This is a genomic window from Lentzea fradiae (assembly GCF_900100955.1).
Lineage (GTDB): Bacteria > Actinomycetota > Actinomycetes > Mycobacteriales > Pseudonocardiaceae > Lentzea > Lentzea fradiae.
The window spans coordinates 1-55999 of sequence record NZ_FNCC01000003.1 but is presented as its reverse complement, the minus strand read 5'-3'; the positions used below and the strand labels follow the sequence as shown (position 1 = coordinate 55999).

At 72.1% G+C, this 55999-nt stretch carries 56 protein-coding genes and 1 pseudogene (1 of these 57 cut by a window edge); 32 read left to right on the top strand and 25 right to left on the bottom strand.

The features are described from left to right. Positions 1-998, top strand: the final stretch of a protein-coding gene (locus BLT23_RS07555) for a glycoside hydrolase family 9 protein (RefSeq protein ID WP_090047029.1). 1216 nt of this gene lie to the left of the window's left edge; the window shows 998 of its 2214 coding nt (coding positions 1217-2214); its start codon lies off the left edge, out of view; it ends in the stop codon at positions 996-998. Between the two features lie 27 nt (positions 999-1025). Next, positions 1026-1961, top strand: a complete 936-nt coding sequence (locus tag BLT23_RS07550) for a glycoside hydrolase family 6 protein (RefSeq protein ID WP_090047028.1) — start codon at positions 1026-1028, stop codon at positions 1959-1961. Here the strand turns inward: BLT23_RS07550 and BLT23_RS07545 are convergent, their stop codons facing one another. After that, positions 1962-2552, bottom strand: a complete 591-nt coding sequence (locus BLT23_RS07545) for a TetR/AcrR family transcriptional regulator (protein ID WP_245743787.1) — start codon at positions 2550-2552, stop codon at positions 1962-1964. It lies immediately after the preceding gene. Between the two features lie 90 nt (positions 2553-2642). On the opposite strand from BLT23_RS07545, the gene BLT23_RS07540 reads away from it, so the two are divergent. Then, positions 2643-3371 (top strand): SDR family oxidoreductase, encoded by a 729-nt coding sequence (locus tag BLT23_RS07540; protein ID WP_090047026.1) that lies wholly within the window; start codon positions 2643-2645, stop codon positions 3369-3371. A 215-nt stretch (positions 3372-3586) separates the two neighbouring features. Here BLT23_RS07540 and BLT23_RS07535 read toward each other — a convergent pair whose 3' ends face one another. Beyond that, positions 3587-4639 carry a threonine aldolase family protein gene (locus BLT23_RS07535; RefSeq protein ID WP_218133666.1) on the bottom strand — a complete coding sequence of 351 codons (1053 nt, stop codon included), beginning with the start codon at positions 4637-4639 and terminating at the stop codon, positions 3587-3589. A 322-nt stretch (positions 4640-4961) separates the two neighbouring features. After that, the gene (locus BLT23_RS07530; protein WP_090047024.1) at positions 4962-6188 is read right to left on the bottom strand and encodes a serine/threonine-protein kinase; all 1227 of its coding nucleotides are present in this window, start codon (positions 6186-6188) and stop codon (positions 4962-4964) included. A gap of 150 nt (positions 6189-6338) precedes the next feature. On the opposite strand from BLT23_RS07530, the gene map reads away from it, so the two are divergent. After that, positions 6339-7118: a type I methionyl aminopeptidase gene (gene map / locus BLT23_RS07525; protein WP_090047023.1), complete on the top strand. Its 780-nt coding sequence runs from the start codon at positions 6339-6341 to the stop codon at positions 7116-7118. 13 nt (positions 7119-7131) lie between these two features. Continuing rightward, positions 7132-7743 carry a nucleotidyltransferase domain-containing protein gene (locus BLT23_RS07520; RefSeq protein ID WP_090047021.1) on the top strand — a complete coding sequence of 204 codons (612 nt, stop codon included), beginning with the start codon at positions 7132-7134 and terminating at the stop codon, positions 7741-7743. On the opposite strand, the gene BLT23_RS07515 is transcribed toward BLT23_RS07520, so the two are convergent. Both BLT23_RS07515 and BLT23_RS07510 read right to left on the bottom strand, forming a co-directional pair. Next, positions 7730-8530, bottom strand: coding sequence for a GAF and ANTAR domain-containing protein (locus BLT23_RS07515; RefSeq protein ID WP_245743785.1), 801 nt, complete (start codon positions 8528-8530; stop codon positions 7730-7732). The genes BLT23_RS07520 and BLT23_RS07515 overlap by 14 nt on opposite strands. A gap of 230 nt (positions 8531-8760) precedes the next feature. Next, positions 8761-9612: a LysR family transcriptional regulator gene (locus tag BLT23_RS07510; RefSeq protein WP_090047018.1), complete on the bottom strand. Its 852-nt coding sequence runs from the start codon at positions 9610-9612 to the stop codon at positions 8761-8763. A gap of 108 nt (positions 9613-9720) precedes the next feature. Between BLT23_RS07510 and BLT23_RS07505 the strand changes: the two genes are divergently transcribed. Then, positions 9721-10455, top strand: a complete 735-nt coding sequence (locus BLT23_RS07505) for an NADPH-dependent F420 reductase (protein WP_090047017.1) — start codon at positions 9721-9723, stop codon at positions 10453-10455. A gap of 121 nt (positions 10456-10576) precedes the next feature. Further along, positions 10577-11494, top strand: a complete 918-nt coding sequence (locus BLT23_RS07500) for a TauD/TfdA dioxygenase family protein (RefSeq protein WP_090047015.1) — start codon at positions 10577-10579, stop codon at positions 11492-11494. Positions 11495-11572: 78 nt separating this feature from the next. Here BLT23_RS07500 and BLT23_RS07495 read toward each other — a convergent pair whose 3' ends face one another. Then, a complete protein-coding gene (locus BLT23_RS07495) occupies positions 11573-12064 on the bottom strand; it encodes a glutathione peroxidase (RefSeq protein WP_090047013.1) in 492 nt (163 codons plus the stop codon). A gap of 69 nt (positions 12065-12133) precedes the next feature. Continuing rightward, complete coding sequence (ppk2, locus tag BLT23_RS07490; RefSeq protein ID WP_245743784.1) at positions 12134-13099, bottom strand: polyphosphate kinase 2; 966 nt, start codon at positions 13097-13099, stop codon at positions 12134-12136. A gap of 81 nt (positions 13100-13180) precedes the next feature. Between ppk2 and BLT23_RS07485 the strand changes: the two genes are divergently transcribed. The 4 genes from BLT23_RS07485 (at position 13181) to BLT23_RS07470 (ending at position 15825) form a co-directional block, all read left to right on the top strand. Next, positions 13181-13432 carry a DUF3253 domain-containing protein gene (locus tag BLT23_RS07485; RefSeq protein ID WP_090047755.1) on the top strand — a complete coding sequence of 84 codons (252 nt, stop codon included), beginning with the start codon at positions 13181-13183 and terminating at the stop codon, positions 13430-13432. A gap of 112 nt (positions 13433-13544) precedes the next feature. Then, positions 13545-13997 carry a hypothetical protein gene (locus tag BLT23_RS07480; protein ID WP_143035858.1) on the top strand — a complete coding sequence of 151 codons (453 nt, stop codon included), beginning with the start codon at positions 13545-13547 and terminating at the stop codon, positions 13995-13997. A gap of 14 nt (positions 13998-14011) precedes the next feature. Continuing rightward, positions 14012-15181: a sensor histidine kinase gene (locus tag BLT23_RS07475; protein WP_090047010.1), complete on the top strand. Its 1170-nt coding sequence runs from the start codon at positions 14012-14014 to the stop codon at positions 15179-15181. Continuing rightward, on the top strand, positions 15181-15825 hold the full coding sequence (locus tag BLT23_RS07470) for a response regulator (RefSeq protein WP_090047008.1): 645 nt from the start codon (positions 15181-15183) through the stop codon (positions 15823-15825). The genes BLT23_RS07475 and BLT23_RS07470 overlap by 1 nt, the downstream gene beginning before the upstream one ends. On the opposite strand, the gene BLT23_RS07465 is transcribed toward BLT23_RS07470, so the two are convergent. After that, positions 15818-16285, bottom strand: coding sequence for an RDD family protein (locus BLT23_RS07465; protein WP_090047006.1), 468 nt, complete (start codon positions 16283-16285; stop codon positions 15818-15820). The two genes, BLT23_RS07470 and BLT23_RS07465, sit on opposite strands and share 8 nt — an antisense overlap. Positions 16286-16512: 227 nt before the next feature. Between BLT23_RS07465 and BLT23_RS07460 the strand changes: the two genes are divergently transcribed. The 7 genes from BLT23_RS07460 (at position 16513) to BLT23_RS07430 (ending at position 24213) form a co-directional block, all read left to right on the top strand. Continuing rightward, entirely contained in the window at positions 16513-18825 is a 2313-nt protein-coding gene (locus BLT23_RS07460; protein WP_245743783.1) for a DUF7617 domain-containing protein, read from the top strand. A gap of 127 nt (positions 18826-18952) precedes the next feature. Further along, positions 18953-19252: a hypothetical protein gene (locus tag BLT23_RS07455; RefSeq protein ID WP_143035857.1), complete on the top strand. Its 300-nt coding sequence runs from the start codon at positions 18953-18955 to the stop codon at positions 19250-19252. After that, positions 19249-19944: a hypothetical protein gene (locus BLT23_RS07450; protein WP_090047003.1), complete on the top strand. Its 696-nt coding sequence runs from the start codon at positions 19249-19251 to the stop codon at positions 19942-19944. The genes BLT23_RS07455 and BLT23_RS07450 overlap by 4 nt, the downstream gene beginning before the upstream one ends. Positions 19945-20070: 126 nt before the next feature. Beyond that, entirely contained in the window at positions 20071-21312 is a 1242-nt protein-coding gene (locus tag BLT23_RS07445; protein ID WP_090047002.1) for an MFS transporter, read from the top strand. 154 nt (positions 21313-21466) lie between these two features. Further along, on the top strand, positions 21467-21922 hold the full coding sequence (locus BLT23_RS07440) for a hypothetical protein (protein WP_090047000.1): 456 nt from the start codon (positions 21467-21469) through the stop codon (positions 21920-21922). Between the two features lie 84 nt (positions 21923-22006). Next, positions 22007-22693 (top strand): class I SAM-dependent methyltransferase, encoded by a 687-nt coding sequence (locus tag BLT23_RS07435; RefSeq protein WP_090046998.1) that lies wholly within the window; start codon positions 22007-22009, stop codon positions 22691-22693. Beyond that, positions 22690-24213, top strand: a complete 1524-nt coding sequence (locus tag BLT23_RS07430; protein ID WP_090046997.1) for an FAD-dependent oxidoreductase — start codon at positions 22690-22692, stop codon at positions 24211-24213. The genes BLT23_RS07435 and BLT23_RS07430 overlap by 4 nt, the downstream gene beginning before the upstream one ends. Positions 24214-24338: 125 nt before the next feature. Here the strand turns inward: BLT23_RS07430 and BLT23_RS07425 are convergent, their stop codons facing one another. The 4 genes from BLT23_RS07425 to BLT23_RS07410 form a co-directional block, all read right to left on the bottom strand. After that, positions 24339-25205, bottom strand: a complete 867-nt coding sequence (locus BLT23_RS07425; RefSeq protein ID WP_090046996.1) for a MerR family transcriptional regulator — start codon at positions 25203-25205, stop codon at positions 24339-24341. Further along, on the bottom strand, positions 25202-25492 hold the full coding sequence (locus BLT23_RS07420) for a WhiB family transcriptional regulator (protein ID WP_090046994.1): 291 nt from the start codon (positions 25490-25492) through the stop codon (positions 25202-25204). Before BLT23_RS07420 ends, BLT23_RS07425 begins: the two co-directional genes overlap by 4 nt. Before the next feature lie 80 nt (positions 25493-25572). After that, positions 25573-26571, bottom strand: a complete 999-nt coding sequence (locus tag BLT23_RS07415) for a DUF5914 domain-containing protein (RefSeq protein WP_425434359.1) — start codon at positions 26569-26571, stop codon at positions 25573-25575. After that, complete coding sequence (locus BLT23_RS07410) at positions 26561-27487, bottom strand: phytoene/squalene synthase family protein (protein ID WP_090046993.1); 927 nt, start codon at positions 27485-27487, stop codon at positions 26561-26563. The genes BLT23_RS07415 and BLT23_RS07410 overlap by 11 nt, the downstream gene beginning before the upstream one ends. A gap of 145 nt (positions 27488-27632) precedes the next feature. Between BLT23_RS07410 and BLT23_RS07405 the strand changes: the two genes are divergently transcribed. Continuing rightward, positions 27633-28709, top strand: coding sequence for a polyprenyl synthetase family protein (locus tag BLT23_RS07405; protein ID WP_090046991.1), 1077 nt, complete (start codon positions 27633-27635; stop codon positions 28707-28709). Positions 28710-28730: 21 nt separating this feature from the next. Continuing rightward, positions 28731-30191, top strand: coding sequence for a phytoene desaturase family protein (gene crtI / locus BLT23_RS07400; protein WP_218133665.1), 1461 nt, complete (start codon positions 28731-28733; stop codon positions 30189-30191). A gap of 85 nt (positions 30192-30276) precedes the next feature. On the opposite strand, the gene BLT23_RS07395 is transcribed toward crtI, so the two are convergent. From BLT23_RS07395 to BLT23_RS07385, 3 genes are all read right to left on the bottom strand, one after another. Continuing rightward, positions 30277-30519, bottom strand: a complete 243-nt coding sequence (locus BLT23_RS07395; protein WP_245743781.1) for an STAS domain-containing protein — start codon at positions 30517-30519, stop codon at positions 30277-30279. Further along, positions 30500-34711, bottom strand: coding sequence for a SpoIIE family protein phosphatase (locus tag BLT23_RS07390; RefSeq protein ID WP_245743779.1), 4212 nt, complete (start codon positions 34709-34711; stop codon positions 30500-30502). Before BLT23_RS07390 ends, BLT23_RS07395 begins: the two co-directional genes overlap by 20 nt. Positions 34712-34851: 140 nt before the next feature. Further along, a complete protein-coding gene (locus tag BLT23_RS07385) occupies positions 34852-35271 on the bottom strand; it encodes a DUF3592 domain-containing protein (RefSeq protein ID WP_143035856.1) in 420 nt (139 codons plus the stop codon). A 265-nt stretch (positions 35272-35536) separates the two neighbouring features. Between BLT23_RS07385 and BLT23_RS07380 the strand changes: the two genes are divergently transcribed. From BLT23_RS07380 to BLT23_RS07365, 4 genes are all read left to right on the top strand, one after another. Beyond that, positions 35537-36199 (top strand): lytic polysaccharide monooxygenase auxiliary activity family 9 protein, encoded by a 663-nt coding sequence (locus BLT23_RS07380; protein ID WP_090046987.1) that lies wholly within the window; start codon positions 35537-35539, stop codon positions 36197-36199. A 111-nt stretch (positions 36200-36310) separates the two neighbouring features. Next, positions 36311-36895, top strand: a complete 585-nt coding sequence (locus BLT23_RS07375) for a TetR-like C-terminal domain-containing protein (protein ID WP_245743775.1) — start codon at positions 36311-36313, stop codon at positions 36893-36895. Further along, positions 36892-38028 (top strand): GDSL-type esterase/lipase family protein, encoded by a 1137-nt coding sequence (locus BLT23_RS07370; protein ID WP_090046983.1) that lies wholly within the window; start codon positions 36892-36894, stop codon positions 38026-38028. The genes BLT23_RS07375 and BLT23_RS07370 overlap by 4 nt, the downstream gene beginning before the upstream one ends. A gap of 37 nt (positions 38029-38065) precedes the next feature. Further along, complete coding sequence (locus BLT23_RS07365; protein WP_090046982.1) at positions 38066-39088, top strand: LLM class flavin-dependent oxidoreductase; 1023 nt, start codon at positions 38066-38068, stop codon at positions 39086-39088. Positions 39089-39110: 22 nt separating this feature from the next. Here BLT23_RS07365 and BLT23_RS07360 read toward each other — a convergent pair whose 3' ends face one another. Then, a complete protein-coding gene (locus BLT23_RS07360) occupies positions 39111-39557 on the bottom strand; it encodes a winged helix-turn-helix transcriptional regulator (RefSeq protein WP_090046981.1) in 447 nt (148 codons plus the stop codon). Positions 39558-39638: 81 nt separating this feature from the next. Here BLT23_RS07360 and BLT23_RS41270 point away from each other — a divergent pair, with 81 nt between their 5' ends. Beyond that, complete coding sequence (locus BLT23_RS41270; RefSeq protein WP_245743773.1) at positions 39639-40325, top strand: nitroreductase; 687 nt, start codon at positions 39639-39641, stop codon at positions 40323-40325. 54 nt (positions 40326-40379) lie between these two features. Here the strand turns inward: BLT23_RS41270 and BLT23_RS07350 are convergent. Next, positions 40380-41219 (bottom strand): annotated as a pseudogene (locus tag BLT23_RS07350) (pyridoxal-phosphate dependent enzyme); the annotation flags it as partial. A gap of 387 nt (positions 41220-41606) precedes the next feature. Beyond that, positions 41607-42332, bottom strand: a complete 726-nt coding sequence (locus BLT23_RS07345; RefSeq protein ID WP_090046980.1) for an SDR family oxidoreductase — start codon at positions 42330-42332, stop codon at positions 41607-41609. Between the two features lie 77 nt (positions 42333-42409). Between BLT23_RS07345 and BLT23_RS07340 the strand changes: the two genes are divergently transcribed. After that, positions 42410-43294, top strand: coding sequence for a LysR family transcriptional regulator (locus tag BLT23_RS07340; protein WP_090047742.1), 885 nt, complete (start codon positions 42410-42412; stop codon positions 43292-43294). Beyond that, positions 43278-44084 (top strand): MBL fold metallo-hydrolase, encoded by an 807-nt coding sequence (locus BLT23_RS07335; RefSeq protein WP_090046979.1) that lies wholly within the window; start codon positions 43278-43280, stop codon positions 44082-44084. Before BLT23_RS07340 ends, BLT23_RS07335 begins: the two co-directional genes overlap by 17 nt. A 75-nt stretch (positions 44085-44159) precedes the next feature. Here the strand turns inward: BLT23_RS07335 and BLT23_RS07330 are convergent, their stop codons facing one another. Continuing rightward, entirely contained in the window at positions 44160-44717 is a 558-nt protein-coding gene (locus tag BLT23_RS07330) for a TetR/AcrR family transcriptional regulator (RefSeq protein WP_090046977.1), read from the bottom strand. Positions 44718-44825: 108 nt separating this feature from the next. On the opposite strand from BLT23_RS07330, the gene BLT23_RS07325 reads away from it, so the two are divergent. Further along, a complete protein-coding gene (locus BLT23_RS07325; protein ID WP_090046975.1) occupies positions 44826-45701 on the top strand; it encodes an NmrA family NAD(P)-binding protein in 876 nt (291 codons plus the stop codon). Between the two features lie 4 nt (positions 45702-45705). On the opposite strand, the gene BLT23_RS07320 is transcribed toward BLT23_RS07325, so the two are convergent. The 3 genes from BLT23_RS07320 to BLT23_RS07310 form a co-directional block, all read right to left on the bottom strand. Further along, positions 45706-48252, bottom strand: coding sequence for a toll/interleukin-1 receptor domain-containing protein (locus BLT23_RS07320; protein WP_090046973.1), 2547 nt, complete (start codon positions 48250-48252; stop codon positions 45706-45708). Positions 48253-48408: 156 nt separating this feature from the next. Next, entirely contained in the window at positions 48409-48831 is a 423-nt protein-coding gene (locus tag BLT23_RS07315; RefSeq protein WP_090046971.1) for a hypothetical protein, read from the bottom strand. Between the two features lie 126 nt (positions 48832-48957). Beyond that, on the bottom strand, positions 48958-49746 hold the full coding sequence (locus tag BLT23_RS07310) for an SDR family NAD(P)-dependent oxidoreductase (protein ID WP_090046969.1): 789 nt from the start codon (positions 49744-49746) through the stop codon (positions 48958-48960). A 90-nt stretch (positions 49747-49836) separates the two neighbouring features. Between BLT23_RS07310 and BLT23_RS07305 the strand changes: the two genes are divergently transcribed. Further along, positions 49837-50415, top strand: a complete 579-nt coding sequence (locus tag BLT23_RS07305) for a TetR/AcrR family transcriptional regulator (RefSeq protein WP_090046967.1) — start codon at positions 49837-49839, stop codon at positions 50413-50415. Between the two features lie 21 nt (positions 50416-50436). On the opposite strand, the gene BLT23_RS07300 is transcribed toward BLT23_RS07305, so the two are convergent. The 3 genes from BLT23_RS07300 to BLT23_RS07290 form a co-directional block, all read right to left on the bottom strand. Continuing rightward, positions 50437-51714 carry a cation:proton antiporter gene (locus BLT23_RS07300; RefSeq protein ID WP_245743771.1) on the bottom strand — a complete coding sequence of 426 codons (1278 nt, stop codon included), beginning with the start codon at positions 51712-51714 and terminating at the stop codon, positions 50437-50439. 95 nt (positions 51715-51809) lie between these two features. Beyond that, positions 51810-52190 carry an STAS domain-containing protein gene (locus tag BLT23_RS07295; RefSeq protein ID WP_090046963.1) on the bottom strand — a complete coding sequence of 127 codons (381 nt, stop codon included), beginning with the start codon at positions 52188-52190 and terminating at the stop codon, positions 51810-51812. 110 nt (positions 52191-52300) lie between these two features. After that, positions 52301-52999, bottom strand: a complete 699-nt coding sequence (locus BLT23_RS07290; RefSeq protein WP_090046962.1) for a GAF and ANTAR domain-containing protein — start codon at positions 52997-52999, stop codon at positions 52301-52303. 89 nt (positions 53000-53088) lie between these two features. Between BLT23_RS07290 and BLT23_RS07285 the strand changes: the two genes are divergently transcribed. The 3 genes from BLT23_RS07285 to BLT23_RS07275 all read left to right on the top strand — a co-directional run bounded on the left by BLT23_RS07285 (position 53089) and on the right by BLT23_RS07275 (position 55910). Next, a complete protein-coding gene (locus BLT23_RS07285; RefSeq protein ID WP_090046961.1) occupies positions 53089-54105 on the top strand; it encodes a Ppx/GppA family phosphatase in 1017 nt (338 codons plus the stop codon). 94 nt (positions 54106-54199) lie between these two features. Then, the gene (locus BLT23_RS07280) at positions 54200-55402 is read left to right on the top strand and encodes a PP2C family protein-serine/threonine phosphatase (protein ID WP_090046959.1); all 1203 of its coding nucleotides are present in this window, start codon (positions 54200-54202) and stop codon (positions 55400-55402) included. Positions 55403-55517: 115 nt separating this feature from the next. Then, positions 55518-55910, top strand: a complete 393-nt coding sequence (locus tag BLT23_RS07275) for a hypothetical protein (RefSeq protein WP_090046957.1) — start codon at positions 55518-55520, stop codon at positions 55908-55910. Positions 55911-55999: the final 89 nt, after the last annotated feature.

Genomic DNA, 55999 nt, shown 5'->3' with positions numbered 1-55999 from the left:
CCGCCGGGCAGCCGCTCGCGGGCATGGCCCACCACAAGATCCACGACCTGGCCTGGACGCCGCACCCGACGCTGCCGCACGCCGACGCCCAGCCCCGCTACCTGCACGCCCCGTCGACCGCGGCGACGCTGAACCTGGCCGCCGCCGGTGCCCAGTGCGCGCGGATCTGGAAGCTGTGGGACCCGGCGTTCGCTCAGAAGTGCCTCACCGCGGCCGAGAAGGCATGGGAGGCGGCCGGCGCCAACCCCGCGAAGTTCGCGCCGCGCGAGGACAGCGTGGGCGGTGGTCCGTACGACGACACCGACGTGAGCGACGAGTTCTCGTGGGCCGCCGCCGAGCTGTACGCGACGACCGGCAAGCGCGAGTACCTCGGCCGGGTCACCACGCAGCTCACCTCCGCGGGCTTCTCGTGGAAGGACACGGGAGCACTGGCGGACCTGACGATCGTGCGGCTGCCGCACCGGTTCCCGGTCGACCGCGTGCTCGCCGCCCGGTCCCGCGTGCTGAAGGTCGCCGACGGGCACCTGCGCGACCTGCGCTCGCAGGGCTACCCGAACCCGTCCAAGCCCGCAGACGGCCAGTACGCGTGGGGCTCGACCAGTGCCACGACCAACGCCGCCATGGTCATGGCGACGGCGTACGACCTCAGCCTCAAGCGCGAGTACAGCGACGCCGTGCTGGAGTCGATGGACTACCTGCTCGGCCGCAACGGCCTCAACCAGTCGTTCGTCAGCGGCTACGGCGAGAACGCGAGCCGCAACCAGCACCACCGGCACTGGGCGAACCAGCTCGACCCGAAGCTGCCGAACCCGCCCGCCGGGTCGCTCGCCGGTGGCCCCAACTCCGGTCTGCAGGACCCGGTGGCGCAGCAGAACCTGCCCGGCTGCGCCCCCGCCAAGTGCTACATCGACGAGATCGGCTCGTACTCCACGAACGAGGTCGCGATCAACTGGAACTCGTCTCTCGCCTGGATCGCGGCTTTCGCGGACACACGCTGAACCTCCTGCCACGAGAGGAGATCCACAGTGCGGTGGATCATCCGCTTCACCCTGCCCGCGTTGCTCGTCCTCCCCGTCCCGTCCGCCCACGCCGCCAGTCCGATCGACCTGACGAGCGGCTTCTACGTCAACCCGGGCTCCGCGCCCGCCACCTGGGCGCGGACCAACCCCGGCGACTCCAGGGCGGCACGCGTCCAGTCGTCCATCGGCTCCAAGCCGATCGCACGGTGGTTCGGCAACGACAGCGACATCGGCTCGGCCGTCGCGAACTACACGGGCGCGGCGGACGGCCAGGACAAGCTGCCGGTGCTGGTCGCCTACAACATCCCGAACCGGGACGCGTGCGGCGGCCACTCGGGCGGTGGCGCGGGCAGCGCCGCCGCCTACCGGACCTGGATCTCGAGCTTCGCGGCCGGGATCGGGACCAAACCCGCGGTGGTCATCATCGAACCGGACGCGCTGGCCGCCTACGACTGCCTCACGGCGGCCCAGCGCGCCGAGATGGCGGGGCTGCTCCTGTACGCGACGGAACAGCTGAAAGCCAAGGCGCCCAACACCTACGCGTACCTCGACGGCGGCAACCCCGGCTGGGTGGCGGCGTCGACCATCGCGTACCGGCTGAACGAGGCGGGAATCCGCAACGTGCGCGGGTTCTCGGTGAACGTGTCGAACTACTACACGACGAGCCAGTCGGCCACGTACGCCAACTCGGTCAACGGCTTCCTCGGCTACGCGGCCAAGTTCGTCGTGGACACCAGCCGCAACGGCAACGGGCGTGGTGACGGCTGGTGCAACCCGGCCGGACGCCGTCTCGGCGTGACGCCACAGGCCGGTGGTGGCGCGGAGATGCTGTTGTGGGTCAAGACACCCGGTGTGTCCGACGGGACGTGCGGCATCGCGCCGACCACCCCGGCGGGCACGTTCAACCCCGACCTGGCGATCCGGCTGATCGACGGGACCTGATCACGCGGGCCAGGCGAGCAGAGCCGTGTCGGCCACCTCCTGGAGGTCGGCACGGCTCACCCCGCTCGCGGCCTGGACCGCGATGCCGAACGCGACGGTCATGACGTACAGGGCGAGCCGCCCGGCGTCCGTCTCCTCCGGCAGGTCGCCCTCCTCGACCGCCCGCCGGAACCGCTCTTCCAGCATCCGGCCGCCGTTGTTGCGCCACGCCACCAGGATCTCGCGGGCGGGCTCACCGGACTCTCCCGCCGCCAGCGACCCCTGCACGCCGAGGCAGCCCGCGGGGCAGTTCGGCTGGGTCGTGGTCCGCACGGCCCCCGTGAGGAACGCCTCGGCGACCTCACGCGCGGTCGGTTGCTCGACCGCGCGGTAGCCGTAGGAGGCGGGACCCACGTCGTAGCGGGCGAGTGCCTTGCGGAAGAGCTCCTCCTTGTTGCCGAACGCGGCGTACATGCTCGTCTTCGTGATGCCCATCGCCGCGGTGAGGTCGGCGAGGCTCGCGCCTTCGTAGCCCTGCCGCCAGAACACGAGCATGGCGGCGTGCAGCGCCTCGTCCGCGTCGAAGCCCCTCGGTCTGCCCGTCCCGCTCACGCCTCCAGCCTACCAGTTTTGTACCGATCGGTCTGGAAGTGCTACGGTCGGTTTCAGTACCGATCGGTACACAACTCTGAGAGGGGAACCATGTCCCGGTTCGAGGGCAAGACGGCGGTCGTGACCGGCGGAAGCAGCGGCATCGGTCTCGCCGCCGCCCGGCTGTTCGCCAAGGAGGGCGCGCACGTGTTCATGACGGGCAGGCGCCAGGAGGAGCTCGACGCGGCGGTGGGCCTGGTCGGCGACGCCACCGCCGTGCGGGGAGACGTGGCGGACCCGGCGGACCTGGACCGGCTCTACGCCGCGGTCCGGGAGAGGGGCAGGGGACTGGACGTGCTGTTCGCGAACGCGGGCATCGGCGGGTTCGCGACCCTGGAGGAGACCACCGAGGAGCACTTCGACCAGATCTTCGGCATCAACGTGCGCGGCACGCTGTTCAGCGTGCAGAAGGCGTTGCCGCTGCTGAACGACGGCGCCGCGGTGGTCGTGAACCTCTCGGTCCGCGCCGACGACGGCGTCGCGGCGTTCGGCACCTACGCGGCCACCAAAGCGGCGCTGCGCTCGTACGTCCGCACCTGGGCCAACGAGCTGAAGGACCGCGGCGTGCGGGTCAACGCCGTCTCACCGGGCTCGATCGACACCCCGGCGACCGCCGGCCTCGACGAGCAGGTGAAGGCGAGCTTTGCGGCCAGGGTGCCGCTCGGCCGGGTGGGCACGGCGGAGGAGGTCGCCGACGCGGTGGCGTTCCTGGCTTCGGACCAGAGCACCTTCGTCGTCGGCACCAACCTGTACGTGGACGGAGGCGAGATCCAGATCTAAGCGCACCTCCAGAAGTACTGTCCGTAACACCTCGCGCCGCTCGCAACTCTCTTTCGCGTTTCCCTTGCCGCACGCGGGGCCCTTTCGTTCGCGTGGTTAGTACGCGGGGGCCCCGCGTACTAAAGCCACGTCACGGAGAGGCGTCGGGGCCGCTGGGCGGGTGACACGGACGGGTGGCGCGGGCGGGTGAAGGGATGGAACGTCCGGCGCGGTGCTCAGTTCGCGAGCTCCTCGCGGATGACCTGGACGAACGCGTCCACGTCGGACTCGGTGGTGTCCCACGAGGTCATCCACCGGACCTCACCGCGCGCGGCGTCCCAGTCGTGGAAGCGCACCCGCTTGCGGATGCGTTCGACGGCGTCCGCGGGCACCGTCGCGAACACCGCGTTCGCGGCGGTGTCCTGGGTGAACGCCAGCCCCGGCGGCATCTCGGCCTCCAGCGCGGTGCGCAGGCGGGCGGCCATCGCGTTGGCGTGGGCGGCGGTGCGCACGCCCAGGTCGTCCTCGAACAGCGTCAGCAGCTGTGCCGAGGCGAACCGCATCTTGCTGGCGAGCTGCATGGTGGCCTTGCGCAGGTAGCGCAGCCCGGTGGCGCGGGACGGGTCGAGCACGACGACGGCCTCCACGCCGAGCAGGCCGATCTTGGTGCCGCCCAGGCTGAGCACGTCCACGCCCGCGTCCGCGGTGACTTCGCGCAACGGCACGCCGAGCGCGGCGGCGGCGTTCCACAGGCGGGAGCCGTCGACGTGCAGGGCCATGCCGCGTTCGTGGGCGAACTCGGCGAGGGCGCGGATCTCCTCGGGGCGGTAGAGCGTGCCCATCTCGGTGGTCTGCGAGATCGTCACGGCCAGCGGCTGTGCGCGGTGCTCGTTGCCCCAGCCCCACGCCTCACGCGCGACGAGATCGGGCGTCAGCTTGCCGTCCGGGCTCGGCACGGGCAGCAGCTTCAGGCCGGTCATCCGTTCCGGCGCGCCACCCTCGTCGACGTGGACGTGCGCGGTCGACGCCGCCACGACGGCACCCCAGCGCGGGAGCACGGAGGTGAGCGCCAAGACGTTCGCGCCGGTGCCGTTGAACACCGGGAACACCTCGGCCTGCGTGCCGAAGTGTTCGCGCACGACTTCCTGCAGGCGGGCGGTGTAGACGTCGTCGCCGTAGGAAGGCTGGTGACCACCGTTGGCAGCGGCGATCGCTGCCAGCGCCTCGGGCAGCAGGCCCGCGTAGTTGTCGCTCGCGAACGCACGCCGGCCGGTGTCGTGGATGGTCATGGCCGCCAGTATCACCCTCGGGCGAAACTGCCCGTTCGGCAGGCCGGTAACGATGTGAGGGATCGTCACGATCCGTTCTACATGGGGCAACGGGCCGTGCAGGCCGACCGAGACGCGCAAGTCCACGTTCGCTGTCTGGCGGTGGTGTTCCTGGCGCTCGCGGTGGTGCACAGCGCGGTCGCCGCGGCGGAGCACGTGTCGTGGCCGGTGTTCGTGGCGCTGACCTGCTTCGCGGGCGCGCTGCTGCTGGAACGGGTCGTGCTCACCTGGCGTCCGGACGCGGCCCGGCGCATCCTGCGTGACGGCCTCGCCGAGCTGCCGCTCAGCGCCCGGCCGGACCCTTGCCCTTGCCGGGCCCCTTCAGGTGCACGCTTCCCGGCCCGTCGGACTTCGGCCGCTCGATGGCCTTCGGCTTCTCGACCGCCTTCGGCTTGACCTCGACCGGCCCTGCCGCGACGGGTCCGGCCGCCGGCACGACGACGGCCGGCTCCTCGGCCTGCTGCTGTTCCTGCTCCTGCGGCTGCTGCTGCTGCAGCTGCTGGGTCTCCTCCGTCACCTGGACCGGGGTCGCGGCGGTGGGGGTGGACGTCGTGGTGGGAGCGGACTCGACCGGCGGCGAGGGCAGGAGGACGGCGGCGAGACCCACCGCCGCGAACACCCCCACCACGAGCGGACCGGCCATCGCGCGCTGCTTGCGCAGGGCCGCGCCGATCCGGGTGGGCGCCTCGCCGGGCTCGCGCAGGGCCGCGGCGCACTCGGCGGCGCTCGGGCGGCGGCGCGGCGACAGCGAGGTCATCGCGGTCAGCAGGCGCCGGAGGTGCACGGGCAGGTCGTCGGGGATCGCCGGCTGGCGGTGCAGGCGCGCGACCGCCGCCTCGATCTCGCTGCCCTGGTACTCGCGCTGGCCGGTGAGGCACTCCAGCAGCACCAGGCCGAGCGCGTAGACGTCGACGGCGCCGGTCAGGTCCTCACCCCGCACCTGCTCCGGCGCGAGGTACGCGGCGGTGCCGACCACCTGGTCCGGCCGGGTGAGGCGGGTCGTGTCGACGACCCTGGCCAGGCCGAAGTCGGCGAGGTGGGTGTTGTCGTCGTGGTCCATCAGGACGTTGGACGGCTTCACGTCGCGGTGCACGACACCCATCGCGTGCACGTAGGCGAGCGCGTCGGCGAGCTCGGCGCCGATCCGCTGCACGTCCTCGACGCCGAGCGGTCCCTCCGCGATCCGGTCGCGCAACGTGCACCCGTCGACGAGCTGGAGGACGACGAACTGCATGTCGCCGCTGATGCCCGCGTCGTGCACCTGGACCAGGCGGGGGTGCGAGAGAGAGGCGAGCGTCCTGATCTCGTTGTCGAACCGTCGCTCCTGCGTCAGCTCGGCGCCCGCGCGGAACAGCTTGACCGCGACGTGCCGGTGCAGCCGCCTGTCCCAGGCGCGCCGGACCTCGGCCATGCCGCCGGTACCCAGTACGTCGGCCAGCTCGTACCGGTCGGCGAGCACGAGTTCTTGGGCGGGCATGGCGGCCTTTCCGTCGTTGATCAGCTCTGCCATCCCGGTGTTCCCGGCGATGAAGATCCTCAATCGTCGCGGGCCGGATGCGGTGCGTTTCGAAAACCACACCACCCGAACTGGTATTCGTATACCGCCTCCGGCTAGGGTCGACCGGTATAAAAATACCGGTTGTCCGAAGTGGAGTGCGTAGTGATCGAACTGAAGTCGCCCGCCGAGATCGAGCGCATGCACGTGACCGGGCGCTTCGTGGCGGAGGTGCTCACCGAGGTCCGCGAGATCGCCGACGTCGGCGTGAACCTGCTCGACCTGGAACACCACGTGCGCGGCATGATCGACCGCCGCGGCGCCGTGTCGTGCTACTGGGACTACGCGCCGTCGTTCGGCGAGGGACCGTTCCGCAACGTCATCTGCCTCTCGGTCAACGACGCCGTCCTGCACGGCAAGCCGCACGACTACGTGCTGCGGGACGGCGACGTGCTCTCCGCGGACTTCGCCGTCACCATCGACGGCTGGGCCGCCGACTCGGCCCGCACGTTCGTCGTCGGCACCCCGGCGGAGGAGGACCTGCGCCTCATCCGGGCGACCGAGGAGGCGCTGGAGGCGGCGATCGGCGCCGCCCGGCCCGGCAACCGCGTCGGGGACGTCTCGGCGGCGATCTGGGCGGTGGCGCGGGAGCACGGCTACCCGGTCAGCACCGAGTTCGGCGGCCACGGCATCGGCCGCACGATGCACGAGGACGTCCACGTGTCCAACAAGGGCAAGGCCGGACGTGGTCTCACGCTGCGCGCCGGGCTGACTCTCGCGCTCGAACCGTGGTTCTGCCGCACGACCGACCGGATCGTCTACGACGAGGACGGGTGGACGATCCGCTCCGCCGACGGTTCGCGGACCGCGCACTCCGAGCACACGGTCGCCATCACCGACGACGGCCCGGTGGTGCTGACCCGCCGCGAGGACGAACGGGCGTGACACGCTTCACGCCGTGGAACCGGTCGAGTGGAACGCCGAGCTGGAGGAGCGGTGGGCGCACGCGTGGCGCCCGGAGGAGGTCGCCGCGCGGCTGAAGGACGTGCGCACGCGCTGGTACGTCGCGGGAGGATGGGCGCTGGACCTGTTCCGCGGCGGACAGTCCCGGCCGCACAAGGACCTGGAGATCGCCGTTCCCGCCGGAGGCTTCGCGGAGATCCGCGCGTGCTTCCCGGGCTTCGTCTTCGACGTGGCGTCCTCCGGGCTCGTCTGGTTCGACGCACGGCCCGACGTGCTGGCCACCACGCACCAGACGTGGCTGCGCGATCCGGCGACCGGCCACTACCTGTGCGACGTCTTCCGTGAGCCGCACGACGGGGACACGTGGATCTGCCGTCGCGCCGAGACCGTCCGGTTGCCGTACGACGCGGTCGTGGAACGGACGGCGGACGGAATCCCGTTCCTCGCACCGGAACTGGCCCTGTTGTTCAAGGCGAAGGCCGTGCGGCCCAAGGACCAGGCGGACTTCGAGGGCGTCCTGCCGCTGCTCGGCCGCGACCGGCGGCGGCGCCTGGCGGGATGGCTGGAGCGCGTGCACCCCGGCCATCCCTGGCTCAGGAGCGTTTGAGCGACTCCAGCAGCTGTCCCGCCACGTCCCGCAGCTTCGTGTTCGCCCGCTGGGACTGCTCCACCAGGATGCGGAACGCCTCGTCCGCGGTGCAGGCGTGCACCGCCATCAGCACGCCCTTGGCCTGCTCGATCACGGCCCGCGACTCGATGGCCCGCTCCAGGTGCTTCACCTGGTCGCGCGAGCGGGTCCACCGCTGCGCGTTGGTGATCGTCGCGCACGCGGCCGTGGTGAACAGGCGCAGCAGACCCTCGTCGAACGGGTCGAAGGCGGCGGCGGTCTGGCTGTAGATGGTCAGCGTCCCGAGGTGCCGGGCCTCGGCGTCGTCCGAGGCGGGCAGGATCACCGGCACCGACAGGTACGCGCGGACACCGGCGGCGGCCGCCGCCGTCTCGAACTCCGGCCACTGGTCCTCGTGCTCGCCGATCACCGCGCGGACCGGCGTCAGCGTGCGTGCCGACTCCAGGCACGGGCCGCGTCCCGCCGAGTACTGCGCATCCTCCAGCTTGACGAGCGCCCTGTCCGTCGCGGCGGCGGTGTGCGACTGCTCGGACGTGACGACGGAGACCGTCACGGCGTCCGCGTCCGGCACGGCCCTGATCGCCAGCTCCGCGACCCGCTGCAGGGCGTCGTCGAGCGACTCCTCGCCGGTGAGCGCGGCGTGCAGGTCCGTCAGCGCTTCGGCGGTCTCGTCGAGGCGTGCCACCGCGTCCGGGCGGTCGCCGGCGGCCGGTCGCACGGACCCTGTCTGGACGTAGTCGGCCATACCGCCGCGCTCCTCACTCATCGGTGGAGTCCACGACGCCGACTTCTTGACGCTCGCACAGCGCATATTAAAGCCACCGGCGGCCCGGAGGGCACTCCACCGGTACGAACCGGCACCGGACACGGGTGCTGTAGTGCTCAACATCCCGTGCCGGTGCCGGCCGTCCCACCCGGAGGCGGGTCTTCGACACCGCAACGCGCGCGTACGGCGAACCTTCAGTACCCCGGCGGCCCGGACCTCAAGCCACGCGATCAACACTGATTTCCGAACGCCGCCACGTAAGACGCGACGCAGGTGTCCGGGGTCGCGCGCGATGTCACGACGTGGCCGTCGACGGACACCGGGGGATCGAGCGGCAGCTGCCGCAACCGGGGCGACGAGGAGCCGAGCTGTTCGGCCGGCAGCAGCGTCCAGCCGCGCGGGGCGGTGCCGACCTCGAACAGCACGGACAGCAGGTCGCCCGCCGGTGGCCGCCTCGGCGCGGCGGGCAGGGCGGCCAGGATCGCGTCGAACAGCGGCGGGTCGGACTCCCTGGCGGGCAGCCTCAGCTCGTCCGGGTCGAGGTCGCCGAACCGGACCGCCTCGGCGTCGGCGGCGGGATGTGTTTTCGGCACCACGACGTGCAACGGCTCCGACCACGCGCGGACCGCCGTGACAGCCTGGTTCGCGAACGCGCCGCGGACCAGCGCGACGTCCAGCTCCCCGGCGCGGACGGCGTCGACGCGGGCGCCCACCGGGAGCGAGACGAGCTCCGGTTCGACGGCGCGGTCCCCCTCGCTCAGCAGGGTCAGGGCGCGGTCCAGCCGGGGCGTGACGCAGGTGGCGACACCGATCCGCACGGCCGCCGCCTGGGCACCGGCGACCACCCGCACCCTGGCCGCGGCCGACAGCGTGTCCCTCGCCGCCACGAGCACCCGTTCGCCCGCCGGGGTCAGCCGCACCGACCGGGACGTGCGGTCGAACAGCCGCACGCCCAGCTCCCGCTCGAACCGCGCGATCTGCTGGCTGACCGCGGACTGCACGATCCGCAACCGCTCCGCCGCCCGGCCGAAGTGCAGCTCCTCGGCGACCGTCACGAAGTACCGCAGCGTTCTCAGCTCCACACCCCAGACCTATCACGAGAAGTGATCGCCGCGTTCGCGTCTTGATCGTTGTTCGGGCCGTCCGGCGCCGGTGGGATGGACATCAGCACACCGAACGGGAGAACAGACATGACCACCACCCTTGGCATCATCGGCACCGGATCAGTCGGAGCCGGGGTCGCCCGCCGCGCCGTCGACGCGGGCCTCGACGTCGTACTGGGCAACTCGCGCGGCCCGGAGACGCTCGCGGACCTCGTCGCGTCACTCGGCAGCCGTGCCCGTGCCGCCACACCCGCCGAGGTGGCGGACGTCACCGAGGTGGTCCTCGCCGCCGTGCCGCTCGCGGCGCACGAACGGCTTTCCCGCGCCGAGCTCGCCGGGAAGATCGTGATCGACCCGATGAACTACGCCCCGACCGCCGCGTGGAGCAGCCCCGAGCTCGACCGCGACGAGCTGACCTCCAGCGAACTGGTGCAGCGGCACCTCTCCGGTTCGCGCGTGGTGAAGGCCCTGCACTCGATCGGCCCGCACCAGCTGCTCCAGCTGCACCGCGAGAGGGGCGCCGCTGACCGCACGGCGATCCCGATCTCCGGTGACGACGCCGCGGCCAAGAAGGAGGTCACCGACCTGTTCGACGTGCTCGGCTTCGACGTCGTCGACCTCGGCCCGCTCGCCGAGAGCTGGCGCAGCGAACCCAACACGCCCCTCTACGCGCTGCCGTACGTGGGCGAGCCGCCGTCCGGTCTCACCCCGGTCGAGTTCGTCGCCTGGGCCCAGGCCGCCGACGGCGTCCCCGTGTCCGCCGCGCAGGTCGAGCAGCTGGCCGCGGCCACCGTGCGCGGGCCCGCCGGGTTCCGGTGGTGACGTCGGGTCAACCCCGTCCAGCTGCTGGGAGGACCGGTCTTCCGGCCGTCCCGCCCTTGCGGCGGCCGTCGCGGCATCAGCACCGTGGGAGGTGCCTCGTCCTCCTGGGAAAGGAAAAGCGATGACCGCACAGCTCTCGGACACCGTCACCGTGCACCGGCTGGGCGCGGGGATCGGCGCGCGGGTCGACGGTGTCCGGCTCGGCGGCGACCTGCCCGCGGACACCGTCGCCGAGCTGCGGGCCGCGCTGCTCGCCCACAAGGTCGTGTTCCTCTCCGGCCAGCACCACCTCGACGACGCGGGCCAGCTGGCGTTCGCCCGGCTGCTCGGCGAACCGACCCTCGCGCACCCGACCGTGAAGGGCGAGCAGCACGAGAACGTCCTCGCCATCGACTCCCGGCACGGCAAGGCCAACAGCTGGCACACCGACGTCACGTTCGTCGACCGCGTGCCCGCGATCAGCATCCTCCGCGCGGTCGAGCTCCCGCCCTACGGCGGCAACACGGCCTGGGCGAACACGGCCCGCGCCTACGCCGAGCTGCCGGAGGCCCTGAAAGCCCTCGCCGACCGCCTGTGGGCCGTGCACACCAACCTCTACGACTACGCGGCCGAGGTCGACGAGACCCGCATCGGCGGCATCGACGTGCGGGAGCAGACGTACCGCGACGAGTTCGAGTCACTGCGCTACGAGACCGAGCACCCGGTGGTCCACGTGCACCCGGAGACCGGCGAACGCGCGTTGCTGCTGGGGCACTTCGTGAAGCGCGTCATCGGCGTGAGCACCGCCGAGTCGCGGGCCATCTTCGACCTCCTGCAGAACCGGATCACGCGGCTGGAGAACACCGTGCGGTGGCAGTGGTCCGACGGGGACGTGGCCATCTGGGACAACCGCGCCACCCAGCACTACGGCGTCGCCGACTACGACGACGTGCGGCGCAGGCTGAACCGGGTCACCGTCGCCGGGGAGGTGCCGGTGAGCGTGGAGGGGGTGCGGAGCACGACCGTCGTGGGCGACGCGGCGCACTTCTCGGCGCTCTGAGCCCTGGCGGGGCCGTGCGGACCGGCTGGTGCCGGGCGAAGCCGGGGCGCGGTCGTGTCCGCCGCGCCCCAGGCGACCTCAGCTCTCGCTCAGCGCGGCCTCGATCGCCGCCACCACGGCCGGGTCCTCCGGCTCGGTCCGCGGCCGGAACCGGGCCAGCACCCGCCCGTCGCGCGAGAGCAGGAACTTCTCGAAGTTCCACTGCACGTCACCGGCGGTGCCGTCGGCGTCGGCGTGGCCGGTCAGCTCCTCGTACACCGCGTGCCGGCCGGGGCCGTTGACCTCGATCTTCTCGAACAGGGGGAACGACACCCCGTAGGTGGCCGAGCAGAACGTGGCGATCTCCTCGGAGGTGCCCGGCTCCTGGCCCATGAACTGGTTGCACGGGAAGCCCGCGACGGTGAAGCCCTGCTCGCCGTACTTCTCCTGGAGCCGTTCGAGGCCCGCGTACTGCGGGGTGAGGCCGCAGCGCGAGGCGACGTTGACGACGAGCGCCACCTTGCCGCGCAGCGCGCTCAGGTCGCCGGGCTCGCCCGCGAGAGTGTTGACCGGGATGTCGTGAATCGCCATGCCGCCAACGTAGTTCATCGCCGGGGAGACCGGTCGCGGCGGTCAGCCGGCACCGTTCCCGGCGGGTGGTCACTCCTCGGGGTGCAGACCGGGACCGTGCCGGGGGACGGAGGCGATGGGGGTGGGGCTGAGCGCCGTCTCGTCCTCGCCCTCCTCCAGCAGCGTCGCGGCGGGACCGACGACGCGGGCGTCGGGCACGCCGACCACCTCGTGGTCCTTGTCGGCGTAGTCGAAGCGGGCCAGCACGCTGCGCATCGCCTCGATGCGGGCGCGTTTCTTGTCGTTGCTCTTCACGACGGTCCACGGCGCGATCTCGGTGTCGGTGGCGCGCAGCATCGCGACCTTCGCCTCGGTGTAGTCGTCCCAGCGGTCGAGCGACTTGATGTCGTTCGGGCTGAGCTTCCACTGGCGCACCGGGTCGATCTGGCGGATGACGAACCGGGTGCGCTGTTCCTTGCGGGACACCGAGAACCAGAACTTCACCAGCAGCATGCCGTCCTCGACGAGCATCCGCTCGAACTCCGGTGCCTGCCGCATGAACAGGTCGTACTCGTCCTGGGTGCAGTAGCCCATGACGTGCTCGACCACGGCGCGGTTGTACCAGGAGCGGTCGAACAGGACGATCTCGCCCGCGGTGGGCAGCCTGCGGACGTAGCGCTGGAAGTACCACTCACCGCGTTCGCGTTCGGTCGGCTTGTCGAGGGCGACGGTGCGGGCGCCGCGCGGGTCGATGTTCTCGGTGAACCGCTTGATGGTGCCGCCCTTGCCCGCCGCGTCACGGCCCTCGAACAGGATGACGAGCCGTTGCCCGGTCTCCCGCACCCAGTACTGCAGCTTCAGCAGCTCGATCTGCAGCAGGCGCTTGAGCCGGTCGTACTCGGGGCGCGACATCCGTTCGGTGAACGGGTAGTTCTCCCGCCACGTGTCCACCTCGTTGCCGTCGGCGTCGAGGAGCACCGGTTCGTCGTTGTCGGGGAACCGGGCGGTGTAGCCGTCGACGAGGAGGTTGGCGGAGTCGAGCGTCAGGTCGGTCACGAGTCGTCAATACCCTGCGCACCAGCGGGAAAAACGGGGGTTCGCCGGGCTCCTCGCGGGTAGGCCGGTGTGGTGGAGGCGGTGCAGCGGCGGCTGGAGCGGGCGATCCTGGCGCTGGCGGCGGAACGAGGACCGGACAAGACGATCTGCCCGTCCGAGGCCGCCCGCGAGGTGGGTGGTGACGGGTGGCGCGACCTGATGGGGCCCGCGCGGTCGGCCGCCAGGGAGCTGGCGCGGCGGGGCAGGGTCGTGGTCACGAGCCGGGGCGAGGTGCTGTCGCCGGAGGAGGAGTGGCGCGGTCCGGTCCGGATCGGCGTGGTGACCGGCGGGTGAGCGCCGCATCCTGGTGGTGGGCCGGGCGGGCCGCAATCGGGGCCCAGCCGAAAGTACGAGATGCCGGCTCTCCCGCTCGCAGGCGCTCTGACCTGCTCTTACCGTCGTGATCATGACTACTGCAACGGATAGGGCCACGCCGCCGGCCACGGTGACCGCCGCGTTCGCGGGGTTCCTCGTGTCGTGCGTCTTCACCGTCACGTCGGTCGGGGTGCTGGTGGGCACGCGGGACGACCTGGTCGACGCGCTCAGGTCGTCGGGCACCGCGATGACCGAGGAACAGCTGCAGAGCGCCGCCACCTTCAGCCAGGTGCTGTTCGCGGGCATCGCGGTGCTGATCACGCTGGTGCAGCTGTGGCTCGCGTTCAAGCTCCGGTCGGGGCGCAACTGGGCGCGGGTGCTGCTGAGCGTGCTCACGGTGTTCCAGGTGGCGAGCCTGTTCATCGGGGAGGGCGGGGCGACGCTGCCCGCGTACGGCGGTGCCCTGGTGGCCGCGCTCGCCGTGGTGGCGAGCTGGTTGCCCGCGTCCAACGCGTACTTCGAGACCGTCAAGCGGACGCGGTAGCGGAGAATGTCCGCATGACCGCAGGGGGAACGCAGGCGCGGCGCGGTGTGTTCATCGCCGAGGTCGTCGCGCTGCTCGCCGCGGTCGTGGTGGACGCGGTGCTGGTGGCGGGCGGAGAGCAGCCGCACGGGGCCTGGGGGACGTTGCTCGCGTCGGTCGTGCCGTACGCGGGCGAGGCCGCCGCGGTCCTCGCGGTGCTGCGGCGCCGGTTCCCGCGCCGGATCGAGCTGCTCGGCGGCGCGGTCATCGCTCTCTCGCTGCTCGGCACGGCGTCGGCGGCGTGGGTGGACGCGGTGCCCGCGCGGCCGCCGGTGACGGAGGTGCTGGCGCTGCTGCTGGTGGCCGCCGCGGGGTGCCGCCGGCTTCCTCCCGTGCGGGCGGCGGTGCTCGCCGTCGCCGCCTGCGCCACCGTCGTGCTCGCGCCGATCGTGCGGTACGGGCTCGGGTTCCCGGCCGCGCTGTTCCCGGTGGCCGCCGCGCTGGCGTGGGGTGCCGCGCTGGTGCTGGGCCTGATCCTGCGCGACGCGGACGCCCGGCACCGGCGCGAGCTGGAGCGCATCCGCACCGAGGACCGGCTCCAGCTCGCCCGTGACCTGCACGACCTGGTGGCGCACCACGTCACCGGCATCGTGGTGCGGACCCGCGCGGCCCAGGCGCTGGCGGAGAACCCGGCCGCACCGCCGCAGGACCCGCTGGAGGTCTACGACCAGATCGAACAGGCGGCGGCGGACGCGTTGACGGCGACCCGGGGTCTCGTCGGTGTGCTGCGCAGCGACGAGCCGCTGCCGTCGCCGAGTCTCGAGCTGGAGGACGTGCTGCGGGCCGCGGTGGGGGAGGAGGCGTCGCTGCGACTGGACGGCGAGGCTGGGCGGATGACGCTTCCGGCACGGGTTTCCGTCGCGCTGCACCGGGTTCTGCTGGAGGCGTTGACGAACGTCCGCAGGCACGCGCAGGCGACGCGGGTGGACGTCACGGCCAGGACGCGGGACGGGGAGCTCGTGGTGGAGATCGACAACGACGGCGTGCCGGACCGCGCTGCGGAGCCGGGACACGGTGTTCTCGGCATGGCGGAACGGATGGAGGCCGTGGGCGGCGGCCTCACCGCCGGTCCGCGCGGCACGGACGGGTGGCGCGTCACGGCCACGCTGCCGCTCGACACCGACGCGCTGCCGAGGGGGATCTGATGACGATCCGGGTGCTGGTCGCCGACGACCAGACGCTGGTCCGCACCGGCTTCCGGCTGGTCCTCGACGCCGAGCCGGGCATCACGGTGATCAGCGAGGCCGCGGACGGGGAGGCGGCCGTGCGGCTCGCCCGGCAGCTGCGCCCCGACGTGACGCTGATGGACATCAGGATGCCGAAGCTCGACGGCCTGCGGGCGACCGAGCTGCTCGCCGGGCCGGGCGTCGAGGACCCGTTGCGGGTGCTCGTGGTCACGACCTACGACGTCGACGAGAACGTCTACGCGGCGTTGCTCGCGGGCGCGTGCGGGTTCCTGCTCAAGGACGCCCGGCCGCGGCTGCTGGTCGAGGCGGTGCACGCGGCCGTGCGGGGAGAGGCGCTGGTCTCGCCCGCCGTCACCGTGCGGCTGCTCGCGCACTTCACCGGAGCGGGCGGGCGGGCGAAGCCGGCCACCCCGCTGACCGGCCGCGAGCTCGACGTGGTGCTCGCGGTGGGCCGCGGCTCGACCAACGCGGAGATCGCCGCCCGGCTGCGGGTGTCGCTGTCGACGGTGAAGTCGCACCTGGCCAACGCCCAGGACAAGATCGGCGCGCGCAACCGCACCGAGACCGCGATCTGGGCCTGGCGCAACGGCTTGCTCAGGTGACGCGCCGCACGACGACGGTGCCCGTGACGATGTCCCCGAACCGCTGGTTGCGCGGCGTCACGGCGATCAGCACGGCGCCGACGAGTCCGAACAGCAGCCCGTCCACCACCATCAGCAGCCAGCGCACGAAGTAGTCGCGCAACGACGGCTCGCCGCCGCGCAGCGTCGTGATCCGGATGCCCAGCCAGCGCATCGCCGGGGTCGAGCCACCGTGCCGGTACGGGTACCAGATCTCGGCCCACGCCACCGCGAGCAGGGGCACCACGGCCATCGGGAGTACCGCCAGGAGGGCGAAGTGCTCGGACGGCACCCCGAGTCTCACCAGACCCGCCGCCAGGAAGAACCCCGGCACCAGGCTCAGCAGGGACACGGCCACCAGCAGCACAAGCTCGATCACGTGCTGGGAGTAGCGGCGGAGGACGATCGAACGGGCTTCGGCGTCGAGTGCCACCCGGCTCATCCTGGCCTCCACCCATCAGGTTGTCCAATGGGCAGGGCTATGGCCGGAGGGGTGAAAGTCCATTCGAGACTGATGTGGAAACACCCGCCGGGCCGCGTGTTCCGCCCTCGCGCGCTGGTCTGAAGGGGCAGTTCCGCCGCGCACGCGGGTGAGGTGTCCGCCGGAGTGCTCCAGCGGGCCTAACGTCGGCGTCCGTTCGCGAATCACGTCGACGAAAGGAAACGCTCGTGCGAAGACGCCTGCCCGCGCTGGCGCTGGCTACCGTGCTCGCGGGTAGCGCCGTCACCGCCGCCGCCCCCGTGTCCGCCCAGCCCGCCGCTTCCACGCTCACCAAGTCCGTGCAGGGCGTGTCCGACCCCGCCTCCCACGGTGACGTCGCCACCTGGGTCGTGTCCTACTCCAGCGGGGCCGACGGCCCCGCGACCATCAGCGACACCGTCGGAGCCGGCCAGACGCTCGTCTCCGGTTCGCTCCAGGTACCACCGGGCTGGACCGGTTCCGAGGGACCGACCGTCACCGCCACGCATCCCGGCGTGCGCAACGGTGGAACCGCTCTCTCCAGTCTGCTGACGCCTCCCGTCCAGGCCAGCGCGAGCTCCACGGGCGGCGACGGCTTCACGCCGATCCTGCACCGCACCACCGACGGCAGCCTTCAGGCGTGGAACATCTACCACCACGCGGCCCCCTCGGTCCCGAAGCTGGTGTGCACCGATCTCACGACCAACGCGCCCTGCGCGGGCGGCCCGTGGCCGAAGCAGCTCGGCACGACTCCCGGCCCGTTCGGCGCCGGTGACATCCAGAGCGGGCTGGAACCCCAGTACGTCCGCGACCCGGCGAACCCGGACCGCGTCTACTACTCGGCGACCACCGCGACGTCGGTCGGCGTCGCCTGCCTCGACCTCGCCGCGCCCGGCAACTGCGGCTACTGGCCGCTGATGGACCGCGGCGGCCAGACGATCGAGCTGGCCGGGCTGGTGGAGCTGAACGGGAACGCCTACGGCGTCGCGACCTCCGGCCACGTGCTGTGCTGGACGCTCGCCACCCAGAGCGCCTGCGCGAACCAGCCTTACGCGCCGATCGTGCCGTTCACCAACAGCGGCGGGTACTACCTCGGCGCGCTGGCCGTCGCGGCGGGCAAGCTGTTCGCGTCGTCGTCGATGCCCTCCGGCACCGTGCCGGTGCTCGGCTGCTTCGACCCGGCCACCACCACCGCGTGCGCCGGCTGGCCTGCCGCGAAACCGGTGGGGCCGCTGGGGAACCACATCTACAACGCCTACACCGCCTACAGCACGACGGGTGCGGAGACCGGCGTGTGCGCCAGCACGACGGGGGTCAACGTCACCACCTGCTACGCGGTCGACGGCTCTCCGCTGCCCGCCCCCGTGGCTGCGGCCGGGCTGGAGAACGGCGTCCTGGTGTTCAACCCGGAGGTCGTCCGCACCGGTGACCGCGTGCGCGGCTACTTCCCGATCTGGGGCGGCCCGTACCAGGGCGCGGCGGTGTGCCACGACTGGAGCACCGGCACCTCGTGCGCCGGTCTGCCGCTGCGCATCACCCACCCGAACGTCAACGGCGGTAACACGAGGGACTACGGCTACGCCTTCGACGAGCCCACCGGCTGCCTGATCGGGCTGGGCGACGCGGGCGTGCTGTTCTCGATGGATCCTGACACGGGGGCGTCGCCTTGCGTGCGCAGTGGCGCCTCCGTGTCGCTCAACCCGGCGCAGTTCTACTGCGACGGCAAACCGCACGCCGTCACCTACGACAGGGCGCGGCTCACCGGCGTCACCCCGGCGAACGTGAACCTCGGCGCGTCCACCGTCACGGTCCTCGACCAGGGTGGAAACCCCGTCGCCACACCGGGTTTCGCCCCGGACGGCACGGTCGACCTGAGCGGTGTCCAGGCCGCCTCGCTCACCGTCACGGCGACGATCGTGCTGAACAACGCGTCCGACTTCGGCGGCGGCAACCAGCCGTCACTGGTCGTGGAGTTCACCGGTGACGCGCCGCAGATGTGCTTCCGCACCACCATCTCCGCCGACTGCCCGGTCACGTCGGTCGCCAACACGGCCGGCGCCGAGGACGCCACCGGCAGTCTCACGTCGAACACCGTGACGCGGCAGGTGGCACCCGGCTCGGCGTGCGCGCCGAACGTGGTGGTGAACAAGGAGATCTGCGGCTCGTACACGCCGTCGAACTGCAAGGCGGGCGGTGCCGGGCCGTGGGTGAAGCAGGCGCCCGTGGGCATCCTCGGGCTGCTGAACGCGACCGCCTACTGGCGCGTGACCGTCACCAACAACGGCCCGATCGCGATCACGGACGCCTATGTCGTCGACGACGTGGAACCGGCTTGCCAGACGGGGCCGTTCGCGTTGCAGCCGGGTGAGTCGAAGGTGGTGCACTGCTCGACGTACGCGCTGCTGTCGTTGTTCCCGCTGACCAACAAGGCGAAGGCCAAGTACACGCCGGTGAACGGGACGCGGGCGTACAGCGACTGGTCGTCCGCGAAAGCCTGCTCGCTGCTCTGCCTGCTCGGCTGATGCCGTGCGCGTGGCCGGGCCGAGCACCGGCCCGGCCACGACTTCGCCTGCGGGGCAACGCACAACGGCCCCGCGCATGCCCTCTCGTTCATGGACTGTGGATCATCTCCCGGGCATACTCGCGCCCATGGAAGAGCCATCCTTACCCGAGAGAACCAGGACGGCCGCCGAGGCCGTCGACGTGACCCCGCGGAAGACGGCGGTGGCGGGCGGCAAGGCCGGCCCGCCCGCCGAGCCGCCGCTCGCGAGCGGGCTGGCCGAGCGGATCGCCGCGGGCATCGCCGCCGGTCTCGCCGAGGCGGCGAAGACCGATCCCGCGCGGTGGGCCCAGGTCAGCGAGCAGGAGCTGCTGCTCTGGATCGCCGAGGACACCAAGGCGGCGCTCGCCGAGCTCGCCGCGAGCGGTGCGCAGGAGGACAGCCGATGACCTCGATGATCTTCGCACTGCGCGCGCAGGTCCGCGGCACCGTGCGCCAGTCGGTCCGGCGGTCTTTCACGACCGCGGTGCCCGCCGCGCCCCGAGGGCAGGACTGGGTCCGGTGGGACCAGCGCGAGCGATGGGCGGACTTCCTGACGCGGGACGTGGTCCCGCCGTTGATGGCCGCGATCGAGGTGCCGGAGTGGCTGCGGTCGTGGCTGCCGCAGCAGGTCCCGGGCGGGGTGCCCGTGGGGGGACCGGACAAGCCCGCCGCCGACACGTCGAGGCGGCTGCCGGTGGCCCGCCTGCTGCGCATGATGATCGAAGAGCCGGGGCAGTACCTGGCACACCGCACCTTCAACCAGGCCGTCGGCGAGCTGTGGGAGGGCACGGTGATCGACGCCTCGTACCCGGCGGGCAAGCTCGACCCCAACGCGCCACCCGGCATCTACGCCGTCCCCGGCCTCGTCGGCGTCGAGTACGGCGACTGGTGCGTGATCTTCAAGAAGGGCACGCCCGGCCACTACTTCACCTCGGTCGCGGTGACGTCGAACACCGACACCAACAAGGAGGAGATGATCTGCATCCGGGACATCCCCACCTCCGCCGCGTACGGCTGGTGCACGGTCACGGACGTGCTGGAGGCGAAGAGGCAGTACGACGCGCACAAGAAAGCAGCAGCAGCCGCCTCGAAGAAGTAGTGACCCGGCACAGGACACGCTCCTGAACCACCCCCCGGGGCTCTGGTGTGATCGCACCAGAGCCCTGGGCGGGCCTGCCACACGTGGAAGATCCACCGGCGGCGGCAACGTCCTAGGCTGAGCGGCATGGGGGACTTCGCGGCAGGTCGCGACTTCGCGCGCTATCTGCACGCGCGGACGCTGTCGGTCTTCGGCGCCGTGATCGCGGCCGTGACGCTGCCCGTCCTCGTCTACCAGCTCACCGGGTCGGCGGGCTGGACGTCGGCGGTGGCCGCGGCGGAGGCGTTGCCGTACCTGGTGTTCGGCCTGCTCGCCGGAGCGCTCACGGACCGGCTCGACCGCCGGAAGATGATGGTCGCGCTCGACTTCTCCGTGGCCGCCGTGCTGGCGAGCGTGCCGCTGGCGTGGCTCGCGGGCGTGCTGACCGCTCCGCACGTCGTGGTGGTGGCGTTCGCGGCGCAGACCGCGTTCGTGTTCTTCGACGCCGCGAACTTCGGCGCGTTGCCCGCTTTGGTCGGCAAGGAACGGCTCACGGCCGCCTACTCGGTCGTCTTCGGCCGCACCACGGTGCTGGAGCTCGTCGTGCCGGGCCTCACCGGGCTGCTCGTGGCGGTCGTCGCCCCGGCGGCGCTGCTGGCGGTGAACGCGCTGACCGGTGTCGCGTCGGCGTTGTTGTTACGGGCCATCACGACGAGCCTGGCGAACCCGCGGCCGGTCAAGGGAGCCGGTGAGCTCGTCGCGGACGTGCGGGAGGGCCTGCGGTTCGTGTGGGTGGAGCCGGTGGTCCGCACGCTGACTCTCGTCGGCGCGACGCACTCGGTGGTGACCGGCGCGTACTTCGCGGTGCTGGTGCCGTACGCCGACAAGGTCCTGGGCATCGCACCGCGCGGGGACGTCCGGCTCGCCGCTCTGTTCAGCTGCTGGGGTGTGGGCGCGATCATCGCCGCACGGACGCTGCCGCGGCTGACCGCGAGGTGGGGCAACGCCGCTGTCGCGCTGGCGGCGTTGCCGGCGTCGCTGCTGGGTGGCGTGCTCGTGCTGGTGAGCGGGCACTGGCTGCCGGTGTGCGCGGCGGCGGTGTACTGGGGCGCGGCCGGGGCGGCCGTGGTGATCAACGGCATCACCTACCGGCAGCAGGTGTGCCCGGAAGAGCTGCGGTCGCGGGTGAACACGACGGCCAGGATGCTGGCCTGGGGTCTCGGCCAGCCGCTCGGCGCCGGGCTCGCCGGGGTGGTGTCCGTGACGGCGGGCGACCCGCGGGCAGGGATCGCCGCCGGGCTCGCGGTGCTGCTGTGCGGGGTCGTGACGGCCTGGGTGACGCCCGCGCTGCGCCGGGCGGCGCGGGAGTGGTCCGCCGGTCCGCGATGAAGGCCATGTTCACTCGTCCACGCTGCTGCGGACGGGTGAACCGCACTCCGGTCGTCGTGCACGGCCCGTCCGGTCGTTTGACCATTGACGGCGTTGTGGACGGACAGAACGTGCGCGGGACACATGCCGGTCGGGGAACGACTGGAGAGGAGACATGCCGTCGATGGAGCTGCTCGACGACTCTCGGGCCAGGAACCTGACCCTGGCCGCGATTGGCGCCGTGAACCGGCGTGACCTCCCGTGGGCCTCCGGTGTCGTGCGGACCCTGGCGTCCGACGACCAGGCGACGATGGTCGCCATCGACGCGTGCGCGGCGATCCTGCTGCGGGGCATCCCGTGCGGCTCGCTCGACCCGGCCGCGCGGATCGCGGTGACGGTCCCCGGCGCACCGCCCGAGGAGAGCGCGGTGGACGCCGCCTCCGCGTTGCTGAGCGGGCTGGCCTGTGCGGACAACGGCCGCGTCGTGTCCGTGTTGATGGCGTTGGCGCAAGGTCAGGCGTACGCCGTGCTGGACGTGCTGGTGCGTGCGGCCGCCGGGTGGGTCGACGCGTACGTGGGGATCGACGGCGACACGGTCGACTCCTACTACGCGATCTCGAAAGCCACCTGACGGTTTCCGGTCCCGTCGTCGTGCGGATCGGCCGTGTCACCCATACGGTCGTCGTGGGAGATCGGGAACGGGAAAGGCGCGCACGTGAACAAGCTTGAGGTACCGGGGAAGTTCGACCGCGCCGCACGCGGCTACGACCTCCTCGTCGGGCTGAACCCCGGCTACCACCAGGCGTTGCGGCGCTCCGCCGGGGCGTTGCGGCTCAAGCCCGGCATGCGGGTGCTCGACCTCGGGTGCGGGACGGGGGCCTCCACGGCGGCACTGGTCGCGGCGGCGCCGGGCGTGGAGATCGTCGCCGTCGACGCCTCGGAGGGAATGCTCGACCAGGCGCGGCGGAAGCGCTGGCCGTCCACGGTGAAGTTCGTGCACAGCCGGGCGGAGGACGTGGACGAGGGCACGTTCGACGCGGTGTTCGCCGCCTACCTGGTGCGCAACCTGCCCGAGCCGGACGCGACCCTGCGCAGGGTCAAGGACTTCCTCGAACCGGGCGGCCGGCTGGTGCTGCACGAGTACTCGGTGCGCGACTCGCTGGTGGACACGGCGGTGTGGACCGCGCTGTGCGGGATCGTCGTGCCGGCCGGGTGGCTCGTGACGGGCGACCGGTCGCTCTACACCTACCTGTGGCGCAGCGTGATGGACTTCGACGGGGCGACGGCGTTGCGGGACCGGTTGCGGCGCAACGGTTTCGTCGGCGTGCGCAGCGCACCCGTGCCGGGCTTGCAGCTCGGCGTCGTGCACACGTTCCTCGGTCACGCGCCGGAGCGGTCGTGAGGGACCGCCGGGCCGTGCGGGTACCGGCACCGGCCGGGCGAGCGCACTTCGACGGGGACGCGCCCGTGATCGCGGTGGTGGGCGGTGGCATCGCCGGTCTGTCGGCCGCGACGCTGCTGGCCGAACGCGGCGCGCGGGTCGTGCTGTGCGAGCGCGAGGACTACCTCGGCGGCCGGGCCGGCGGCTGGAGCACCCGGCTCGCCGACGGCAGCGAGGTCACGATGACCCGTGGCTTCCACGCGTTCTTCCGGCAGTACTACAACCTGCGGGCGCTGCTGAAGCGCGTCGACCCGACCGGCCGTGCGCTCGTCGCCCTGCCCGACTACCCGTTGCAGCACGCCTCCGGCCCCCGCGACTCGTTCGCCGGGCTGCCGACGACCGTGCCGTGGAACGTGCTGGCGTTCCTGCGCAACAGCCCCACGTTCCGCTGGCGCGACCTGCCGGACGTGAACGCTCGCGCCGCGCTGTCGCTGCTCGACGTGGCGGTGCCGCGCGTCTACGAGGAGCTCGACCACTTCGACGCGGCGACCTACCTGGAGCGCATCCGCTTCCCGGAGGCGGCGCACGCGCTCGCGTTCGAGGTGTTCTCGCGCAGCTTCTTCGCCCACCCGACCCGCATGTCGGCGGCCGAGCTCGCGGTCATGTTCCACATCTACTTCCTCGGTTCCGGCGAGGGCCTGCTGTTCGACGTGGCCGCCGACCCGTTCCCGCACGGCCTGTGGGAGCCGCTCGGCCGGCACCTCGCCTCGCTGGGCGCGACCGTGTGCACGGGCGTCGAGGTGCGGTCGGTGCTGCCGGGGGAGCGCAAGCGGTTCTCGGTGACCATCGGCGAAGGCGCGATCGAGGCCGACGCCGTCGTGCTCGCCGCGGACGTCCCCGGCCTGCGCTCACTGGTCGGCGCCTCGCCGTCGCTCGCGGACGCCGCGTGGCGGCGGAAGGTCGGCGCGCTCCAGACCGCGCCGCGGTTCCTGGTGTCGCGGTACTGGCTCGACCTCCCGGTCGACGCCGACCGGCCCGGCTTCCTCGGCACGGGCGGGCACGACCTGCTCGACAACATCAGCGTCCTCGACCACTACGAGCACGAGGCACGGGCCTGGGCCGCCCGCACTGGCGGGTCCGTCGTGGAGCTGCACGGCTACGCGCTGCCCGACGACGTGGACGAGGAGTCGGCGCGGGCGCGGCTGTGGCAGCAGCTCACCGAGGTCTACCCGGAGACCAAACGGGCCGGGATCGTGGACGAGCGCCACGAGCTGCGCGCGGACTGCCCGCTGTTCCCGGCGGGCGGCTACGCGGGCAGGCCGGGCGTGACGACACCCGACGAGTACCTGGTGGTGGCGGGCGACCTGGTGCGCATCAACCTGCCGGTGGCGCTGATGGAACGCGCGGCCACCACGGGGTTCGCCGCGGCGAACCGCCTGCTGAGCCGCTGGGGCGTGGCGGGGACGGAGCTGTGGAGCGTGCCGGTGGAGGGACGCGTGCCGCTGCTGCGCGCCGCGGCCCGCCGCTGGCGCTCGGTGTAGCCGCCCCGGCCGCACGCGGGACCCCACGTGCGCCTCACGGAAACGGAGGGCTCCCGCGTGCCCTACACGGAAACGTAGGGCTCCCGCGTGGCAAAGGTGAGCCGGCGTCAGGGGGCGGTTCGGGGTCAGGCGCGGACGCGGTCCAGCACCAGTTCGATCGCGTCGGACAGGCGGGCGGGGTGGAGCACCGCGTCCGGCAGCGGCAGCCCCGCCCACCCCGGCCCGGCGACCGCCACCGTGGCACCGGACCGTGCGCACAGCTCGTCCAGCGGCACCTGCTCGGCGAGGTCGGTCCGGTGCGCCCAGACCAGCACGACGGACGGGCGCAGCCGCGCCACCGCGTCGAACAACGCGTCGGGTGGCACCCGTGCCCCGAGGTTGCGCCAGTGGCAGCCCTCCTCGGACAGCCCCGCGCCCAGTGCCTCCAGTGCCAGCACGTGCTGTTCGTCGGGTGCGCACGACAGCAACGCGGCGAGCACACCGGGGCCGGGTGCGCGGGGGACCTCCCGCAACGAGTGCAAAATGCTGCCGCTCGCCAGATGCTCGACCTCGACGCCCTGGCCTCGTTCGGAGACCTGTTCGCCGAGCTCGACCAGGCACGGCACGAAGACCGACTCCCACGCGGACACGACGCCGTGGTCGGAGAGGAGCTTCGCGGCGAGGTCGAGCATGAGGGGTTCGTCGAGACGTCGTGCCGCGGTGAGGAAACCCCGCTGGGCGGCCGTCGCGTCGTCGGTGCCGAGCGGTGCGTGCGGGTGGGCCGGCCGGGCGGCGGGGCCCCTGCGGGCCAGCACCGCGGCGGACGAGGGGGAGACGCCCTGGCCGATCAGCACGACCATGCGGCGCAGGACCTCCAGGTCCGCGTCGTCGTAGCGGCGGTGGCCGCCGCCCGTGCGGTGCGACGGGCCCAGGCCGTACCGCTGGTCCCACGTCCTGAGCGTGGTCGGGGCGATGCCGAGCATCCCCGCGACCGCGCGCGGCGTGTACGTCACGACGTCCGGCGGGCCCGCTTCGCGAGGATCGCCCTCAGCTCGCTCTCACCCAGCCCTCCCCAGATGCCGAAGGTCTCCTGGACCTCCAGCGCGTGCGAACGGCACTTCTCCATGACGGGGCAGCGCTGGCAGATCGCCTTCGCCGTGGCCTCGCGCTGCTCGCGCGCGGCGCCCCGCTCGTTCGGCTTGTGGAAGAAGTAGGCGCTGTCCATGCCTCGGCACAGGCCGGACAGCTGCCAGTCCCACGACTCCGCGACCGGTTGGGGCAAACGGGACAACTCGGGCATGACGCACGTCCTCTGCTGAGACGACCACGATGATGGGACCATCGTAAAATCGACTCAGAAACGACGCAACTCGGGGGGTGTCAGTCCGGGAAGCGGCCCGCCTGTCGTAGCGCGTGGCGACGTTCGGCGTAGGCGAGGTCGTCACGCCACAGCCGTGCGGCTGCCCACCTCATGACCGGCCGAAACATTCCGGCGGCGGGCTTGGCCAGCGCGAACCCCGGACGGTCCGAGTGCGCGATGGTGGCCTCGACCACGGCGGTCCTGCCCTCGCGGATCGGCGTGGCGTGCGTCTCGACCACGCTGCCACTGCCCTCGCCCTCGACGATGTGCATCACGATCGTGCGCGGCTCCGGGCAGGTGAACGCGGCGACGACCGGCACGCCGATCCGTCCGGCGAGCCGGAACGTCACCTCCACCAGGAAGCGGTCGTCCGCCTCGGTCGGCGTCTCCAGGACGTGCAGGTTGGCGAACGAGTACGGGTGGAACCACGCGCCGTGCCACGGGTCGAGCCGGTTCGCGACGACGTCCTCCGGGTCGCAGCGGCCGATGAGCGTCGCCACCGCGTCGATCGACCCCTCCGGCGGACGCACGGGCAGGACCGGGGCGTCCAGCGGCTCCTCGCCGCCCACCTGGTCGAGCCGGACCCACACGAGCACGCCGTCGTCGTGCGCGGGGTAGGGCGTCCACGCGCCGAACCGCTTGCCTTCGAGCGCGAGCCCGTGCCAGCGGCAGATCAGCTTGCCCTCGGCCACGGCGCCGTCGCACAGCGGCGCTCCCAGGTGCGGGCACGACCCCGACCCGGCCATGAGCACCCCGTGCGGGCCGCGCCAGAGCACGACCTCCTGGCCAGCGATGGTGCGCCCGCACGGCTTGCCCTTCACCACGTCCCTGCTCGCGCCCGCGACGAACCAGTTGCCGGACGGACGTGCCATCGCGCGTTTCAAAGCCGCCTCGATCAGGGCGGGTTTCGCGTCCTGCCACGTCGGCCGCTGCTCACGCCACGGCGGGCTCTGGTAGACGCGCAACGGAATCCGGTCGCGCAGCGGGACCTTCCCCTCGGGGGCCTTGTCAGGCGGCACGGGCGAACACCGCCCTCGCGAGCGCCGGCAGCGCGACGGCGAGCCGCCTGCCGTTCGACACGACGACGCGGCGCGACAGCACGTCGCAGTCCGCGTCCTCGACGAGGTCGAGGATGCGGCCGTAGAGGCGGTACGCCGTCAGCACGCACGGCCGCGACCGGGGCGCGAGCATCCCGATGCCGGGCCACGCCTTCTGGTAGACGCCGCGTGCCCGCCGCACCTGGTCGCGCAGCGCGGCCTTGACCTGAGGATCGGCCTGGCCCGCTGTCCGCGCGTGCAGCAGCCGCTCGCGGTCGACGCCGAACGCCGCCAGCTCGTCCGCGGGCAGGTACACCCGGCCGCGGTCGAGGTCCTCGCCGACGTCGCGGATGAAGTTGGTGAGCTGGAAGGCGACGCCGAGCGCCGCCGCGGCGGGTTCGGCCTCCTCCCTCGGCACGCAGGTGCCGAGCACCGGGAGCACCTGCAACCCGATCACGGCGGCCGAGCCGTGCACGTAGCGTTCGAGATCGGCGTACGTGGGGTAGTCGGTGACGGTGAGGTCCATCCGCATCGAGGCCATGAAGTCCTGGAAGTGCGCGACGGGAATGTCGTAGCGGTGCACGGTGTCGATCAGCGCCGACAGCACCGGGTCGTCGGTCGCCCCGTCCTTCAGGGCGGCCTGCACCCGCCCGTCGATCGCCGTGAGAGCGGCGACCTTCTCGTCCAGTCCACTGTGGACGTCGTCGACCACGTCGTCCACCCAGCGGGCGAACCCGTACAGCGCGTGCACGGCGGGCCGTTGCTCCGCGCTGAGCAACCTCGTTGCCAGATAATAGGTACGGCCGTGCTGCGCGTTGAGCTCACGGCAGCGCCGGTACGCGTCGCGCAACGCCGGTGCGGTGATACCCGCGGCGTCCAGTTCGCGCTCAGCCGACATCAGCTGTCCTTTCGCGGAGATGGTGGGTCCACGCTAATTCCGACGGTGCTCCGGCGCACAACGACACCGCTCATCATGCGGACCTCCGATCTCGCTGCTTAGCTCGAACCACCCAACGCCCGCCGACCATCCCGGGGGAACACCGATGTCGCTGCTGACCAGCGTGGACGCTCGCACGTCACACGTCGACGACTTCAGGGTCCTCCTGGACGACGCCCTGCACGACTTCCTGGCGGCCAGGCAGGACCTGGCGCCCGAGCTGAGCACCGAGCTGCGCGGCCTCGTCCTGGCCGGTGGCAAGAGGATCAGGCCCACGTTCGCCTGGTGGGGGTGGCGCGCGGCGGGGGGAGCACCGCCCGCGGACGCCGTCGTGCGGGCGATGGTCGCGCTGGAGCTGCTGCAGTGCTGCGCGCTCGTGCACGACGACGTGATGGACCGGTCGGCGACCCGGCGCGGCAAGCCCGCCGTGCACGAGTCGTTCGCGGCGCGGCACCGGCAGCAGCGCTGGGCGGGCAGCGCGCGCCAGTACGGCGACTCGGCGGCGATCCTGGTGGGCGACCTGGCGCTGGCGTGGGCCGACGACGCGCTCATGACCGCGGGCCTGCCGATGGACGTGCTCAGCCGCGCGTGGGGGCCGTGGCAGGCGATGCGCACCGAGATGATCATGGGACAGCACCTCGACCTGCTGGCGGTCGCCCGGCGCGAGGAGTCGATGGAGCACGCCGTGCGGGTCGCGGCGCTCAAGACCGCCGCCTACACCGTCGAACGGCCGCTGCACCTCGGCGCGGCGCTCGCCGGGGCGAGCGACGACGTCATCGACTGCCTGCGCGCCTACGGCCACGACATCGGCGTGGCGTTCCAGCTGCGCGACGACCTCATCGGGGTGTTCGGCGACTCGTCGGTGACCGGCAAGCCGGTGGGGGAGGACCTGCGGGAGGGCAAGCGGACGCCGCTGATGTCGATCGCCCTGACCCGTGCGCAGGACCGCCCGGCGGCGCAGCAGCTGCTCCGGCGGTGCCTCGAAGGCGGGGCCGTCACCGGCCGGACCGTGGACGAGGTGCGATCGTTGCTGGTGGAGCTGGGAGCCGTCGCGGCGGTGGAGGAGTACATCGGCCGCCTCGCGGCCACCGGACTGGCGGCGCTGGACCGCGCCGCGATCGACGACGAGGCGCGGCACGAGCTGGTGCGCCTCGCGGACCGCGCCGTGGCGCGGACGACCTGAGCAGGAGAGAGAGCAGCAGTGGTGCACGTGGTGAAGGGCCGCACGGACCGTGTGGTCGTGGTGGGAGCCGGTCTCTCCGGGTTGTCGGCCGCGCTGCACCTGCGCGGGGCCGGGCACGAGGTGACGGTGCTGGAGAAGCAGCCGCACCCCGGCGGGCTCGCGGGCCGGCTCGACGTGGACGGCCACCGCATCGACACGGGACCGACCGTGCTGACCATGCCGGAACTGCTCGACGACGCCTTCGGCGCGGTCGGCGCGCGGCGGGAGGACCACCTCGAACTGCTGCCGCTGCACCCGGCCTACCGCGCGACGTTCGCCGACGGCAGCGCGTTCGACGTGCACACCGACGCGGACCGCATGGAACAGGCGGTGCACGACTTCGCCGGAGCGCGGGAGGCGCAGGGCTACCGCGACCTGCGCGACTGGCTGGGCCGGCTCTACGAGGTCGAGCGGGACAGGTTCATCGGCGCGAGCTTCGACTCCCCGCTGGACCTGCTCGGCCCCGACCTGGTGAAGCTCGCCCGCCTCGGCGGCTTCGGCTCGCTCGCCCGCGCCGTCGGCAAGTTCCTGCACGACGACCGGCTGCGCCGGGTCTTCACCTTCCAGGCCCTGTACGCCGGTGTCGCGCCCCGTGACGCTCTCGCCGCGTACGCCGTCATCTCGTACATGGACACCATCGCGGGCGTGTGGTTCCCGCGCGGCGGCATGCGCGCGGTGCCTCAGTCACTGGCGGACGCTGCCGCTGCCGCCGGGGTCGAGTTCGTCTACGGCGTCGAGGTCACCGAGCTGGAACGCACCGGCAACCGGGTCGCGGCCGTGCACACGTCCGACGCCCGTTTCCCCTGCGACGCCGTGGTTCTCGCGACGGGACCGGCGCAGAGCACGCGGCTGCTGCGCGGCAAGCCCCGCCGGGTCGTGCCGCTGCGCTGGTCGCCGTCGGCGGTCGTGGTCCACCTCAGCTCCAGCCGGGTGGCCGACGACCTCGCGCACCACACCATCTCCTTCGGCGAGAAGTGGGACGGCACGTTCGACGAGATCATCCGTCAGGGCACCCTGATGAGCGACCCGTCACTGCTGCTCACCACCCCGTCGCTGACCGACCCGGAGCTGGCGCCGGAGGGCAGGCACCTGCAGTACCTGCTGGCGCCGTGCCCGAACCTCGACGTGGCGCCGCTGCGCTGGGAGAAGCTGGCCGAGCGGTACACCGGGCAGCTGATCGAGGAGATGTCCGCGCGCAAGCTCCTGGTCGACCCGGAACCACTCGCGATCGTGACGCCGGACGACTGGGCGCGTGACGGGCAGGCCGCCGGGACGCCGTTCTCGGCCGCGCACACGTTCGCGCAGACCGGGCCGTTCCGGCCGGCGAACCTGCCGTTCCGCGACGGCAACGTGGTGCTGGCGGGCAGCGGCACGACACCGGGCGTGGGCATCCCGCCGGTGCTGATCTCGGGCCGGCTGGCCGCCGAACGCCTCCGCCGCTGACCCCACCTGCCCACGGCCGTCGACGGGAACGCGGGGGCCCTACGTTTCCCGGGCGGGAACGTGGGGCCCCCGCGTTCCCGCGGGGTCAGGCGTCCATGCCGTGGACCTTCGCCATCGACGTCAGGCCCGACACCTCGATGATCGGCGCGAGCAGCGGGCTCGCCACGATCTCCGCGCGGTCGGCGTAGGTGAACAGCACGCTCATCCCCGCGCTGTCGATGTAGAGCACCTCGGTCAGGTCCACCACGAGCGGGCCGGAGGTCTCCGCGAGCGCGGCGGAGAAGGCGGAGGTGTTGCTCAGGTCTATCTCACCTACCGCCTTGACCACCGACCTCCCCTGCGAGTCGGTCGTCTTGTCGATCTTGAGCGGCGTCATCGTTGATCATCACCTGCATCGTCACGGTCGTACCGGTCGGGTCGGGGAGGATGGCTACTTCGTCCATCATCGACAGCATGATCGTGGTCCCGCGGCCGCGGCGCGCCTCGGGGTCGTCCATCGGGGTCTTCCAGGTGCCGGAGTCCGCGACGGTGGCGAGCAGCGCGGCGTCGCCCGCGGTCTCCAGCCGGATGCGGACGTCGCGGCGCCGTGTGCCGCGGTAGGCGTGCTCGATGGCGTTCGCGCACGCCTCTCCGACGGCCAGCAGGACGCTCTGGGCGCGTCCGGGGGAGAACCCGCACTGGCGCAGCCAGTCGCGCACGGTGCCGCGGGTCTCGTGCAGCCGGTTCGCCTCCGCCGGGAAGGACAGGTCCAGCGGCGCGGGGTGCCGGTAGAGCAGCAGCGCCACGTCGTCGTCGTAGCCGTCCGCCGGCGCGAGGTCCGCCATCAGCTGGCCTGCCAGGTCCTCCAGCCCGCTCGACCGTCCTTCCTGGACGGCCAGCGCGGCCTTCTCGATGCCTTCGGTGAGCGAGCAGCGGCGGCGTTCCACCAGGCCGTCGGTGTAGGTGAGCAGGGTGGACCGCGGCGGCAGCGTGCACTCGGCCTCGGTGCGCCGCACACCCGGTTTGACCGCGATCGGGATGGACCGGCCGCCTTCCAGCAGCTCGGTGGTCCCGTCGGCCAGCGCGAGGATCGCGGGCGGGTGCCCGGCGCTGGAGTAGACGAGGTGACCCGTCGCCGGGTCGAGCACGCCGCAGAACACCGTCGTGCACAGGGCTCCGGGGATGGCGGCGGCGAACCGGTCGAGCGTCATGAGCGCGTGCGCGGGCCCGATCTCCTGCAACAGCAACGCCCGGCAGGCACTGCGCAGCTGGCCCATCACGGCGGCGGCGGTGAGGCCGCGGCCGACGCAGTCGCCGACGACGATGCCGATCCGCCCGTCGGGCAACGGGAACGTGTCGTACCAGTCGCCGCCGACCTCCAGCGGCCGTGCCGCCGGCTCGTAGCGCACCGCGAACCCGCCCGGCAGGTGCGACGGGCCGAGGATGGCCCGCTGCAACGCCAGCGCCGTCTCGCGCTGCTGGTCGATCTGGTGCGCGCGGGACAGGCCCTGCGTGAGGTGACCGGCCAGCAGCGACAGCAGGATCTCGTCCTGGTCGGTGAACTGGTGGCGCTGGTCGAGCCGCAGCCACAGCACCATCGGCCCGTCGGGGTGCTCGACGACGACCGCCGTGCTGCCGTCGCCGACGAAGACGGGGATGAGCGCGGGGTGGTCGGTCAACGCGCCGAGGGTCGTGCGCTGGCTCTCCTGCAGCTCGTCCCAGTCGAGGTCGCCGTCCGCGCCGCACACCCGCGGCGTGTCGCCCTTGCCGAAGACCGCTGCCAGCACGTCGGCACGCCACAGGTGCCGCAGCTGGTCGAGCGCGCCGGTCAGGGCGTCGGCCGTGCTGGTCGCCCGCGACAGCCGCACGCTCATCTCGGCTAGCGCGGTCTCCCGGCGGCGCGCGTGGTGCTCGGCCGTCACGTCGCGGAACGTGCCGACGGTCATCGTCCTGCCGCTGTCCGGGTCGCGGGCCGGGTTCATCAGGGCGCTGACCCACAGCCGCCTGCCGTCCCGGTGCGTCACGGGCACGGTGTGGCCGCGCTGGTCGCGTCCCGACCGCGCCTCGAACGCGGCGTTGAACTGCTTGCGCGCCTCGGGGTCGGTCTCCTCGTCCGGCCACCACGGGTGCGGCGCGGGGTAGGGCAGGCCCTCCGGGCCGTAGCCGAGGATGTCGGTGAACGCGGCGTTGATCTCGACCACCGTGCCGTCGTCGTCGCAGACGAAGAACGCCTCCTGCAACGAGTCGATCAACGCGTCGCGCCAGCGGGCGTGCTGGCCGCGCAGGCGGAACAGGTCGACGTTCGCCCGCACGCGCGCCAGCAGGTCCGCGGCGGCGAACGGCTTCACGAGGTAGTCGTCCGCTCCCGCCCGCAGGCCCTCGCCGGACGCCTCCTGCCCGGCCCGCGCCGACAGCAGCAGCACCGGCACCGCCATCGTGCGCGGGTCGGCGCGCAGCGACGTGACGAGCGACAGGCCGTCCATGCGCGGCATCATCACGTCGCTGATCACCAGGTCCGGCGGGTGGGCGCGGGCCGACTCCAGCGCCGCGAGGCCGTCGTTGACCGCGCGGACCTGGTACCCGGCCCGCACCAGCAGCCGGGTCAGGTACTCGCGCATGTCCGCGTTGTCGTCGGCGACGAGCACGGTGGCGGTGACCTCCGGCGCGGCGCTGCCCGCCGTGTTGAGGAGCAGCTCGTCCACGGTGAGGCCCTGGTCGGGCAGCCACCGCAGCGCCTCCTGCACGAACGGCGCGGCGATGTCGGACGGCGCGGGCAGCGCGGTGTCCTCGGTGACGGCGTCGGCGGGCAGGTGGTCCCTGCCGAACGGCAGCTCGATGACGAAGCTCGTGCCGTGGCCCTCGGTGCTGTGCACCTGGACGACACCGCCGTGCAGGCCCACCAGCTCCTGCACCAGGGCGAGCCCGATGCCGCTGCCCTCCTTGGACCGCGACCAGGTGTGCTCGATGCGGTGGAAGCGCTCGAACAGCCGTGGGATCTCGTGCTCCGGCACGCCCACGCCGGTGTCGGTGACCGTCACGACCGCCCGGCCGGCCGCCGCCCGCACCGAGACGCCCACCGAGCCCTCGATGGTGAACTTGAGCGCGTTGCTCAGCAGGTTCAGGACGACCTTCTCCCACAGCCCGAGGTCGACGTAGACCGGTTCGGGCAGCGGCGGGCAGTCGATCTCGAAGGCCAGCCCGGCCTTCTCCACGGCCGAGCGGAAGACGCTCGCGAGCTCCGCGGTGACCGTCGCGAGGTCGACGGGCTGGTAGCTCGCCTGCATGCGGCCCGCTTCCAGCCGCGAGAAGTCGAGCAGCGTGTTGACGAGCTTGCCGAGCCGCAACCCGTTGCGGTGGATGACCTCCAGCTCCTGCGACGACCGCGGGTCCGCCTGCGCGAGCCGGTCCCGCAGGTCGCCGAGCGGCCCCATGATCAGCGTCAGCGGCGTGCGGAACTCGTGGCTGATGTTGGAGAAGAACGCCGTCTTGGCGCGGTCGAGCTCGGCGAGCTCCTCCGCCCTGCGCTGCTGCGCCCGGAAGTCGCGGGCACCGGCGATCCCGGCGGCGAGGTGGCCCGCGACCAGGTCGACGAACCCGCGGTAGGTGTCGTCGAGGGGGCGGTGCCGGTCGAGGCCCGCCACCAGGAACCCGTACGGCTCACCGCCCGCGCGTTGCAGCGGCACGACCAGGGCAGTGGTGGGCGGCTGCTCCCAGGCGCCGGTGGGCAGCCCGTCGATCCCGGCGAGGTCGACGACGACGGACTCGCCGCGCTGCGCCGCCGCCACCGGCCACACCGCGTCCTCGTCCTCCGGCCACACGGACGCGGGGGCGGCGGCGTGACCGCCCTCGATGCCGGTGGTCCCCGCCAGCCGCGCGTGGCCGTCCGAGAAGAGGTAGGTGACGGTGAACGGCAGGTCCCGCTGGTTGCGTTCGAGCTGCGCGCAGGCGAACGCCAGCACCTCCTGCTCCTCGCGCGCCACGCTCGGGTCGGAGCCGAGGTCGCGCAACGTCTCCATCCGCCGCTCGCCGATGACGCGGTCGGTCTCCTCGCTGACGACGCACAGCATCCCCGCCACGGCGCCGTCGTCGTCGCGCAGCGGGCTGTAGGAAAAGGTGTGGTAGGTCTCCTCGGGATAGCCCGAGCGCTCCAGGAACAGCAGCAGCGCCTCGTCCCAGGTGGCCTGCCCGGAACTGAGCACGCTGTCGACCCTGGGCCCGATGTCGTCCCAGATCTCCGCCCACACCCGAGCGGCGGGGCGGCCGAGCGCCCACGGGTACTTGCGGCCCAGCGTGTTCAGCCGATAGGCGTTGTTGCAGAAGAAGGTCAGCTCCGGGCCCCACGCCATCCACATGGAGAACCGCGACGACAGCACCACGCTGACGGCGGTTTGCAGGCTCTGCGGCCAGTCCTGCGGCGGGCCGAGCGGCGTCGCGGCCCAGTCGACGGCCGCGAGGTCCCGTCCCACGGGGTCCTCCGCGAACACGTCGGCGAGTTCCGGCCTGCCGGATCTGTGCTCGGTGCTGTCCTCGGCGCGCGTCACCGACTTTTCCTCCACACCTCGGGCGAAGCAGACGTGTCAAGGGTGCCCAATCCGAGTGGCGCTCGCACAACCAGTTGGTCCCAGTGGCGCACCGCACACCGGTTCCGCCGCCGCCGGAGACGGGTCCGGTGTGGACCGCCTCAGGTCCGCGAGCGCCGCCGCGGTGCCCACGCGAGCACGTTCACGGAGATCCCGCCGAGCACGACGACGCCGAGCATGACGCCCACGACCCGGTGTGCCTGGTCGTTGTCGGCCAGCGCCGCGTCGGCCACCTGACCGTTCTCCAGGTCGTAGCGCACGGTGACGCGGTCGCCGGGGTGGCGCGCCGGCCCGTTCTCCGCCAGGGTCGCCACCTGCCGCGAGCCGTCCGGCAGCGGGTACTCGACCTTCACCTGGAAGCTCTTGCCGGACCGCAGCCGCTCCCGCACGGTGCCCTCGGAGCTCTCCCAGGACCTCTGCTCGGCCGACGACCGGAGCACGAACACCAGTCCCGCCACCGCGGCCGCCAGTGCCAGCCCCGCCAGGAACCTGCCCCTGCGAGACCTCAACGTCCTCGTCACCGCACCCTCCTCGGACACGACATCGCCGCCTCGGCGGCCGATGTGACAGCGCGTGGGGTGACCTGGGCGGACGGCCGTTCGGACGGACCGGGCAGCGGCCTGAAGGACCTTCACCGCTCGTCCCCGCAGACGATGATCACCGACTGTGTCCTTGCGGTTTCGAACTGTTACCAGTAGGCTAAATGCCCTGGGAGCGCTCCCAATCTGCCGCTCCCGGTCCGCCGCCACCGCCGCTGCACGTTCAACGGAGAATGGAGGCACATTGATGCGCACGCGCAGCACCTTCGGGTCCCTGGTCAGAGGACGGGGCGTGATCGCGGCAGTCATCGCCGTGCTGGCCTGCACGTTCCTTTGGGTCCCGACGGCCTCGGCGCACGGCACGATCGTGGGTCCGCCCACGCGCGCCTACCAGTGTTGGAAGGACTGGGGGCACCAGCACATGAACCCTGCGATGCAGCAGCAGGATCCCATGTGCTACCAGGCGTTCCAGGCCAACGCTGACACGATGTGGAACTGGATGAGCGCGCTGCGGGACGGTCTCCGCGGCAACTTCCAGGGGGCCACTCCGGACGGACAGCTGTGCAGCAACGCCCTGTCGCGCAACAACTCCCTGAACACGCCCGGCGCGTGGAAGACCACCACGGTCGGCGCGAACTTCACCATGCAGTTGCACGACCAGGCGAGCCACGGCGCCGACTACTTCAAGGTGTACGTGAGCAAGAACGGGTTCGACCCCAAGACGCAGCGACTGGGCTGGGGCGACCTCGACTTCATCACGCAGACCGGCAGGTACGCGCCGTCGCAGAACATCTCGTTCAACGTCCAGACGAACGGGTCGTACCGCGGGCACCACATCGTGTTCACCATCTGGCAGGCATCCCACCTCGACCAGGCGTACATGTGGTGCAGTGACGTGAACTTCGGCTGATCGGAGCCGGGTTCTTCGCTGGAAACAGGGCCGGAACGGCGTGCGGGTTCATCCCGCACGCCGTTTCCTATTTCCCGTAGGCATTCGCCTATGGAGTGTAGGCTGGCTGTCATGCGTGCTCCTCTCACCGCGGCCGTCGTCGTCGCCGAGGCCGCCGACCTCGCGGACGAGGCCGGGTTCGAGGCCGTCACCCTCTCCGCGGTCGCCCGGCGGCTCGGCGTGCAGGCGCCCAGCCTGTACTCGCACGTCCGCGACCTGGAGGCGGTGCGCGACGGCGTGACGGCGCTCGCGCTCGGAGAGCTCGCGGACCGGGTCGGCGCTGCCATCGCCGGACGGTCCGGCCTCGCCGCCCTGCGCGGGTACGCCGCCGCCCACCGCGAGTACGCGCGCCGGTCGCCGGGACGATGGCAGTCGTTGCAACGCCGTGCGGGCGAGGACGTCGTGCGTTCCGCCGCGGCCAGACGTGTGAGCGCGCAGGCCGGTGCCGTGCTGCGGGGCTATCCGGTGCCCGGTGACGAGCACGTGCACGCCGTGCGGGTGCTCGGCAGCACCATCAACGGCTTCCTCGCGCTCGAACGCAGCGGCAACTTCGACCACAGCGACCCGGCTCCCGAGGAGTCCTGGGACAGGACCGTCGTGGCGCTCGACTCACTCCTGCGGGCCTGGCCCGTGCCCGCTGAACAGGAAACGCCATGATCACCACACCGCTGACCGGCGCGTTCGTGCGCGGCGCCGCCGAGCTGGAGGAGACCGCCCGCGGCGTCCTCCCGCACCGCCTGCCGTCGTGGGTGCGCACCCGGTTCCCCGACCCGCAGCTGATGGGGGCGCAGAGCAGGCCGTCCGGCGTGCGGATCGTGCTGGCCACCGCGGCGAGCACGATCGAGCTGGTCGTCCACCCGACGTTCGTGACGTTCCGCGGCGTCGCCCGCCCGCGAGGTCACGTCGACCTCGTCGTCGACGGGGAGGTCGTCGCGAGCGAACGGCTCGGCGGCGGCGACCACGTCGAGACCGACATGGCCACCGGCACGGTCGAGGTCCGTCGGGGCGAGACGTGCACGGTGCGGTTCACCGACCTTCCGACGCGGGACAAACACGTCGAGATCTGGTTGCCGCACAACGAAAGCGTGGACCTCGTCGCGTTGCGCACCGACGCGCCCGCACGGCCGGTCGAGCCGTCGGGGCGGATCTGGCTGCACCACGGCAGCTCGATCAGCCAGGGCTCGAACGCCACGACGCCGACCGGCATCTGGCCCGCCGTCGCGGCCCGGCTCGGCGGCGTGGAGCTGCACAACCTCGGCTTCGGCGGCGGCGCGCTGGTCGACCCGTTCACGGCACGGGTGATGCGCGACCGGCCGGCCGACCTGATCAGCGTGAAGCTCGGCATCAACGTCGTGAACTCCGACCTGATGCGGCTGCGGGCGTTCGTGCCGGCGGTGCACGGCTTCCTCGACACGATCCGCGACGGCCACCCGGACACGCCGCTCCTGCTGATGTCGCCGATCCACTGCGGCATCCACGAGGACACGCCGGGTCCGGGCGCCCTTGACCCGGACGCGCTCGCCCGCGGCGAGGCGACGTTCGTCGCGACCGGCCCGCACGGACCGGCGCCGCAGCTCACCCTGCGCGTCATCCGTGACGCGCTGCGGGAAGTCGTGGCCCACCGGGACGACCCGAACCTGCACCACCTGGAGGGCACGGCGCTGTACGGGGAGCGCGACGCCGTCACGCACCCGCTGCCCGACGCCCTGCACCCGGACTCCGCCACGCACGAGCTGATCGGCCGCCGCTTCGCCGGGCACGCGTTCGGCGCGGGAGGTCCGTTCGCCTGACCCGGCCGATCCGCCGGCGGCTCCGTATAGTTGAAATGTGAAGAAGATTGGCTTCCTGTCGTTCGGGCACTGGTCGGACAGCCCGCACTCGCAGACCAGGTCGGCGGCGGACACGTTGCTGCAGTCGATCGACCTGGCCGTGGCCGCCGAGCAGCTGGGCGCGGACGGCGCGTACTTCCGCGTGCACCACTTCGCCAGGCAGCTCGCCTCGCCGTTCCCGCTGCTCGCGGCCATCGGCGCGCGCACCAGCCGCATCGAGATCGGCACCGGTGTCATCGACATGCGGTACGAGAACCCGATGTACATGGTCGAGGACTCCGGCGCCGCCGACCTCATCGCCGGCGGCAGGCTCCAGCTCGGCATCTCGCGGGGATCGCCCGAGCAGGTCGTGGACGGCTGGCGCCACTTCGGCTACCAGCCCGCGGAGGGCCAGACCGAGGCGGACATGGCCAGGATGCACACCGAGCTGTACCTGAAGGTGCTGGAGGGCGGCGGGTTCGCCCAGCCGAGCCCGCGGCCGATGTTCCCGAACCCGCCGGGCCTGCTGCGCGTCGAACCGCACTCGCCGGGCCTGCGCGAGCGCATCTGGTGGGGCGCCGCGTCCAACGCCACCGCGGTGTGGGCGGCGAAGCAGGGCATGCACCTGATGAGCTCGACCCTCAAGTACGACGAGGGCGGCGCGCCGTTCCACGTCCAGCAGGCCGAGCAGATCCGCGAGTTCCGCAAGGCGTGGACCGAGGCGGGCTGGCAGCGCGAGCCGCGCGTGTCGGTGTCGCGCAGCATCTTCGCGATCACCACCGAGCTCGACGACATGTACTTCGGCGGCGACGGCGAGAGCCGTGACTCCGTCGGCTTCATCGACGGGCCGAACCAGGCGATCTTCGGCCGCTCCTACGCCGCCGAGCCGGACGTGCTGGTGCGGCAGCTCGCCGAGGACGAGGCCATCGCCGAGGCGGACACGCTGCTGCTGACCGTGCCCAACCAGCTCGGCGTCGAGTACAACGCGCACGTGCTGGAGAACATCCTCGTGCACGTCGCACCGGCTCTGGGCTGGCGCTGACCCGCTGAGGTGAGGGCCGGGACTACCGCAGTCCCGGCCCCGCCTGCGGCGTCACGTCGTGTGCGGACAACCGGGTCCCGCACGCGTCGCACTCCAGCTTCACGTGGGCCTCGCCGTCGCAGCCGGTGTGCCGGTAGTGCACGGGCGGGCCGTCGGGCGCCATGTGCGAGTCGCCCCAGTCCCTGATCGCCATCAGGACGGGGTAGAGGTCGTGACCCTTGCGGGTCAGGCGGTACTCCGGGTGCTCGCCGTCCTCGGCGGGCCGCCGCGCCAGGACGCCGTGCTCCACGAGCCGGGTGAGGCGGTCCTGCAGACGGCTGCGCGGGATGCCGAGGTGGCTGCGGAACGCGTTGAACCGGCGCACGCCCGCGAACGCCTCCTTGAGGACCAGCAACGTCCAGCGGTCGCCGAGCAGCACGAGCGGGCGCGTGATCGAGCACGGCAGGTCGGCGAGCTCTTCGTACCGCATGGCGTCACTCTAAACGCAACGGTCTCTTTTCGGGACCACTGCTGCTAGCCTCTGGTCCCGAAAAGAGACCGGAGGTTCCGCGTGAGCACCACGACCGGCACCGCCTTCGAGGCGTTGCGCACGATGCTGGCCGACCGCTGGACGTGCCGGCGGTTCCTGCCGGACCCGGTTCCCCGCGCCGTCCTGGAGCAGCTGCTGGAGGTCGCCCAGCGGACCCCGTCGTGGTGCAACACCCAGCCGTGGCACGTGGAGCTGACCGAGGGCGAGGCCACCGAGCGGCTGCGTTCCCGCCTGCTGGCGCACGTGCGGGAGAACGCCGGGACGCCCGACTTCCCGTTCCCGGCCAAGTACGCGGGCGTCTACCGCGAGCGCCGCAAGGAGTGCGGCGTGCAGCTGTACGAGAGCGTCGGCGTCGCGAAGGGCGACCACGAGGGGACGCTGCGCCAGGCCGTGCGCAACTTCGAGCTGTTCGACGCGCCGCACGTCGCGATCGTCACGACCGAGGCCGACCTGGGGGTCTACGGCGCGATCGACTGCGGGCTCTACCTCACCAGCTTCCTGCTCGCGGCGCAGTCACTGGGGCTGGGCGCAGCACCCCAGGCGGCGCTGGCCACGTACCCGGACTTCTTCCGCGAGCACTTCGGCCTCCCGGAGAACCGGAAGGTCGTCTTCGGCGTGTCGTTCGGCTACCCGGACCGCTCGCACCCGGTGAACTCGTTCCGCACGAGCCGCGCCGACGTGCGGGACGCCGTCACCTGGCACTCGTGACCAGCCCGCCCACCGCACCACGTCGGTGACGGAGGCGTTGCCGCCGCACAGCACGAGACCGAGCCGCGCGCCGGGCCCGACCCGGTCGAGCACGGCGCGCGCCGCCGGGACGAGACACCCGGCGGCCGGTTCCGCCCACACCTTCTGCGTCTCGGCCAGCGTCAGCGAACCCCGTGCCGCCTCGGCGTCGGACACCAGCAGGACGTCCTCCAGCAACGCGACGGCGTGGTCGTAGGTCAGCTGCGAGACGTGGGGTGCCGCGAGAGTGGAGACCACCGACGTGGGCGTGAAGTCGACGGGACCGCCGTCCGCCAGCGCACGGCGCATCGCGTCGGCACCCTCGACCTCCACACCCCACACCCGCACACCGGGCACGAGCGCGTGGAACGCCGTGGCGACGCCCGCCGCGAACCCTCCGCCGCCGATGCTGACCAGCACGTCGGTGAGGTCGGGGGCGGCCTCGGCGAACTCCAGGCCGACAGTGCCCTGAGCGGCGACCACGATCGGGTCGTCGTACGGGTGCACGAGCGTCCTGCCCGCCGCCACCAGGTCGTCCATCAGCCCGAACGCCGCCGCCAAGCCGTCCGTGAGCCGCACGTCCGCGCCACTGGCACGGGCCAGCTCGACCGAACGGGCCGGAGCGGTCGACGGCATCACCACCGTGGCGGCCACCCCCAGCTCGTGCGCGGCGTCGGCCAGCGCGATCCCGTGGTTGCCGCCGCTGACCCCGACCACCCCCGCCGCCCGCGCTTGCCCGGACAGCGAGAGGATCTTGGCGAACGCGCCGCGCGCCTTGAAGGAACCGGTGCGCTGCAACAGTTCCAGCTTCACCGTCGTCGGTGCGCCCAGCAGCGCGGACAGGCCGGGCGAGGGAAGGACCGGGGTGCGCAGCACCCACCTGTCGACCAGCCCGGCCGCGGCCCGCACGTCGTCGATCGTCAGCAGCTCCGCCACACCACCCAGCCTAGGCTTCCTCCCGGCAATGCTCTCCGTAACGCCCCACCCCACCCGCAACGCACTTTCGCGTTTCCCGCCGGGTACGCGGGGGCCCTACGTTCCCTCCTGTGGTACGCGGGGCTCCCGCGTACCAAAGCCGCGTCACGCAGAGGAGGCGGCGTCCGCTGTACGGGTGACACGCGGACGGGTGGGCGAGGGAGGCGGCGGGACAGCAGCCCTGGTGCAGTCAGGCGATCGGCTTCGGCGGGAAGCGCCGTGCGCGGTATCCGCGAGCCGTGCGGGGGGCCTGCGGCGGGCACGCCCGCGTTCGGCACAGGGCCGGTGTCACCAGGGCACCACGCCGTTGTCGTCGAAGAACCCGCCGCGCGGACCGTCGTCGGGCAGCGTGGCGAGGTGGAGGGCGATCGCGGCGCCCTGCTCCGGCGTGCGCGACGAGGCGAACCCGGTGAAGTCGGTGGCGACGTAACCGGGGCACGCGGCGTTGACGAGGATGTTCGTGTCGGCGAACTCGCGGGCGTACTGCGCGGTGATGCTGTTGAGCATCGACTTCGACGGCGCGTAGGCGGCCATCTGCGGGCCGGTCTGCAGCGTCAGCGACCCCATGTTGCTGGACAGGTTGACGATGCGCGGCGTCTCCGACCGGCGCAGCAGCGGCAGCATCGCGTTCGTCACCCGTACGACGCCGAAGACGTTGGTCTCCAGCACGGTGCGGACCACGTCGAGGTTCAGCGTGGACGGGATCTGCACGCCGTTGTCGACCGGGCCGCCGATGCCCGCGTTGTTCACGAGCACGTCGAGGCGGCCCGCGGTCTCCTCGACCGTCTTGGCGGCCAGCGCGGCACTCTCGTCGGAGGTGACGTCGAGGGCGACCCCGAACGCGTCGATCCCCTTCGCGCGCAGACGCTCCACGGCCTCCTCGCGCCGCGCGTCGTCGCGGGCACCGACACCCACCTTGAACCCGAGACCACCGAGGCCCTCCGCGATGGCGAAACCGATTCCCTTGTTGGCGCCCGTCACGAGCGCGGTCTTCTTGTCGTTCACGAAATCCATGCTCAGCCCGCTGACACCGGTACGTCCAAGACTGTTCGGGTGCCCTGTGATACCCGAGGGGTATTAGCCTGGTGGTCGTGCAGGACATCGAGACCCGCGAGCTCCGGTACTTCGTCGCCGTCGCCGAGGAGCTCCACTTCGGACGCGCGGCCGAACGGCTCGGCATCGCCCAGCCCCCGCTGTCGCGCGCGATCCGGCAGCTGGAGCACCGGCTCGGCGTGCAGCTGCTCGACCGCGACCGCCGCGGCGTGGCGCTCACCGAAGCCGGGAAGGCACTCCTGCACGAGGCGAAGACGGCCCTCGACGCCATCGCCGCCGCCACCCGCCGGACGCAGCGGGCCGCGGCGGGCTCCCGTTCGCTCGTCCTCGTCACCAAAGCGGGCGCGACGCACGAGCTGCTCGAACAACTGCTCGCCGCCGCGGAGGCCGAGCCCGACCCGGTGGACGTCGAGGTGCTCCTGTGCGAGGTGGGGGAGCAGGCGGGGTTGCTGCGCGACGGCACCGCGGACGTGGCGATCATGCACCGCCCCTACGACGACCTCGCGGGCTTCGACACCGAGGACGTCCTGACGGAAGGCCAGGTGGCGATCCTGCCCAGGGCGCACCCGCTCGCCTCGCGGGAGAAGCTCCTGCTGGAGGAGGTCCAGAACGTGCCGGACCTGCCGATCGCCCGGTGGCCGCGCCTCGACGGCACCTACCCGGAGGGGCCGGGACCGGAGGTGCGCAACCAGGCGAAGCTCGCCCAGCTCGTGGCGCTGGGCAAGACGCTGCTCGTCATCCCGGCCTCCAGCCGCGCCTGGCAGTGGCCGCGGCACGTCGCCGTGCCGGTGATCGACGCCCCCGACGTCACGACGGTGGTGGCGTGGCAGCCGAGCAGCCGGTCGCGGACCGTCGCCTCGTTCGTGCGCAAGGCGATCGAGGTCCGGGAGAGGCTGATGGTGTCCGATGCGCAAGACAGCTGAAGGCACGCACCACGCGTCGTTCGACTTCGGCGGACTGACGGTCGTGGCGCTGCTGGACGGACACGTCGACCTCCCGGCGTCCCGGCTGCGCGCGGCCGATGGCGGTGCCCTCGACCCGTTGCCCGCCGAGGTGCCGTTGGTCGACGGGCGGCTTCGCTTGTCCGTCAACGCTTTCCTCGTCGACGACGGCGAGCGGCGGGTGTTGGTGGACACGGGCGCGTCGAACAGCTGGGACCCCACGATGGGCAGGCTGCCGGACAGCCTGCGGATGGCCGGTGTCGACCGCTCCGCCATCACCGACGTCGCGATCACGCACGCGCACTGGGACCACCTGAACGGACTCGTCGCTCCGGACGGGTCGGACGCTTTCCCTTGTCTGGAAAGGGTTTTCATCGGCTCCGGTGACGAGGGGCGGCTCTCGGGAGAGCTTGCCCGGTTCCGGGACCGGGCCGTCCTCGTCGCCGAACCGGTGCCGGTGACGCCGTGGATGACCGCGTTGCCCGCCTCCGGCCACACACCCGGACACACCGTCTACGAGGTGCGCTCGGACGCGGGCCGGTTGCTCGTGTGGGGCGACACGGTCCACGTGCCGTCGGCGCAGTTCGCGCGGCCGGACCTGGTGTGGGAGCTGGACGACGACCAGGACCGGGCCCGCGCCGCCAGGGCCGCGCTGCTCGCCCGGCTGGCCACGCCGGGACACTTCGTCGCCGGGGCCCACCTCGACTGGCCGGGGGTCGGGTGGGTCGTGGCGGACGGCCCCGGCTACCGGCTGCTCACCGACCTGACGTGACCTGACCGCCTGCCGGGGCTGGATCGCCTGCCGGGGCTGGATCGCCGGCAGCGCCTGCTCGCCGGGAGACCTCCATCACCGGCGGGGGCTGATCCCGGTGACCGCCACGGCCAGCAGGCGGTCCGCCGCGGCCTTCGGGTCCCGGTGGTTCTCGGTGACCATCGCGATGCCCACGACGAGCGACATCAGCTCGAACGCCGTGACGTCCCGCGCGACCGCGCCGGCCGTGATCGCCCGGCGCAGCAACGGTTCCGCGGCGTCGGAGATCGCCGACGCGCACGAGTTGCCCTGCACGGGGTCGGTCTCGTAGGACAGCGCCGTCGCGAGCCCGCGCGCGGTGACGCAGTACGCCGTGAGGTCGCCGAGCCAGGTCAGCAGCGCCTCTCTCGGGTCGCCCTCGCCGGTCAGCTCCCGCGCCCGTTCGGCGAGTGCCTCGACGCGCTGCCGGGACACCGCCTCCAGCAACGACTGGCGGGTCGGGAAGTGGCGGCGCACCGTGGCCGACCCGACCCCGGCGATCCTGGCGATCTGCTCGAGCGACGCCCCCGCGCCGTGTTCGGCCACCTCCTGCTCGGCCACGGCGAGGATCCGCCCGTGGTTGCGGCGGGCGTCGGCGCGCTGGCTTGCGGTCATGGTGACCTCGTGGTTGATAAACGGCGGGACCCGCCATATCGTAGCGGACGACCGAAACGGCGGGCCCCGCCGTTTCGGGTTTCCCGCTCTGTTCCCCAGAGGAGAGTCATGTCCGTGCTCGTCACAGGTGCCACCGGTAAGCAGGGCGGCGCCGTCGTCCGCGCCCTCGTCGCGGCGGGAGTGCCGGTGCGCGCCTTGGTCCGCGATCCCGGGTCCGGCCGCGCGCAGGCCCTCGGGGTCGAGCTCGTGGCGGGCGACCTCGGTGACCGCGACTCGCTGGTCCGCGCGACCGAGGGTGTCCAGTCGGTGTTCTCCGTGCAGATCGCGCCGTTCGACGGCAGCGGGTTCGACTTCGCCGCCGAGGTGGCCCAGGCGCGCAACCTGGTCGGCGCCGCGCTGGAGTCCGGTGTCCGTCAGCTCATCCAGACGACCGTCGACGGTGCGGGCGAACGCGTCGAGGACGAGCGCTACCCGATGATCGAGGCGTCGCTCAACGCGAAGGCCGCCGTCCAGGACCTGGTCCGGGATGCGGGCTTCGAGCGGTGGACGATCTTCAAGCCCGGCTTCTTCATGGAGAACTTCCTGCCGTCGCTGAGGTTCCTGTTCCCGCGCGGCGTCGAGGGCGGCCTGGTGAGCATGCTGAAGCCGGACACCGGCGTGGCCCTGTTCGCGGTGGAGGACATGGGCGCCGCGGTCGCCGCCGCCGTCGCGGACCCGGACAGGTTCCACCGCGTGGAGCTGAAGTTCGCGAGCGACTACCTCACGATGACGGAGATCGCGGACGTCCTGTCCCGCGCGCTCGGCACCGAGCTGACCGCGCCGGACCTGACGCTCGACCAGGCCCGCGCCGCCGGGATGCCGGAGATGGGCGCGGGCCACGACCGCTTGAACGAGACGGGCATGGAGGGCCGCCCCGAGTACGCGCGGGAGCTCGGCCTGCCGCTGACCAGCTTCGAGACCTGGGCGCGGGCCACCCTGGCATGACCGCTCACCCGCACGGCCAGGCCACGTCGATGCCGCCGAGGCGGCGCTGACGTTCCTCCGCGGACAGCTCGCCGGAGACGAGCGGGCAGAGCGTGCGGACCCACGCGGCGGGGTCCGCCTCCCAGACCGCGAGCGCACCGTCCTCGCGCGCGGTCAGGAGCCCGCGGTCGGCCGTCGCGGCGAACCCGGTGACGGCTCCCTGACCGGCGTGCTGCCAGGAGCCGACCGGGGTGCCGTCCGCGGTGTCCCACAGCAAGAACTCGCCGGTGGCCGGGTCGAGCTGGGCGACGAGGTCTCCGGCGAACGCCACCCGTGTCTTCGGCGTCGGCTGTCCCAGGCCGAACACCCTGGTGGCCGTGCCGTCGTTCAGCAGCACGCGGCCGTCCGCGTCCGTGGCGGACACTCGGCGGCCGTCGCTGCTCACGGCGAAGCTCTGGACGTCCGCCGGGAAGTTGATCTGACGCGGGTCGGTGAGCCCGGTGTGCTCCCAGCGCCAGAGGACGATGTCGGTGCCGCCGGACGCGGCGGTGCGCGCCCTGGTCACGACCGCGATCGCGGTGCCGTCGAGGTTCGCCTCGACCTGCTGGTCATCCGGTGACGGCGTGGTCACCGGAGTCTCGCCGACCACGGGCTTGCCGCCTGTTCCGACGGTGACGAGGTGGCGGTTGTCGCCGAGGAACACGCCCTCGGTCGTGAGGTGCTCGCCGTCCGGGCTGAGCCGCACCCGCCGGCCGGCCGGGGGAAGCGCTTTCCGCTCGGTGAGGGTGCGGACGTCGCGCAGAGACGTGCCGGTGGCGCCGGAGATCGCGGCCGTTCCGCTCGCGCTGACGGCCACACCCTCCACTGTGGACTGGTTCGTGGCCTTCGCGCGCAGGCGGTTGTCGCGGCCGGGCGAGGTCACCACCGCCGTGCCGTTCTCGGAGATCGAGACGACCCGGGTCCCGTCGTCGCTGATGCGCAGGTCGCGGATCTTGGTGGGGTGGTGGAAGAGGCGGGCCGTCCGGTTGAGGTCCCGGTCGTGGAGCAGCACGTCGGCGCCGACGCCGGCCACGATGCGGTGGCCGTCGGCGGACATGCTGACACAGCAGGCTTCCTCGTCCAGGGTGATGGCGCGGGTCTTGGTGGTGCCCTCCCACAGTTCCAGCGAGGTGCCGTCGACCAGCGCCGTGGAAGCCGCACCAGTGGCCATCGCGCGGGGCCAGGTCCTCGACGCGGGCAGGGCGCTCCAGGTCCCGGTCTCCGGGTCGAAGATCGCGAGAGGAGCGTCCGGGGTGCGGCCCTGAGCGGTGTGGAGCTTGCCGTCCCGGAACTCCAGCGGCCCGCCGGGGGCGTTGCCGCCCTCGACCGTGAGCAGCGGCTGACCGGTGTCCGCGTTCCAGACGCCCAGGTTCGGGGTGAGCCCACCGGTGCTGCCCCCGGAGACCGCGACCAGGTGTCCGTCGGCGGACAGGGCGATCCGTTCCGGGGCGCCGCCGAACGGGATCTCCCGCCGGAGCGAGCCGTCCGCGGTGTTCCACAGCTGGACCACCGTGCCGGTCGTGCTGGCGAGCAGACTGCCGTCGCCGTTGAGCGCCAGCGCCCAGGAAGGACCGGGAAGAGTCCTGTCCTTCAGCACGATCGGACCGTCGCTGTAGGCGTGTGCGGTGACCGCGCCGTCGGCGCTGATGGCCACGTTCGCCGGGACGCCGACGTTCGCCGGCCTGTGCCGGGTCACCGTGTCGGTGCCGGGGGAGAGGACCTTTTCGAGGTGCCCGGTTTCGTCCAGCGTCCGCATCAAGGCGGCTTTCGCCTCGGTCGAACGCGCGGCGCTCCACGCCGTCAGCGCGAGCGTGATCGCCAGGTTCGGGTCGGTCTGGAACAGCCGGCGCGACTCCTCCGACAACGCCCTGGACAGAGCCAGTCTGGCCTGCTCGGTGGCACGGTCCCGTTCGGCCACGGCCACCCGCTGCTGCCACACCGCGATCCCGCCCGCCGCCAAGGCCAGCGTCAGCAGGCTCGCCAGCACCGCGACCAGGCGGCGCTGCTGCTTGGAGTCCTCGCTGATCAGGTTGTCCTTGGGGATGCCGTGGACACCGGCGGCGAGAGTGGCGGCCCTGGCCCGGAACTCCGCGCCGGTCAAGGACTCCGGGTCGCGCAGGTCCACCCAGAGGGGTTCCGCCTGGAACCAGCTCTGGAGGGAGTCGGGGAGAGCCGTGGTCCTGGACCAGTCGAAGTCGTTCGTCCGCTCGTCCCAGACCAGCTCGCCGCCGGTGAGGGCGATCAGGAAGGTGTCCCTGGATTTTTGTTGTCGCCACAGGGATACCTCGCGGTTCACCCAGGGGGAGGCGGCCGACTCCGGGCAGGCCAGGAGGGTGAACGTCCGGGAGTTCTCCAGGGCCGTTCGGATGGAGGACCAGAGGTCCGGGCTCGCGGCCAGGCTCACGTCGTCTCGGAAGACTTTGAGGGCTCTGGGCTTGTACCAGGGTCTGCCGATTGTGTGCAGGGCTCGTTGGAGGCGTTTGGCCAGGGGTCTGTCGGCTGCGTGGCTGTAGGAGATGAAGCCGTCGTACATCGTTTGGGCCCCCCTTGGTGATGCGTGGGGGAGTTTACGGAGGCGGGGGTGGCGGGGTGGGGGAACGGGCGGAAGAGCTGGAAGCGTGGCCGGGGCCACCGCGTGGTTCCGGGCTCGCCGGACCGCGGTGGTGTGAGCGGGCGGTGGCCCTGTGCGTCAGCCGCAGTGCGAAGGGCCGTCGTACCAGACGGTCCACACGCCGTTGAGCGTCACGCCGCCGCCCCAGTCGATGCAGGTGCCCGGGGCGTCGACCTTCACCGGACCGGCGTAGGTCGTGTACTTGTCGTCGTCGTTGATGTACGGGCCGATCGACCCGCTGGACTTCTGCTTGGCGATGGCGGCCAGGAGCCGGATCGGGTTGCCCGGGTTGGTCCGCCAGGTCACCACGCAGTTGGTCGTGCCGTTGTAGAGCAGGTACACCGTGGCCACGTTGCCCAGCTTGTGGCTGTCGATCTGGTGGTAGCTGCCGCCGCCGCAGGCCGCGATCGGTGACGACGCCGCGTTGCCCGTCGCCGGGGTGACCGCCAGCGCCGCCGCGGTGGCGCAGCCGACGGCCAGGGCCTTCTTCAGGAAGTTCACGTGTCCCTCGCGTTCGTCCGTGGTGGTGCTTGTCGATCATGGGACGCGCGCGCGGCGGGGCGGAGGAAGTCGGACGGTGTCGGACGTAGTCGGACACCGTCCGTCCCGGGGGAATCGTTGACGTGGTCAGGCGGTCTTGAGCGTGCCGCCGTCCACGGTCCAGTTCGAGCCGATCGCGCTCGGCATGGTCGGGGACGCCAGCAGCACGACCGCGCGGGCGATCTCGGCCGGGTCGACCAGGTCCTTGGTCAGCATGCCGAACTGCTCGGGCAGGCCCTTCTCCAGCTCGGCCTGGTCGACGCCCGTGAGCTCGGCGAGGTCCGCCGAGAGGCTGCCGGCGCCCACCATCAGGTCGGTGCGCGTCCCGGAGGGGGTGACGGCGTTGACCCGGACGCCCGCCTTGCCGGTCGCCTCGGCGAGGCCGCGGGTGAACGCGTTGAGCGCGGCCTTGGCGGCGGAGTAGGGCAGCGGCGAGGTGTGCGGGTAGCGGGCGCTGGCGGAGCTGATGTTCACGACGGCGCCCCGTGCCTTCGTGAGCGCGGGCAAGGCGGCGCGCGTCGTGCGCACAGCGGAGCTGAGGTTCAACGCGAACACGTTCGCCCATGTGTCGTCGTCGCCGTTCATCGGGTCGTCGAACACCCGGTCCGCCCGCTCGGCGCCACCCGCGTTGTTGACCAGCACGTCGAGGCGCGGGTCCAGGGCGAGCACGGCGTCGACCAGCTTCGCCGGGCCGTCCGGGGTGGCCAGGTCGGCGGGGACGAACACGGCTTCGGTGGCGGCCAGTTCCGGGGTGGCCCTGCGGGCGGTCGCGACGACCGACGCCCCCTCGGCCAGGAAGGCGTGCACGATGGCCAGCCCGATCCCCCTGCTCGCACCGGTCACGAGCACGCGCTTGCCTTCGAGCTGCAGGTCCATGAACTTGTTTCCTCTCTCGGCGGGTTGCCCATTAAGTGATACACGGCTGTCGCACTTCCTGCAAGTGAGACACTGCTGTATCTTTTAGGCATGGGAACCGGAACCCGGCGGTTGCGTGCGGACGCCGAGCAGAACACCGCGCGGATCCTCGAGGCCGCCGCGAAGGTGCTGGCCGCCGACCCGTCGGCGTCGCTCGAACGCATCGGGGAGGCCGCCGGGCTGACCCGCGCGACCGTGCACCGCCGGTTCGCCTCCCGTCAGGCGTTGCTGGAGGCGTTGGCCGCGCAGCTCAACCAGCGCTACGTCGACGGCCTGGAACGGTCCTGTGTGGATAACCCGTCGCCGCGCGAGGTCCTGCTGCGCTTCACCGAGGCCGTGTTCGAGCTCAAGACCACGCACCTGTTCGCGATGGAGCTGGTGGGCACCGACTGCGCCACCGGGCTGAGCCCCGAGGTGGTGGCGGGGATCGAGCGGATCTTCGCCAGGCTGCGCGCGGCGGGGGAGATCACCGAGACGGGGGACCGGTGGTGCCGGCGGGTCTACCTGGCGCTGCTGCACGAGGTGCACCTGCTGCCCGGCGACGCGGCCGAGCTGCGGAAGCGGTCGCGGGCGGAACTGGTCGTCGGCAGCGTCCTGGGAGCGCTCGGAGGCATGCCGGGTCAGGGCTGAGGCGCGCCCGCCCGGCAGGCGTCACACGTGGGTCTCGGCCGCGTTCTCCTCGCCGCCCTTCTGCCGCCGTTTGCGGTCCAGTAACCACATCACGGGCGACGCGGACAGGCCGTGGATCACGATCGAGCCGATCACCACCAGACCCACGATCCGCCAGATCGTGTCATGACCGGCGAACTCGCCTTCGTGCAACGCATAGGTGACGTAGAACAACGACCCGATGCCGCGGACGCCGAAGAACGCGATGACAGTGCGCTCCCGCGGCCCCGTCTTGCCGCCCAGCAGCCCAACCCATCCCGCGGCGGGCCGGACGAGCAGCAGGACCGCCGCGGCGACGGCGACCTCGTTCCAGCGCAGGCCGGACAGCAGGCCCGACACCGCGGCACCACCGAGCAGGAACACGATCACGACGGTGAGCATCCGTTCGGTCTGTTCCACGTAGTCGTGCAGGACCTGGTGGTAGCCGTGGCGGCGTTCGGCGGCACGGATCGTGCAGGCGCAGACGAACACCGCGACGAACCCGTAGCCCTCGGCGAGCTCCGTGACGCCGTAGGTGAGGAACGTGGCGGCGAGCGCCACGAAACCCTCCGCGTGCTCGGACAGGCGCAGCTTCTTCGACGGCGCCGAGAAGAACAGCTTCCCCAGCAGCCAGCCGACGCCCAGGCCGATCGCGATGCCGCAGCCCAGCCGCCACAGCAGGTCCACGCCGAGCCAGTGCGGCAGCCAGCCGGACGGCGCCACCCCGGCGAGGCTGATCGCGATGGCGGCGTAGGTGAACGGGAACGCGAGACCGTCGTTCAGCCCGGCCTCCGAGGTGAGCGCGAACCGCGCCTCGTCCTCGTCGGAGTCCGGGTCGTCGGCGGGCTCCGCCACCTGCACCTCGCTCGCGAGCACCGGGTCGGTGGGGGCGAGCGCCGCCGCGAGCAGCACCGACGTGGCGGCGCCGAGACCGAGCGCCCACCAGCCGAGCAGGCCCACGCCCAGCATGGACAGCGGCATCGTGACCGCGAGCAGCCGCCAGGTCGTGGCCCAGCGGCGCAGACCCGGCGCGCGGTTGACCGCGAGACCGGCGCCCATCAACGAGATGATCACGCAGATCTCGGTGAGGTGCAGCAGCACCGAGGCGTGGGCGTCGGGATCGGGGTCGGGGAGGTCGTCGACGACCGCGAACGTGAGCGCGCCCGCGCCGAGGAACACCATCGGCATGGAGACGGGAGCGCGGTCGAGCAGTCGTGGCAGGAGCGCGGCGCCGAGGGTGGCGAGCCCCGCACCCGTGTACAGCAGGGAGCCTGGATCCACTGTCCGCCTTCCGGTCATCGGTGGGGCGGACGTCATACCCGTTGCGGTGATTGACAAAACCCGCGGCCCGGCCGACTGTCCGGTGGGGACGGTCGTCAGCTCGCGGAACGGATCTCCCTGCCCGACAGCGCCCGCGGCACGTCCGGGTAGGTCGTGAGCACCTCGTCCAGCCCGGAGGCGGCGATGACGCGCACCACCGCGCGGTGCGCCGCCGCGATCCGCAGCGAGATGCCGGAGGCTCTGGCCACGCGCTCGTGCTTCAGCAGCTCGTTGAGCCCGGCGGAGCCGAGGAACGTGACGCCGCTCAGGTCGGCCACGACCGGGAACGGCGGTGTCGTCAGCGCGACGGCCGTCCGCAGCTCCGACCCGAGCGCGGCCACGGTGTTCTGGTCGATCTCACCCCTGGCGCTCACGACGACCGACTGGCCGTGGACCTCGCGTTGCACCTGCAAGGGCAGGGAGAAGTCGTAAGACATGGCAGGTGCCTCCTGGTCCCTAGCGGGCTTGGTGCCGGAAGAAGGGACGCAGCTGCAGGCTCAACCGCTCACCACGAAGCTTAGCCGTTCGAAAGACAATCGCAAACTGCTCAGTCTTGACCGGTGGGCAGCTTTCGTGTCGTGGTGAGGTGCTCGGCGATGTCGCGCAGCTTCAGGTTCAGGTACTGGCTGGCGCGGACGAGCACGGCGAACGCCTGGTCGGCGTCCATCTGGTGGCGTTCCATCAGGATGCCCTTGGCCTGGCCGATCAGGTCGCGGGTCGCCACGGCCTCGCCGAGCTGCTCGCGCTCCGTCGCGGCCGCGAGCGCGATCGCCGAGTGCCCCGCGAACAGGCTGCCGACGTGCACGGACTCGTCGGCGAACGCGCGGGTGCCCGCCGCGTAGAGGTTCAGCGCGCCGAGGTCCTCGTCGTCCACGAACAGCTGGAACGACAGCATGCTCCCGACCTTCAGGTCGGCGGCCTTGCGCCCGAACGCCCGCCACCGCTCGTCCCCGGCGACGTCCGGCACCGAGACGATCTTCTCCAGGTACAGCGCGGTCAGGCACGGGCCCTCGCCGGAGTCGAGCTGCGCCTGGTCGACCTCGCACGGCAGCTCGCCGGTCGTCGCGACGGTCTTGATCTCCTTGCGACCGGTGATCGTCATGATCCCCGCGTGCTCGGCACCGGGGATCGACCCGACCGCGGCGTGCACGATCGCGTCGAGGGTCTCCTGCTCACCGCGTTGCCGCCGCAGCCCGCGTGCGATGTCGGTCAGCTGCGTGGCCAGATCGGAGTCGTCGTGGGCCATGTGACCGGGTACCCGCGACCGCCGTGACTCACTCGGGGGAAACCGAGGACCGTTCGGTTGGGTGGTCCGTCAGCGGGTATGCGCCACCCATGCGTCTGGGTGTGCTGGACATCGGGTCGAACTCCGCGCAGCTGCAGATCGTCGACGTCCGCCCCGGCGCCCCGCCGCTGCCGGCGCACTCGGTGAAGGAGCCGACGCTGCTCGGCGAGGAGATCGAGCCGGACGGCTCGGTCAGCGCCGCGGGCGTCGAGCGGGTGGTGCGGGCCGTGGCGGGCGCGCTGGCGGCCGCCTACCGGCACGGCGTCGACCAGCTCTACCCGTTCGCGACCTCGGCCGTGCGCGACGCCACCAACCGCGACGAGATCGTCGGCCGCGTCGAGGCGGAGGTGGGGCTGCGCCCGCAGTTCCTCTCCGGCGAGCACGAGGCCCGCCTGACCTACCTGGCGGCGCACCGCTGGTACGGGTGGTCGGTCGGCAGGCTGCTGCTGCTCGACATCGGCGGCGGCTCGATGGAGATCGCGCTGGGCCGCGACGCCGACCCGGAGCTCGCACTGTCCCTCCCGCTCGGTGCCGGGCGCCTGACCAGGGCGTTCCTGCCGCACGACCCGCCGAGGCGAGCGGAGCTCAAGGCGTTGCGCACGCACGTGCGGGACACGCTCGGCGAGGTGGTCGACCGGCTGCGCTGGGAGAGCGTGCCGCGCAAGGTCGTGGCCACCTCCAAGACGTTCAAGCAGCTGGCGCGGCTCGCGGGGGCTCCGCCGCAGCGCGAGGGCCCGTTCGTGACCCGCGAGCTCACCCTCGACGACGTCCGCCGGTGGATTCCACGGCTCGCGAGGATGTCCGCGGCGCAACGGGCCCGGCTGCGTGGCGTGTCGCAGCCACGGGCCAGGCAGATCCTCGCCGGGGCGGTGGTCGCGCATGCGGCCATGACCGCGCTCGGCGTCGAACGGCTGCAAGTCTGCCCGTGGGCCCTGCGGGAGGGGATCATGCTGCGACACCTGGAGAACACCTCCGACTGCACGGTCGCGTTGCCGTTGCAGCCGCTCGTCCGCCTCCCCGAGCCGCGTGACGCCACGATTACCCCGCTGCACAACCAACCGGGATAGGCTTGTCGATTACGCTCCCGCAGACGGCGAACACGTGTAACACGTCGCCGCACGACGTAGTGTCGTGACCACGCTGGGTGCGTACGGAGGTGGAATGGCCGAGCCGAGCTCGATTCGCGTGCGCGTCCTGGACGCCGTCACCGACGGGGCGCTCAAGCAGCTCGACCTCGACAAGCTCCTGGAGGTGCTGCTCCGGCGCACCAGGGAGCTGCTGGCCGTCGACACCGCGACCGTCCTGCTGGTCGACCGCTCCGGCGAGCAGCTGGTCGCGCGGGCCACGTCCGGTCTGGAGGAGGAGGTCTTCCAGGGCGTGCGCGTGCCGGTCGGCAAGGGCTTCGCCGGTCGTGTCGCCCAGCTGCGCGAGGCCGTGCGGATCGAACGCGTCGATGAGTCCACCGTCGTCAACCCGCTGCTGTGGGAGCACGGCCTGCGGGGTCTGCTCGGCGTGCCGATGATCGCCGAGGGCGAGCTGACCGGGGTCCTGCACGTCGGCACCACGACGTCGCGCCGGTTCACCGACGACGAGGTCGACTCGTTGCAGCTCATCGCCGACCGCCTCGCGCTCGCCGTCTACGTCGACCGCACCCGTTCCGAGCGCAACGCCGCCACGATGCTGCAGGAGAGCCTGCTGCCGTCGAGCCTGCCCAGGCCGGAGGGCTGGGAGCTGGCCGCCCGGTACGTCCCCGGCGCGGAGAGCGGCGTCGGCGGCGACTGGTACGACGTGTTCGAGCTGCCGGAGGGCCGGATCGGCGTCGTCATCGGCGACGTCGTCGGCAACGGGCTGCGGGCGGCCGTCGTGATGGGACGGTTGCGCAGCGCCCTGCGCGCCTACGCGCTGGAGTACTCCGACCCCGGGCAGGTGCTGGCCAAGCTCGACCGCAAGGCCAGCTACTTCGAGCACAACACGATGGCCACCGTCTCCTACGCGATCATCGACACGACGGCCCATCGGATGACCGTCGCCGTGGCGGGCCACCTGCCGCCGGTCATCGCGGTGCCCGGCGAGGAGGCGGGCTTCGTGCCCGGCCGCGTCGGCCCGCCCGTCGGGTTCGACCTCGGCACGACCGGCCGGACCAGCGCGGAGATCGACGTGCCACCCGGCACGGTGATCGCCCTCTACACCGACGGTCTGGTGGAACGGCGCGGCGAGGACCTCGACCAGGGCCTGGAGCTGCTGCGCGCGACGCTCGGCCCGATGGACCCGGAGAGGGCGTGCGTGCGGATCATGGCCACCCTCGTCGGCGACCGGCAGGCGACCGACGACGTCGCCCTCGTGGTCATCCGGCACGTCGGCTGACCGCGCGGCGGACATCGTGCCGCAGGACACGTGCCCGATTCGGCCGCATCTCGGCACGACCCGCATTACGGTGTGATCGTCAAGCGGGTGAGAGGCGTGAGAGGCGGGACCGGGCGTGACGTCGTGGACCGAAGTGATCAACTATGTCCGGCTCCGGTACGAGGTGCTCGAGGAGACGGACAGCTGGCTGCGCTTCCGCCTCGACACCCCGGGGGAGCGGACCCAGCAGGTCGCGGTGCACCACCTGCCCGACCTCGACGGTGTGGAGTGGCTGGAGATCTCCTCGGCCGTCGGCAGGGCCGCAGACCTCGACCTGCTCGCCTTCCTGGAGCTGGCGGGCAAGACCGAGGTGGGCGGTGCCGCCGTCGTGGACGGCGTCGGGTTGCTCAAGCACGTGGTGCCGCTGGAGCACCTGAGCGTGCAGGAGGAGTTCGGCCGGCCGCTGACGCTGCTGGTCGAGGGTGCCGACAAGATCGAGCACGAGCTGACCGCGAAGGACCACTTCTAGATGATTGATTCCTGGATCTTCAGTGGTCGTAGGCGATCAGTGAGCGCTTGACGGGTGCGTCGATGATCCAGTTGTGCCAGATCGCGGCG

Bases quoted from the DNA above. Each gene is read 5' to 3' on its own strand.
- BLT23_RS07540 (WP_090047026.1), top strand. From the start codon at position 2,643: ATGTCCCGGTTCGAGGGCAAGACGGCGGTCGTGACCGGCGGAAGCAGC.
- BLT23_RS07535 (WP_218133666.1), bottom strand. From the start codon at position 4,639: ATGACCATCCACGACACCGGCCGGCGTGCGTTCGCGAGCGACAACTAC.
- BLT23_RS07530 (WP_090047024.1), bottom strand. From the start codon at position 6,188: ATGGCAGAGCTGATCAACGACGGAAAGGCCGCCATGCCCGCCCAAGAA.
- BLT23_RS07515 (WP_245743785.1), bottom strand. From the start codon at position 8,530: ATGAGTGAGGAGCGCGGCGGTATGGCCGACTACGTCCAGACAGGGTCC.
- BLT23_RS07505 (WP_090047017.1), top strand. From the start codon at position 9,721: ATGACCACCACCCTTGGCATCATCGGCACCGGATCAGTCGGAGCCGGG.
- BLT23_RS07500 (WP_090047015.1), top strand. From the start codon at position 10,577: ATGACCGCACAGCTCTCGGACACCGTCACCGTGCACCGGCTGGGCGCG.
- BLT23_RS07495 (WP_090047013.1), bottom strand. From the start codon at position 12,064: ATGGCGATTCACGACATCCCGGTCAACACTCTCGCGGGCGAGCCCGGC.
- BLT23_RS07480 (WP_143035858.1), top strand. From the start codon at position 13,545: ATGACTACTGCAACGGATAGGGCCACGCCGCCGGCCACGGTGACCGCC.
- BLT23_RS07475 (WP_090047010.1), top strand. From the start codon at position 14,012: ATGACCGCAGGGGGAACGCAGGCGCGGCGCGGTGTGTTCATCGCCGAG.
- BLT23_RS07470 (WP_090047008.1), top strand. From the start codon at position 15,181: ATGACGATCCGGGTGCTGGTCGCCGACGACCAGACGCTGGTCCGCACC.
- BLT23_RS07465 (WP_090047006.1), bottom strand. From the start codon at position 16,285: ATGAGCCGGGTGGCACTCGACGCCGAAGCCCGTTCGATCGTCCTCCGC.
- BLT23_RS07455 (WP_143035857.1), top strand. From the start codon at position 18,953: ATGGAAGAGCCATCCTTACCCGAGAGAACCAGGACGGCCGCCGAGGCC.
- BLT23_RS07450 (WP_090047003.1), top strand. From the start codon at position 19,249: ATGACCTCGATGATCTTCGCACTGCGCGCGCAGGTCCGCGGCACCGTG.
- BLT23_RS07445 (WP_090047002.1), top strand. From the start codon at position 20,071: ATGGGGGACTTCGCGGCAGGTCGCGACTTCGCGCGCTATCTGCACGCG.
- BLT23_RS07440 (WP_090047000.1), top strand. From the start codon at position 21,467: ATGCCGTCGATGGAGCTGCTCGACGACTCTCGGGCCAGGAACCTGACC.
- BLT23_RS07420 (WP_090046994.1), bottom strand. From the start codon at position 25,492: ATGCCCGAGTTGTCCCGTTTGCCCCAACCGGTCGCGGAGTCGTGGGAC.
- BLT23_RS07410 (WP_090046993.1), bottom strand. From the start codon at position 27,487: ATGTCGGCTGAGCGCGAACTGGACGCCGCGGGTATCACCGCACCGGCG.
- BLT23_RS07405 (WP_090046991.1), top strand. From the start codon at position 27,633: ATGTCGCTGCTGACCAGCGTGGACGCTCGCACGTCACACGTCGACGAC.
- BLT23_RS07380 (WP_090046987.1), top strand. From the start codon at position 35,537: ATGCGCACGCGCAGCACCTTCGGGTCCCTGGTCAGAGGACGGGGCGTG.
- BLT23_RS07375 (WP_245743775.1), top strand. From the start codon at position 36,311: ATGCGTGCTCCTCTCACCGCGGCCGTCGTCGTCGCCGAGGCCGCCGAC.
- BLT23_RS07370 (WP_090046983.1), top strand. From the start codon at position 36,892: ATGATCACCACACCGCTGACCGGCGCGTTCGTGCGCGGCGCCGCCGAG.
- BLT23_RS07360 (WP_090046981.1), bottom strand. From the start codon at position 39,557: ATGCGGTACGAAGAGCTCGCCGACCTGCCGTGCTCGATCACGCGCCCG.
- BLT23_RS07345 (WP_090046980.1), bottom strand. From the start codon at position 42,332: ATGGATTTCGTGAACGACAAGAAGACCGCGCTCGTGACGGGCGCCAAC.
- BLT23_RS07335 (WP_090046979.1), top strand. From the start codon at position 43,278: ATGCGCAAGACAGCTGAAGGCACGCACCACGCGTCGTTCGACTTCGGC.
- BLT23_RS07330 (WP_090046977.1), bottom strand. From the start codon at position 44,717: ATGACCGCAAGCCAGCGCGCCGACGCCCGCCGCAACCACGGGCGGATC.
- BLT23_RS07325 (WP_090046975.1), top strand. From the start codon at position 44,826: ATGTCCGTGCTCGTCACAGGTGCCACCGGTAAGCAGGGCGGCGCCGTC.
- BLT23_RS07320 (WP_090046973.1), bottom strand. From the start codon at position 48,252: ATGTACGACGGCTTCATCTCCTACAGCCACGCAGCCGACAGACCCCTG.
- BLT23_RS07310 (WP_090046969.1), bottom strand. From the start codon at position 49,746: ATGGACCTGCAGCTCGAAGGCAAGCGCGTGCTCGTGACCGGTGCGAGC.
- BLT23_RS07305 (WP_090046967.1), top strand. From the start codon at position 49,837: ATGGGAACCGGAACCCGGCGGTTGCGTGCGGACGCCGAGCAGAACACC.
- BLT23_RS07295 (WP_090046963.1), bottom strand. From the start codon at position 52,190: ATGTCTTACGACTTCTCCCTGCCCTTGCAGGTGCAACGCGAGGTCCAC.
- BLT23_RS07290 (WP_090046962.1), bottom strand. From the start codon at position 52,999: ATGGCCCACGACGACTCCGATCTGGCCACGCAGCTGACCGACATCGCA.
- BLT23_RS07285 (WP_090046961.1), top strand. From the start codon at position 53,089: ATGCGTCTGGGTGTGCTGGACATCGGGTCGAACTCCGCGCAGCTGCAG.
- BLT23_RS07280 (WP_090046959.1), top strand. From the start codon at position 54,200: ATGGCCGAGCCGAGCTCGATTCGCGTGCGCGTCCTGGACGCCGTCACC.